Source organism: Streptomyces angustmyceticus, assembly GCF_040701845.1.
GTDB classification, from domain to species: domain Bacteria; phylum Actinomycetota; class Actinomycetes; order Streptomycetales; family Streptomycetaceae; genus Streptomyces; species Streptomyces angustmyceticus_A.
Window position 1 is genome coordinate 460641 of record NZ_JBFBHQ010000006.1, and the last position, 57671, is coordinate 518311.

The window sequence follows — 57671 nt, forward strand, 5'->3', positions numbered from 1 at the left end:
GGCCGGGTCCGCGTCCCCGCCCGAAACGGTCCACGAGGCAGGGGAGTTGACCTGTGCGACTGTGGCCCGGGTCAGCTCCTTGTAGTCGCTCGCCATCTTCGTGGCCTCGTCGACGGGCAGCGCCCCGCTGCGCTCCGCAGCCCGCGCGATGATCTCCTCCGGTCCCAGCTCGCGGTTGGCCAGGACGATCGCGTTGACCGTCGGCCGGCGCATCGTGTCGTAGCGGCGGAGCGCGGTCACGGGGTCGTGCTCCCGGGCCAGGCACCAGGCCAGTACCCGGGCGTCGACGACGGACTGCGATCCGCCGTTCATGCCCATCGGGAACATCGGGTGAGCCGCGTCGCCGAGCAGCGTGACCCGGCCGAAGCTCCAGCGCGGCAGGGGGTCGCGGTCGAGCATGGGGTGCTCGAAGATCGCCGATGACCGTTCGACCAGCTTCGTCAGGTCGACCCACGGCAGGCTCCAGTCCGTCACGCCGGTGAGGGCTTCCGCCGTCGTGAGGCGGCGGTTCGAGCGGCCCAGCGGTGCGGCGCGTGTGCCGCGGCGCACTTCGAGCACCCAGTTCATCAGGGCGTCGCCGTCCTTCGTCACCCGGTCCTCGATCGGGTAGGCGACGAACTTCGCACCGGGGGTGCCGCCGGCCACCACCATCGACCGGCCGTCGAGGAGGCGAGGGTACGGTGCGACCCCGCGCCACATGTGGACGCCGTTCCCGGGCGGGGGCCCTTCGGTCGGGTACAGCTGGGCGCGTACCGCGGAGTCGATGCCGTCGCAAGCGATCAGAAGGTGGGTGTCCTCAGCCACGGGTGTGCCGCCGGTCCGGTCCAGGAAATGGGCCCGGACGCCGTGCGGCGTCTGCTCGAAGCGCTGGAAGCGCAGACCGGTGCGGATGCAGCCCGAGCCCAGGCGCTTGCGCACCGCGGCCAGCAGCATCAGGTGCAGACGGCCGCGGTGTACGGAGTACTGCGGCCAGCGGTAACCCGCCGCGAGCCCAGGGTTTCCTCCCACACCGGCTCGCCCGCCCGGTCGCGGTAGCTCAGCCGGTGCGGGGGCAGCGCGATGGCCGCCAGTTCGTCGGCCAGACCGAGTTCCGCGAGTTCCCGTACCGCGTGCGGCAGCAGGTTGATTCCCACGCCGACCGCCTCGATGGTTCGTGCCGCCTCCCGCACCTGCGGGCGGAAGCCCGCGGCGTACAGGCTCAGAGCGCAGGTCAGCCCGGCGAGGCCCCCTCCACGACGGTGACTCGCATCGGCCGTCCTCCGTTCTCCCGTGGTCGGGGATGTTGTTGGGTAGCCCAACGCAGGTTCCGGCCGTCGGGTTCCGCGAGGCGCTGACGGGGCGGCGCCTGTGCGTCACACCGTTCCGGGCCCGGACCGAGTCAGGTCGGAACGCCGCCCGTACGGTCCAACCCCGCTCGAAGCGCGAGTACGTGCATGTTCAGTGCGAACTCTGAGAGGACGTAATGTGACTTGAAGGGTGCTTTGCGCACCCTCGCCGAAGCTCGCCTTGAGCCTGCCGAGCCCGGAAGTGTTGAGGCCGCTCCAACCGACGCCGGACTCGCCGACTGGATCACCTTGACCGACCTGCGCCACACACCGCAAACGTCTCGGAGTGCGGTCGGGCGGTACGTCCACGACCCGGCCGACCTCGACGGCGACCACCACGGTGCCGTAGGTGCAGCCCTTGCGGAAGGCGAACTCGTCCACTCCCGGCACCCGCGGCCCACGGTCCGGCACCGCTGGCGCTGTCAGCAGTCTGAGCAGGCGGGCCTGGCCCGCGGTCAGCCGCAGTCGGCGGCACAGCCGCGCGGCTGGACGGCCGCCCAACTCGATCGCGATCGACCGCAGCCAGCCCGTCAGCACGGTGCTTGACCGGAGATGCCGCTCGGGCAGGCCCGGCACCTGCTCGACGAACGTCCTGCGGGAGCAGTTCTTGTGGTCGCAGAAGTACCGGCGCACTCGCCCGTACCACGAATTGACGGGAGCCCAACGGCCGTTCATTCAGGGTGCGTTGGTAGAAACTGTGCACGCGTCCGGCCCGCTTCTGGCGGTTCGGGCACCGGCCGGGCCGAGCGGTGGACACCGCTCCACGACCAAGGCGTCGCAGGAGCCGCTGACGCGCTGCACTCCCGCAGATCGATCCCGGGAAACAGCACATCCTCGACCGTCCTGCTCGCCATGGCGGGAACCACCGTGCTGAAACGATCCCGCGCTCCCGCCCCTGACCTGGGGATTCACGGGCCAGAGCCTGGAAAACGACCGACGTTGCCCCTCGCCTCACTTGATCTAGTTATCAACGGCTCGGGACGATTGGCGTGCGTGATGCTGCCGGCGATCCGGCGTTGCCTGGCCGATCAGGTACGAGGTGTGTCCGGCGCTGCACGCGGCTGTTCGGCGCCGGTTCGGGTCAGCCTTACGCCTCCGCGGGGGTGGTCGGTCGTGTTGCGTATCGGTGGCGCATGGCGTCGCTGGCTGCGGGACCTGCGGTGAAGACGTAGGTGTCGCTGTCGTCGAGCCGGCGGCCGGTCTTGGCGTCGACGACGACGGGCTCGACTTCCTCGCCGCTGTGCGCGTCGATGAGGATCATGCTGCGTTCGGCCGGTGTGAGGCGGGAGTTACCCCACGCGGCCAGGGTGACGACCACCGGTCGGAGGGAGCGCCCGAGTTCGGTGAGAACGTACTCGTGGCGTACGGGGTTGGTCTGGTAGGGCCGGCGCTCCAGTAGTCCGTCGGTGACGAGGGTTTTCAGCCGGGTGGTGAGCATGCTGGAGGAGATGCCCAGACTCTCCTGGAACTGGTCGAAGCGCGTGTAGCCGTCGAAAGCGTCGTGGAGGATCAGCAGCGTCCACCATTCACCTACGTGTTCCACCGTCGTGGACAGTGGGCACTCCTGGTCCTCCAGCCTGATCCGACTTGCCATGACGCTCATCCCCTCGGTTACTGCTAAAGTCGAAGTTAGTGGCTTCTACTTTAGCAGTAACGGCGGGAGCGGTGTCTTCTGCGCCCGCACCCGGGACGGAGCACACCGTGACCACGATCATCAGCGAATCCCTGGAAGGCCGACGGGCTCTGGTCACCGGCGGCACCAAGGGCACCGGAGCCGCCATCGCCCGACGTCTCGCCCAGGCCGGCGCGACCGTGCTGGTCACGGCCCGCAGCCGCCCTGACACCGTCGAGGAGAAGGCGTTCATCACCGCCGACCTGTCCACCGCCCAGGGTGCAGCCCACGTGGCCGCCGAGGCGGACGCCCGCGTGGGAGGCGTCGACATCTTGGTCAACACCCTCGGCGGGTCCCAGGCGCCGGCTGGAGGGTTCGCCGCGCTCGGCGAGGAGGACTGGGCCAGGGAGCTGAACACGAACCTTCTGGCCGCCGTTCGCCTGGACCGCGCACTCCTGCCGCACATGATTGCCACAGGTAAGGGCGTGATCGTGCATGTCACCTCGATCCAGCGCCGCATGCCGCTGTGGAACGGAACCCTGGCCTACGCCGCCGCAAAGGCTGCCCTGACCACCTACAGCAAGGGCCTGGCCAACGAGGTCGCCCCGCACGGTGTCCGCGTCAACACCGTCTCGCCCGGTTTCGTGCAGACCTCGGCCGCCGACAACCTCGTCGCCCGGATCGCACACGACGCAGACATCACGCAGGAAGCGGCGCTGGGCCGGCTCATGGAATCCCTGGGCGGGATCCCGCTGGGCCGTCCCAACCGGCCCGAGGAAGTCGCCGAGCTCGTCGCCTTCCTCGTCTCCGACCGCGCCTCGGCCATCGTCGGCGCCGAACACGTCGTCGACGGCGGCACCACCCCCACCGTCTGAACCCGCCACCATCCCAAGGAGCGTCATGCACGACAACCAGCCCCGAACCAGCACCCCAAACACCCTGCCCGAGGTGATCACCCGCTACCTGACAGCACACCGCGCCCACGACACCGCGACCGCAGTCACGGCGTTCACCCGCGAAGCCACAGTGATCGACGACGGCAACACCTACGAGGGCACCGAGGCGATCGGGAAGTGGCTCGACGGATCGGCCACCGAATTCACCTACACCACCCACCTCACCGGCGCCCAGCAGACCGACGCAACCCGCTACATCGCCACCCATCACCTCGAGGGCAACTTCCCTGGCGGGAGCATCGATCTGCGTTACCAGTTCACACTCCGCGACGGCCTCATCGAACGCCTCGTCATCGAACCCTGAGTCCCTGTCGGCGCCACCCGTTGCCGCCTCAGGCGAGAAGCCCCGCTCGCCCGCAATCTCGGTGACTCACCTTCCTGCCGGGTCAGGCCGCCAATTCAGGGGGCTGGGTATGGCTGTCAGCGGTTCGCCATGAGATGACTGGAAAGGCTTGGCCGCGCCGAGCCCCGCTTCGCCCCGACCGCCATGGGGAGGTGCGACTCGAGATGCCGTTCGGCGCCCCCGGCCAGAAGACCGACTTCACGGCTGACAGAGTCAGCATCGAAAAAGCCGACGGCCGCGTCGTGGCCGAACGCAACGAACCGCGGAGGTCGTCCACAGGGCACGGCTTCAACACCCCGTGGGACCCTCTGGATCGCGCCTACTTCAACGGATGCGCGCTGTGGACACACATCAGGAAGGTGTGCGGGTTGTCGTGGACGGCCAGGGTGGGGTTCCGCAGGATGGCCCTGGCCTGGCCTGGCCTGGCCTGGCCTGGCGTGCGCTGCGGATCGAGGCGAAGGGTGGGGCCTGCTGATGGGCCTCGGTTTTCTGATCGCCGCGGCCGGAGTGACCGCTCTGCTACCGCTCAGCGCCGTCAGGTGGCGGCGCCGTCGCCCCGTCCGCCCCTTCCACCACACAGCGCTCCAGCCAGGACGGAAACTCCGTCAGGTCCGCGAGCACTACTTCGGCACCGGCGTCGCGGAGCTCCGTGGCATCGCACGGGCCGGTGGCGACCGCGACGGACAGCGCGCCCGCGGTGTGCGCCCCGACGACGTCACCGATGTGGTCGCCGACGTAGACCTGCGCATGGTGCTTGCGCAGCGCCTCGGCCTTGCCTGCCGCCCACAGGGAGCCGAAGAGGGCGTCCGCGTCGAGGCCGAGGTGTTCCAGGTGCAGCTTGGCGTTGGGCTCGTACTTCGCCGTCACCACGATGACCCGGCCGCCCGCCGCGTGGATCGCATCGATGGCCTCCCGGGCGCCGGGCATGGCGGGCGTCGCCGCGACCGCGTACTGCGGATACAGCTCGCGGAACAGAGCGGCGGTCTCCGCCACCCGCTCTTCGGGGAACCAGTGGCGGATCTCATGCTCCAGCGGGGGCCCCAGCCGGCTCGCCGCGAGGTCGGCGTCGATGAAGGTGCCGGTCCTGGCCGACAGCTCCTGATAGACGGCCTTGATGCCGGGGCGCGAGTCGATCAGAGTCATGTCGAGGTCGAAGCCGACCGTCAGAGAGTGTGCAGCCATGCCTGCCATAGTGCCTGCGGCGGCATCCCCGGTCAGAGAGGCACGACCACGGCCCCCTCAGCGGGGCACCCGCCGCTCCGCCACACCAGGAACAACGCCGAGCGACCGCCGCCACCCGCACGATCCCCGGCAGCCCGTCGGCCATCTTCCTGAACGGCGCCGGCTCCACCGGCCACCAGCCGGGCGCGGCAGCGTCGTCGCGGACCGTACCGCCTGACCCGCCGGCGCGGGCCAGCGCGTCACGCCGTGTCGACGTCACCTCGGGGGCATCCTGTGGGTACGTGGGATCGCGGGGTAGCCGACCGGAAGGAGTCATGCGGGTGTCGTCTCGGGGCGTTACGGTCGTGGCTCTCCTGGCGGATCCGGATGCGCCGACGGAGATCGCCCAGCGCATGGTCCGGATGCTTCCCACCCGGCTCGCCGACAAGTGGGGCCAGGAGCGACGGTTCGAAGTTGAGGTGGTCAGTGAGCCCTTCACCGCAGGGACCGAGGACCCGCCCACCTTGATGCGCCGGATCATGGACCGCGGAAGTGCGGAGAACTGGGACGTCGTCGTGGCCCTCACCGACCTGCCGCTGCACTCTCACGGGCGCAACCTCGTGGTGGATCTGAGTTACGAACACGGCTTGGCGCTGCTGTCTCTTCCTCCGCTGGGGGGATTCCGGCTGCAGACAAGGGCACGGCAGGCCGTGGAAGAAGCCGTGCTCAGCTTGGCGGGCCCGCAGGCCACTGGGGCTGAGGGGCCTCCGGGAAGTCAGCCGCTGCGGGGGCCCTTCATCGGTCGTCTCGTGCCTATCCATCCGGGCCAGGTCGGTGAGGAGGAGATCGCCGATTTCCGGTACGTCGTCAGCGGACCGGGCGGTTACCTGAGGGTGCTCCTCGGTATGGTCCGCGCCAACCGGCCGTGGCGCTTGGTACCGGGCTTGTCGAAAGCCCTGGCGGCGGCACTCGCCACAGGAGCAGTCGCCACCATGGACTCCACCGTCTGGAGCCTGGCCGTGTCCCTGAGCACGCCACGCCTCGTGATCGCCATGGTCGGGTCGGTAGCGCTCATGATCGGCTGGCTGATCGTGGACGCGGACCTGTGGCATCGAACGGATGAGGTTTCGCCAGAGGCGAGGAAGAGGGCGGCTCTCTACAACGCCTCGACGGTCGTGACCGTGGGCATCGGGGTGCTCGTGTGCTACGTGGGTTTGATGGTCATCAACTGGGTGTGGGCGCTGTTCATCCTCAACGACCGACTGTTCGCTTCCATGACACGAACCCCGCTGCATGCCACGGAGTACTGGACGTTGTCCTGGTTCGTCGCTTCGGTCGCTACGGTGGGCGGCGCGCTGGGATCGGGCTTGGAGAGCGACGAGACGATCCGGGCAGCCACCTACTCCAAGCGCGAACAGGAACGCCGCAGCATGCTGCAGGACGACCAGGGTGGCTAGCTGGTGACCTCAGTCGGAGATGTGCCGTCGGTTGGTGGTCGTCCGGGTTCGGAGATTCCGCTGATCGGTCGGTGCGTGGCTGATTCGCGTCGGGGGCCGACGGGGACCGGGGAGGTACGCCGCCAGAGCGCCGAAGCTCCGCCTGGCGGGCCGGCGGCGGCACCACCGTTCCATCTGATCCGGGGGAACGGCCCGCAGAGGCATGCCGAAGCCACGGCACGACCCGTCGTAGCGACTTCCGGGAGCAGGCTCTGTGCGCGGTCACCGTCCCGTCGTGCTGCGGCCATGCCGCGGCACCGAGGGAAGTCATCATGAAAGCAGCCGTATATGAAGGTCCGCGAACGGTCACTGTGAAGCAGGGGAGCTGGAGGCGCAGGGCAAGGTCCCGGTCGAGTTCGGCATGATGTGGTTCAAGGGCCGGCGCATGGGCACCGGGCAGGCGCCGGTGAAGAGGTACCACCGGGCGCTGCGGGATCTGATCGCCGGCGAGAAGGCAAAACCGCGCCTCGTCGTCTCCCACGAACTGACAGCCGGCGCGTCACCGGGCTCGGCGGGCTCAGACCAAGAACGTCCCCCAGGCCCATAGCCGGCAGACCGACCGGAACGAGTATCGCGAGAGCCCACTCGGGCATGCCGTCCCCTTCCACCGCCGGGCACGAGCCGAACCCGGGCTGCTCCCTCTCCCGCGCTTGCTTCATCACGTCCGTGGGAACGCCGGGTGGTGCCCTCGGCGTCGCTCTGGAGGAGGGACCGGGCGGGTCCGCCAGGCCGCCTACGGCGAGCGTCAGCGGCCGGGCCGGCGTCAGGACACCGACTGGCCCGGCACGGACCGAGGCTCGCTCACGCCGGTCCCGCGGACGAGATTGCCTTCCTGGGCCCGGTGTTCATGGACGAGCCGGACGGCTATGGCGCCTTCCCCCGCGGCGGAGGCGACCCGCTTGACGGACCCGCTCCTGACGTCACCCGCGGCGAAGATACCCGGCATCGTGGTCTCCAGCATCAGTGGCCCGCGCCCGAGCGATTCCCAGATGTTCTCGTCGGCCGCTGCCCGGGCGTCGGCGCCGGTGAGCACGAACCCCCGTCGGTCCAGCGCGACCACGTCCTTCAGCCACTCGGTGTGCGGCCGGGCGCCGATGAACACGAACAGGGCATGGGCCGGCAGTTCGCGACGATCGCCGGAGGCGTTGTCCTCCACGGTCAACGACTGCAGGGTGCCCTCTCCGTTGACCTGGCGCACTTCGGTGTGGGTCAGCACCTCGACCTTCGGATGGCGCGTCACCTGGTCCACCAGATAGCGTGACATGTCCTTGCCGAGGTCGCCGCTGCGGACGATCAGATACACCTTGGGTGCGTATTCGGCGAGGAAGAGCACCGCCTGGCCTGCGGAGTTTCCCCCGCCGACCACGGCCACGGGATCCATCCGGCACAGGTTGGCTTCGTGGAGGGTGGCGGCGTAGTAGACGCTGGAGCCTTCCAGCCGGTCGATGCCCGGGACGTCCAGTCTGCGGTAGCGCACTCCCGAGGCCAGGACGATGGTGGCGGCCTGGATCTCGGAGCCGTCCGCGAAGGTGAGGGCGTACCGGCCGTCGCGCGGTTCGAGGGAGGTGACCTCGGCGGGGACGGTGAGCTGTGCGCCGAATTTGCGGGCCTGGAGCACCGAGCGTTCCATGAGTTCGCCACCCGAGATCCCGGACGGGAAGCCCAGATAGTTCTCGATGCGCGAGGAGGTGGCGGCCTGGCCTCCGGTGGCCATGGCGTCGACGGCTACGGTGACGAGGCCGTCGGATGAGCCGTAGACGGCGGCGGCGAGCCCGGCCGGGCCCGCGCCGATCACCACCAGGTCGTATTCAGCGTCGCCGTGCGCAGAGGTGGGGAGTCCGATGAGGCGTGCGAGGTCCGCGATGCTGGGATTGCGCAGGACCTGCTCTCCCTTCCATATGACGACCGGGGTCTCGTCCGGACGGATGCCGAACCGGCGCAGCAGCGCCTCGGCTTCCTTGTCCTTCTCCAGGTCGATCCATCGGTGTGGTAGCCGGTTGCGGGCGGCGAATTCACGCAGCCGCAGGGTGTTGGGCGAGTAGCACGAGCCCAGGATCCGGAAGCCGGCGCCCAGGCCGATGAGCAGGGACCGGCGGCCGAGGTAGGCGCGCAGAACCAGGTCCCCGAGGACCGGATCGCGTGCCACCAGGGCCCGCTGGCGTTCCACCGGGACGGCGAGGACCTGGCCGGGCTCGCGTACGACCGCGGTGTCGAACGCCGTCTGCCCTTCGAGCAGACCGAGTTCCCCCAGAAAGCGGCCGGGGCCGTGTACCGCCACGGTGCGTTGGCCGGGACCGCCGTAGTCGTGGATGACCTCGACCATGCCGCTGACGATGGCAAGGAACTCCTCGCACGGTTCGCCCTCGCGGAACAGCACCTCGCCCCGCCGCGTGGGGCGGTACTCGCCGTACTGGGCCAGCGCATCGAGCTGTTCCGGCGTCAGCCGGGGAAAGGCACCGTGCTGATCGGGGGTTTCGGTGGGTATCCCGTCCGGGCCCGCGGCAGTCATCAGACCACGGCCTCGTGGACGTAGCACCAGCGCCAGTTCTCTCCCGGCTCGAGGGGCTGCACGATGGGGTGACCGTCGTTGGCGGCGTGCAGACGGGCGTGCTTGAGTGGCGAGGAGTCGCAGCATCCGACGTGTCCGCAGGTCAGGCACAGCCTGAGGTGCACCCAGGGAGAGCCGAGGCGCAGGCACTCCTCGCAGCCCTCGGGGGTGCGCGGCGTCACCGGGCGCACGAGCGACAGGTGCCAGTCGCTTTCGGTAGTCATGATGGTCGTCCTTCCTTGGCGGACGGGCTCAGCGGCGACCCGCGATGGTCTCCTCGACCCATTGGCGCAGCACGTGGGCGGGGGCGGCGCCGGCCTGTCGCGCGATCGCCTCTCCCTGGTCGAGAAGGAGCAGGGTCGGCACGGCCTGCACCTGGAATCGCTGGGACAGCCTGGGGGCCTGGTCGACATCGACCTTGACGAGCTTGATCTTTCCGGCGAGCTCGCGGGCGACCTGTTCCAGCGCGGGGCTGACCATGCGGCAGGGACCGCACCAGGTGGCCCAGAGGTCGACGAGGACGACGGGCGCCGCCTTATCGGCGACCTCCGCGAAGTCGTCGTCGCCGGCCTCGACGATCCAGGGCAACGGGGAACCGCAGTTTCCGCATTTGGGGCGCCCGTCCCCCGCTGCCGGCACCCGGTTCTTGCGGCCGCACGACTCACAGACGACGGTCTTGCTCCGGCTCGTTGTCACTGTGCTCACGCAGCCATCCCGTGGTCGGCCTGGGCCGGCCTGTCGTACGTCACGACCAGTTCACCGTTCTGGGCGTCGACCCGGATCGTCGAACCGTCCTGTACATCGCCGCGGATCAGGGCCCGCCCGACGAGTGTTTCGACCTCGTGCGAGATAAAGCGGCGCAGCGGCCGTGCCCCGTAGACGGGGTCGAAGCCCTGCTGGGCGATGAGCTCGCGGGCCTGATCGGTGAGCTGGACGCTGATCTGACGTTCGGCCAGGCGCCGGCGCAGGTCGTTGAACTGCAGCTCGACGATGCGCTTGATCTGGTCCATGCCCAGCGGCTTGAACAGCACGACGTCGTCGACGCGGTTGAGGAACTCGGGGCGGAAGTGGCTCTGCAGTTCGCCCATGACCAGGGCCCGCGCATCGGGTTTGATCTCGCCCTCGGGAGTCACCCCGTCGAGCAGATGGGCGGATCCGATGTTGGACGTCATGATGACGACGGTGTTGCGGAAGTCGACGGTACGGCCCTGGGCGTCGGTGATCCGGCCGTCGTCGAGTACCTGCAGCAAGGTGTTGAAGACATCGGCGTGTGCCTTCTCGACCTCGTCGAACAGGACCACGGAGTAGGGCTTGCGGCGTACCGCCTCGGTGAGCTGACCGCCCTCCTCGTAGCCGACGTATCCGGGCGGCGCTCCGACCAGTCTGCTGACGGTGTGCCGTTCCTGGTACTCGCTCATGTCGAGACGGACGATGCTCTCCTCGGTGTCGAAGAGTGCCGCGGCGAGCGCCTTGGCCAGTTCGGTTTTTCCGACGCCGGTGGGGCCGAGGAAGATGAACGAGCCGATGGGTCGGCGCGGGTCGCGGATGCCGGAGCGGGCCCGGATGATGGCGTCGGTGACCAGCTTGACGGCCTCGTCCTGGCCGATCACCCGCTCGGTGAGGATCTCGTCGAGCCGCAGCAGCTTCTCCCGCTCGCCTTCCTGCAGCCGGGTCACCGGGATGCCGGTCCACGCGGCGACGATCTCGGCGATCTCGTCCTCCGTGACGACCTCGCGCAGGAGCCGGGTCTCGCCCTGCTTGGCGGCGAGCGCCTCCTCTTCGGCGGCCAGCCTGCGTTCCAGTTCGGTGAGCTTGCCGTAGCGCAGTTCGGCGGCGCGGTTGAGGTCGTAGTTCCGTTCGGCCTCCTCGGCTTCCTGGCGGACCTGTTCCAGTTCCTGGCGCAGTTCCTGCACCCGCCGGATGGCCTGGCGTTCGGCTTCCCACTGGGCGTGCATGGCGTCGGCCTCGGCGCGCAGGTCGGACAGTTCGCGCCGGAGCTCTTCCAGCCGTTTTCGGCTGGCGGGGTCGGTCTCCTTGTCCAGGGCCGCTTCCTCGATCTCCAGGCGGGTGACCCGGCGGGTGATCTCGTCGAGTTCGGCCGGCATGGAGTCGATCTCGGTGCGCAGCCGGGCACAGGCCTCGTCGACGAGGTCGATGGCCTTGTCCGGCAGGAACCGGTCGGAGATGTAGCGGTGGCTGAGGACGGCCGCGGCGACCAGCGCGGTGTCCTGGATCTTCACGCCGTGGAACACCTCCAGACGTTCGCGCAGGCCGCGGAGGATGGAGACGGTGTCCTCCACGCTCGGCTCGTCCACCAGGACCTGCTGGAAGCGGCGTTCGAGGGCGGCGTCGGATTCGACGTGCTTGCGGTACTCCTCCAGCGTGGTGGCGCCGATCATGTGGAGCTCACCGCGGGCGAGCATCGGTTTGAGCATGTTGCCGGCGTCCATGGCGCCCTCGGCGCCGCCGCCGGCGCCGACGACCGTGTGGAGTTCGTCGACGAAGAGCAGGATGCGCCCCTCGGCGGCTTTGACCTCGCTCAGTACGGCCTGCAGTCGTTCCTCGAACTCACCGCGGTATTTGGCGCCCGCCACCAGCGAGCTCATGTCGAGGGAGAAGATGGTCTTCTCGCGCAGCCCTTCGGGCACGTCGCCGCGGACGATCCGCTGTGCCAGCCCTTCCACGATCGCCGTCTTGCCGACGCCCGGGTCGCCGATCAATACGGGGTTGTTCTTCGTCTTGCGGCTGAGGATCTGGATGACCCTTCGGATCTCCGCGTCCCGGCCGATCACCGGGTCCTTCTTGCCGCCCCGCGCCTCGGCGACCAGATCCTGGCCGTACTTCTCCAGCGCCTCGTACGCGCCTTCGGGCGTCGCCGAGGTGACCCGCTGGTTTCCGCGGATACGGGTCAGCGCCGACAGGAAGCCGTCCTTGGTGATGCCGTGTTCCTTGAGCAGGCGTCCCGCCGCGGTCCTGGATCCCTCGTCGACCAGTGCCAGGACGAGGTGCTCCACGGACACATATTCGTCCTTGAGCCGCTTGGCCTCCTGCTCGGCGGTGTCCAGCAGCTTGGCCAGCCGCTGGGTGACGTACACCTGGCCGGGTGTGGCGCCGGGTCCGGTCACCTTCGGTCTGCGTGACAGCTCGCTCATGAGCGAGGCGCGCAACGCCTCGGTGTCGGCGCCCGCTTGGTCGAAGAGCCGCGGCACCAGCCCGTCCGGCTGGTCGAGGAGGGCGAGCAGCAGATGCTCACCGTCGACCTCGGTCTGGTCCATCCGGCCGGCGATCGTCTGCGCTTCCTGAAGGGCTTCCTGGGACTTCTGGGTGAGCCGGTTCATATCCACGATTCATCACTCCTCGAGCCGGCGTTGCTGCGTCTCAACGCGGCCTCCAGCTCGCTGATCCGGTCGAGCAGGTCGAGCACCAGACCGAGGGAGGCGTAGTTGAGGGGGAGACCTGCCCGTAGCCGCTGGATGCGGGCGAGAGTTGCGGGCGCGCCCGGGGCGAACCACAGCCGGCCGCTGTCGTCGCGGGTGGCGTCGACCAGGCCGAGGGTGACGAACCGCCGGACGAGATCGGGGTGGAGTCCGGAGCGCCGGGCCACGACGTCCAGGCTGAGTCTGTCGACGGGCGCGAGGGCGTAGTTGCGGACAACGACGTTCAGGGCCCGCTGCTTGTCCGGCGCCGTCGGCCGGCGATGCCCGGCCTCCGGCCCGGCGGCAGCGCGCCGTGGATCATGGGTCATCCTGGCTTCCTCGGGTCGAAGGTGGACACGGCAGCCAGCTCCTCGAAGAGCTCACGCTCCCGGTCGCCGAGTTCGGGCGGCACCATGATCCGGACCTCCGCGTAGAGATCTCCGTTGGCGCCACGGGGGTGGGGCATGCCCTCGCCGCGCAGCCGCAGCCGGCGGCCGCTGGACGAGCCCTTGGGAACGGTGACTTTGGCGGTGCCGCCGGGTGTGGGTACCGGTACCGTCGCGCCGAGCGCCGCTTCCCAGGGCGTGACGGGAAGCGCGACGTGGATGTCCCGGCCCTCCAGGCGGAATCTCGTATCGGGCTTGATCCGTACGCGGAGGTACAGATCCCCCGGGGGACCGTCGTCGCTGCCCCTGCCGCCTTCCCCGGCCAGCCGGATGCGCTGTCCGTCGACCACGCCACGCGGGATGTTGACGTCGTAGGTCCGCTGTCCGCCGGGCCCGGCGAGTGTGATGCTGCGATGGCCGCCGTGGTAGGCCTCCTCGACACCGAGCTGGATCTCGGCCTCCTGGTCGGCCCCGGGAACCGGGCCCCAGCGTCCGCCGCCTCCGCCCCGGCCGTACATCCCGCCGAACAGGTCCTCGAAGTTGATGCCGGGGCCGTCGAACCCCTCGCCGTAGTCGGTGAACCGGACCCGGCCGCCGCCGGTGGACCGGCTGCGGCCCCGGGCTCCCGCCCCGCCCCCCACGCCCGCGCCCACCCGTTCTTCCCAGTCCTCCGGGATCTGCCGGAAGTCCTCGCCGAAGCGGTCGTAGCGCTTGCGGGTCTTGGGGTCGGACAGCACGCTGTACGCCTCGTTGAGCTCCTTGAAGCGCTCCTCGGCCTGCGGGTCCTTGTTGATGTCGGGGTGGTGTTTGCGGGCCAGCTTGCGGAAGGCCTGCTGTATGTCGTCGGAGCTCGCGTTGCGCTGCACCCCGAGCACGTCGTAGTAGTCGCGTGCCATGGGGCGTCACTCCTGCCGCTTGCTGACCATGACGGCCGCGGGGCGCAGCTGCCGGCTCCCCTCGCCGTAGCCGGGACGCACCACCTGCACGACGGCGTTCGGTTCGGCATCGGGGGCGTCGACGGTGCCGACGACCTCGTGCACGGCCGGGTCGAAGGGCACTCCGGTCTCCTCGTAGCGGGGGTACCCCAGTCGGCGGAGCACGTCGACGGCCTGGTCGCGTACGGCCTTGACGCCTTCGACCACGGCGGACGGATCGGATCCGGCGTGGGTGAGCGCCAGGTCGAGGTTGTCGACCACCGGGAGCCAGGCCGCCGCGGTGCGGGCGCGTTCCTCGTTCCGTATGGCGTCCAGTTCCTTGGCGTGGCGCTTGCGGAGGTTGTCGAGGTCCGCGAGGGCCCGGCGCCAGCGGTCCTGGAGCTCGTCGAGGGCCGCGGCGTGGTCGTCCACCTCCGGCTGCTCCGGGGGCGGGGCCTGGCTCAGCTCGTCCTGGGGCGTCGTCGGCTCCTGTCCGGTGGACATCGCCGCACCTCAGCTCTTGTCGAATTCGGCGTCGACCACGTCGTCGTCGGATCCGGCGGAGCTGCTCGATCCGCCCGCTGCCCCGGCGCCCGCCGTGGCCTGCTCCTCCGCAGACGGGCCCGCGCCTGCCTGGTGGGAGGCGAGCGAGGCGTGGATCTGCTGGAGCTCGGAGGTCAGCGACCTGACCTTGTCGAGCGGCGCTTCTTCCTTGACGGCTTCCCGGGCGTCGGTGACGAGCATCTCGGCCCGTGCCTTCTCGTGCGCGGGTGCGGCGTCGCCCAGCTCGTTCAGCCGGCGTTCGACCTGGTAGGCCACGGCGTCCAGCTCGTTGCGGGCGTCCACCGCCGCGCGCAGCGCCTGGTCCTCGCCGCGGTGCGCTTCGGCCTCCTGGACCATCCGCTCGACCTCGCTCTGGTCGAGGTTGGAGCCCTCGCTGATGGTGATGCCCTGCTCGGCGCCGGTGTCCTTGTCACGCGCGGTGACGTTCAGGATGCCGTTGGCGTCGACGTCGAAGGTGACCTCGACCTGCGGCTCGCCACGAGGCGCGGGGCGGATGTCCTTGAGCTGGAAGCGGCCCAGGACGCGGTTGTCCTTCGCGAGCTCGCGCTCTCCTTGCAGGACGACGATGTCGACGGCTCCCTGGTTGTCCTCGGCGGTGGAGAAGGTCTCCGTGCGGCGTACCGGGATGGTGGTGTTCCGTTCGATGATCTTGGTCATCACGCCGCCGCGGGTCTCCACGCCCAGTGACAGCGGGATGACGTCGAGCAGCAGGACGTCCTTGACGTCGCCCTTGAGCACTCCGGCCTGGATCGCGGCGCCCATGGCCACGACCTCGTCGGGGTTGACGCTCATGTTCGGGTCCTTGCCGCCGGTCAGCCGGCGGACCAGGTTCTGGACGGCGGGGATACGGGTGGAGCCGCCCACGAGGATGACCTCGTCGATATCGCTCTCGCTGATCTTGGCGTCGGCCATCGCCTGCTTGACCGGTTCCATGGTCCGCTCGACCAGGTCGGAGGTGATCTGCTCGAACGTGGACCGCATGACCGTCTCGGTCAGATGCTTCGGGCCGGCGGCGTCCGCGGTGATGAACGGCAGGCTGACCTGTGTCTGGGTGACCGAGCTGAGTTCGGTCTTGGCCTTCTCCGCGGCCTCGAAAAGCCGTTGCAGGGCCTGCGGGTCGTTCCGCAGATCGATGCCGTTGTCCCGTTGGAAGTTGTCCGCCAGATGGTCCACCAGCCGTCGGTCGAAGTCGTCGCCGCCCAGGTGGCTGTCTCCCGCGGTGGACCGGACCTCGACCACCCCGTCGCCGACGTCGAGCAGGCTGACGTCGAAGGTGCCGCCGCCCAGGTCGAAGACGAGCACCGTCTCGTGCCCCTTCTTGTCCAGCCCGTAGGCGAGGGCCGCCGCCGTGGGCTCGTTGATGATGCGCAGGACCTCCAGGCCCGCGATGCGCCCCGCGTCCTTTGTCGCGGTGCGCTGGGCGTCGTTGAAGTAGGCGGGGACGGTGATGACGGCTTCCGTCACCTTCTCGCCCAGCTGCTTGGCGGCGTCGTCGGCGAGTTTGCGCAGGACCAGAGCGCTGATCTCCTCGGGCGCGTACAGCTTGCCGCGTACCTCGAAGCGCGCATTGCCGTGGTCGTCGGCGACCACGTCGAAGCCGACGGCCTTCGCCTCGTCCGAGATCTCGTCGAAGCGGCGGCCGATGAAGCGCTTTGCCGAGTAGATGGTTCCCTTGGGGTTGAGGATCGCCTGGCGGCGTGCCAACTGGCCTACGAGCCGCTCGCCCGTGTCCGTGAAGGCGACGACCGAAGGGGTCGTGCGGCTGCCCTCGGAATTCGGGAGAACCGCCGCCTCACCGCCCTCCCACGCGGCGATCACCGAGTTGGTGGTTCCGAGGTCAATGCCGACTGCCTTAGCCATGGGGATACTCCTTCATCGAAAGCCACGGAAGCGTTCGCGGGCCCTGTGCCGCGGGGTCTCACTTCTCGGTGGCGGTCGTGCCGGCCGCCGCGCTCCCGAGCCGGTCGAGCAGCTTGGCGGCCTGATCGGCCACCTCGGCGTCCGCCACGACCTCGTACCGGCTCGGCTGCATCGCGCTGACCGAAGCGAAGTCGCGGCGCCCGCGCTGCACGCTGTACAGAAGCAGGCCGAGCAGCGCGCCGATCACTGCGCCGAAGATCAGCCCGTAGAGGGCCAGCAACAGCGACGACAGCACCGGGTCGAGCCAATTGAGCAGGCCGAAGAGCCAGCCGAGCAGTGCACCGGGGAGAGCTCCGGACGCGGCCCCGCTCAGCGCCGCCCTGCCAAGGCCGACACGACCGACAACTTGTTCGACGAGTTGCAGGTCGTGACCGATGATGGCGACGCGTTCCACCGGGAATTCCTGGTCGGACAGGTAATCGACGGCGCGTTCCGCCTCCGCGTAGGTGGGGTAGGACGCGATGGTCCGACGGTCCCGCTGGCTCATGTCCCCTCCTCCTGGCGACACGCCGCTGCTACGGGTTCACGGCTGACCGCTTCAGTCTCGCCATCTCGGGCGACCCGCGGCCTGCGCCTGCGAGGCCGAAATCCGTGGGCAATCTCGGTCTGCCAGGGTGAGCTGATCGAGGCCGACATATCGGACAAGATCTGGGTCATTCGGTAGGGTGGATCCCGGGCGAGTCCCTTAGAAAGGCCCGTGATCCCACCATGGCCACGACCTCGGGCACGACGGGCCGGTCCCCCCGGAACAGCTGGGGCCGCGAGCACCTGGCGAACCTGTACAGCCTTATCGTGCTCTCGATGATCATGAATGACGCGCCGGACGAGAGTGACGTCCTGACGCGGGCCCTCAGCGCCGTCGGCACCCTCGGTCCGTGCCGCGCCGAGGCCGCCTACCTCACGCTCGACAACGGCCTGACCCGCACACCCGCCGACTGGCCCCACGCCACCCCCCACCTCGATGCCCAGGTCCGGAGACTGGGCGGTCAGGGTGGGCCGGTCACGGTGCCGGACCGGGAATGGGGCTGGAGCATCGCGCTGCACAGCACGGCGGACGCCATAGGCCACCTGGTGGTCAGCGCACCGTCCCAGCCCACCGATGACGAGTACTTTCTGCTGCGGGTCCTGGCTCAGCAGACCGCGGCGGCCCTGACGCAAGCCATGGCCCGGCGCTCGGAACGCGACCGTGCACAGCAATTGCGGCAGCTCAGCGACGACCGCGCGGCCACGAACGCCCGGCTCACCACGTCCGTCTCCGAACTGGAGCATCAGCGCTCCGTCCACGAGATGCTCAGCGACGCCTCCGCGAACGACGACGGCGTACAAGGCATCGCCGGGGCCCTCCACCGGCTCACCGGCTACCCGGTCGCCATCGAGGACCGCTTCGGCAACCTGCGGGCCTGGGCGGGCCCGGGCCGCCCCGACCCCTACCCCAAACCCGAGGCGACCCCGCACGAAGAGCTTCTGCATGATGCGGCCCGCCGACAGCGTCCGATGCGGGTGGCGGAACAGGTCATCGCGCTGGCCCAGCACCGTGGCGAGGTCCTCGGCACCGTGGCCCTGATCGACCCCGAGGCAGGCGCCGGCGAGGCAGAACGGTTCGCCCTCGATTACGCCAGCACTGCGCTGGCCCTGGAACTGGCCCATCTGCGCAACCTCGCCGAGGTGGAACTGCGGCTACGTCGCGAACTCGTGGACGACCTGATCACCGGCACCGACGACGCGGGCGCGTACGCCCGGGCTGCCGCCGTCGGCCATGACCTGCACGGTCCGCACTATCTCGCCGCCGTGCAATGGGCGGGCCGGCCGGCCGACGACACCTTCGTGCAAGCGGTCGGCAGGGCGGCTGCCGGGCTGCGGATGCGGTCACTGCTGGCCAGACGGTCCGGGATGGCCGTCCTCGTACTGCAAGGCCGGCCTCAGGCGAAGGCCCTGCACGAGGCAGTGGGCCGTGAACTCGGCTCGCCCACCGGGTCGATCGGTGTGGGCGGCCGCTGCGACACCCCGAGCGAGATCCCCCGCTCGTTCCAGGAAGCGCTGCGCGCCCTGGAGGTCCGCCAGCGCTCGCAGTCCCCCCACGGCACCACGACCTTCGACGAACTGGGTCTCTACCGCATCCTGGGGCCGGGCGGCGGCTACCGGGAGGTCGAGCAGTTCGTGCGTGAGTGGCTCGGCCTGCTCCTGGACTATGACGCGGCACACCACTCGGACCTGGTCCAGACCCTCTCCCAGTACTTCGAGTGCGGCGGCAACTACGACGCCACGGCAGCCGCCCTGGCCATCCACCGCAGCACCCTGCGCTACCGGCTCCAGCGCATCCGCGAGGTCAGCGGCAGCGACCTCGGGGACGTCGACAGCCGGCTGAACCTGCACGTTGCCACCCGGGTGTGGAGAGTCCTGGGCGGCTGACCTGACCAGGAGGCGAGCGATGCACCGGCGGACAGCGGGCACTCCCGTGGCCGCTGTCGCTCACCTGGGCGGAGTACCACTGACTCCCGGCGACCACATCTGTGCCCTGTACCGGGGGCGTGCCGAGCGGGACCAGCTCATGACCCCCTTCTTGGCGGAGGGCCTGAGTGCAGGGCACATCTGCCTCCTCTTGGGCACCGAGGGCGACGGCTGTACTTTTCGCGACGTCTTGGCCTCGCACACCCCCGCGGTGGGCCGGGGCGGCAACAGCCTCCAGATCAGGGGCCCGAACGAGTATCTGCAGGACGGGACCTTCGACGGGGACCGCACACTGGCCCGGCTCTCCGCATGGTCGGACGAGATGTTCCCGTCCGACAACAGCACCTGCGCCCGGCTCGCCGCCGATATGAGCTGGGCCCAGCCCTTGGTGCAGCCCGCCTTCGTCCAGGACTTGGTCCGGTACGAGATGCACGCGACCCGGTGGCTGCGGACGCATCCCCAGGTGGGGATGTGCATGTACGACCTGGAGATGTTCCACAGTGACCTGATCGTCCCACTGATCAAGGCCCATCCGAAGGTCTGGCTGAACGGCATGATCATGGAAAATCCGTACTTCCTCGATCCTGATGAGGAGTCCGGGCCACCGGCCTCCGGGGAGACCTGACACCGCTCACGGCTCCGGCCGTGCGTACATCCCGCCGTCCGGTTCCGGCACGAAACCCCGCTTGCCGCACGGAACGCGCCGCTGCCTATCCGACGTCCTTGGGCGGCGGAGCCGAGCCGTCACCGCGCCCCCGCCGGAGTTCCTCTTCCGCATCTGCCGCCTCTTCCTCCGGTGCCGGTCGCTCCTGTCGGTCCTCCCGCGCCTCCCGGACCGGCTCGACATCCCGTTCCAGCGGTGTCGTGCCCAGCGCGGCCGTCAGCTCCTCCAGGGCCCCCAGCAAAAGTTCCGCGCCCCGTCGCACCACGGGGTCATCACCGCCGTCGGCGCCCTCCCAGGCGTCGAGCGCCGCCGCCACCCGCTCCCATCCCGGGGCCCGCCGCTCGCGTACGTCCCGGGCCGCACGCGCGGTGTCCGCTCGCAGGGCCGCCGCGAACAGTGCGGCTTCCGGGACGGGCCGCACCCCTCGTCCCGGCAGGTGGGCCTCCAGAAGCATCGCCGCCCGCCCCATCGACTTGAGCGCCTCATACGCGTCCTGGGCCGCACTGCGGGTCAGTCCACGATGCTTCACCGGCTCGTGCTTGGCCCGCTCGAAAGCCTCGTCCCACGCGGCCTCCTTCTTACGGGCGGCAAGCAGTGCCTGCCGCACTTCCGCGCGATGCCCGCTGCCGGGATCCGCGTAGCTGCCGACCACCGCCGCCGCGTACCGCCCGTTCGCGGCGAGCCAGTCCGCGAGACGGTCCAGCAGTCGCGGGGTCTCCCAGGCCGGGAAGACCACATAGGCCAGCATCGCGAGCGCACCGCCGAGCAGGGTCAGCAGCACTCGGTCCCGCACCGTCTGGTGCCACTCCTGGCCCCCCATCCCGAGCAGGAAGACGACATACGCTGCGGCGAAGGACTGCGAGACCGCGTACCCGGTGCGCATCAGCAGGTACATCACCCCGGCCGAGACCACGGCCAGCCCGCCGGACAGATATGCGCCCGGGTGTGCCAACTGCACCACTCCGGTGGCCAGTCCGACGCCGACGAGAGTGCCGGCGAACCGGGCCACAGCACGGGAGTAGGTCTGGTGGAAGTCGGGCCGCAGCACCATGACGGAGGTGATCGGCACCCAGTAGCCGTGGCCCAGTGGAAGCGCATTGCCGAGCAGGTAGCCGAGGCAAGCCACCCCGGCGAGGCGTACAGCGTGCCGGAGAACAGCCGAGTCCCAGGTGAACTCGCGGCGCATCGCACGCAGCACGACCGGCACCATCCGGAACATGGTCGGACGCACCAGTGCCGGGGCGTTCGCCGCGTGGGTGTCTCCGCTGTCCGCGGTCTCCACTACCTCGCGCAGCAGATCGAACAGCCGCACCGCTGCCAGCTGCGCAGGCCCCCGCAGCACCTCCTCCTCCCCGCCCCGGAGGACCTCCATGGCTTCGGAGGGCACCCGGACCGGGGTACCGCGGCGGATCGAGTGGGCAGCGGCGTCCAGCACCTCGCCTGCCGCCTTGAGGAGTTCCCGCGTCCGGTCGCGTTCCGGACCCTCCGCCGGAGCGCCGACCCGGGGGTCGGCGAGGGAGGCGAGGACCGGGCGGATGCGCTCGGCCAGGCCGCGGGGGCCGTGCAAGGCGGCGGGCCGCCGGCGCGCCTGCCACGGCGTGACCGCAGCGGCGTCGCGGGCCGTCATCATCGGTTCCGGGGCGAAGGGGGCCACCGGGTCGTGCCGCAGCCGCCGGGCGTAGTCGGCCACGGCGGCGAGGGCGTAGGCGAGCGCATCCCGGTGCGCTCCCCAGCGGCGGATCGGGAACAGCAGGATCAGCGTCGCTTGCACCACACCGCCGAAGGCGATCACCGCGGCGTGCTCCAGTGCCTGCATCACGGTGGTCGGCAGGGTGATGGTCACCAGCATGATGCCGATCGTGGTGGTCGCGACGATCCCGGCGGTCGAGCCCGCGGCCCAGGCCATTCCGGCGCCGAAGGACCACACGGCGAGCAGCAGGAGGAACGGCACGGGGTGCGATCCCGCCAGATATCCCAGGAAGGTGCTGAGTGCCAGGCCCGCGCCGGCGGCCAGTGCAAGTACCTTGCGCGGGCGCCAACTCCGCTGGAACGTGGCGGTGCCGGCCGAGAAGGCTCCGAACGCGGCGGACGTGGCATAGGCCGGGGAGACGAGCCACAGTGCGAGCCCGATCACGGTCGCCACTCCGGCCGCGGCGCGCAGTGCGACCAGCGGCTCGAGCCGGGTCCTCTCAATCGTCAGCCCGGAGCGCACGATCAGCCCCAGCGCCCGCAGCCACCTCACGGCGCCGAGCTTAGGGCCAGGTCGGGGCCGTCCGCCGTCAGCCACACCGTGCACCCGTCCACGTGAGCTACCACGCGGTGCCGCCCGGGAGCGAACCGAGGAGTCCGGCCGGAACACCGGCCACCAGACGAGGCCGGTCCAGGTGCCGCGTCACGGGCGCCGGCCCCGCGGCATCCCGACGTGTGGCGGCTGCGCTCGGGTTTCGGGAGCCGGGCGGCCAGCTGAGTGTCCGCCTGGGCGAGTGGGAGCAGAAGCCGTCCGTCGTTCCGAGTTCTCGCGGGGTCGGTCCGGCGGGTGTGGTGTCCGCGAGGCGTTCGACGAGAGCGGTGACCGCTTCGCGGTCTCCTTCGAGGCTTCGCGTTCGTCGTCGGTGAGGTCGAACTGCTCGAGCATGTGGTCGATGCGGTTCTTGACGGCTAGCAGTTGGCCGCGGGTGGACGTAGAACGGGCAGCGTGCGCAGGCCGGCCGGTGCGGACACTTGGCGAAGAAGTCGTCACCGCAGTAGCGCGCTCGCCGGCCATTGCTGCGGGTCGTTGAGGGGTAACGGCTCGCGGGCGTTGAGAAGGTGGGGGCGATGGTGGCGCGGACCCGCTGGCTGGTGCGCCGGGCAATACAAGCACACCGTCATAGAGCTTGCTGTGGCTCATGTGCACGGAATGCTGGAAGAACTTTCCTGAGCCAGACTCACGCCCCGCCTGCCGTCCCCGCACCGCCCTGTGCCAATGCACGTGACTCCGCGGAGAGGACTCCGCAGCGGTGCACTTTTTCGAAGTCGCCATAGGGGGACTTGTACCGGCCTTTGTTCTCTTCGTTCTGTTCGTCGTCTTCGCCGAGGTACCACTTCCGGTATTCGGCGAAGCCGTGCTGCTCCAGGTAGCGGTTCTCCTCCTCGGCCGAGGGATGGTGTTCGCTCCACTCGTCCCGGTCGTCGAGTACCACCTGCCGTTCCTTGACCAGCTTCTTCGCGTGATCAAAGGCGCGTGCGTTCAACTTCACCACCACGAGGTTCACACCTCCCACGCGTTGCCGTGCCACGGGTCTGCGGGAAAGCCTCCGGGAATGACGCTCAGCGGGGGAGGGGATAACGCTCGGTTGCCTGCCTGCGTACCCGTGTATCCGCGGCGGATGATCCGCCGGTTTGGAGCGTCCATGGCTCATACGGCGAGGTAACGCTTCGCGTCCTCTTGTTTACGCCATTCTACGCCGCCGACGGGCGGCTCTCACGGCCAATTCCGGGAACGTTCCGATCGCTTGGCCTGTCAGGTGAAATAAGCGCCACGGCTTCGGCCTGGCATGCGCAGGCGTGCCCCGGAGGTGTCTGGAATCCTGGAACTGGGCATTGCGCGCCGGTGGGCGGACAGTCGCCGGTGTGGGGCAGTCACCGAGGGCGAGGAGGCGAAAGGCATGACCGTGATGGGCGTGTCCAGGTTCGAAAGGTTCTTCCGTTCCGCCGCAAGTCTCGACGTGGACAAGAACGATCTGAAGCGGTACAGCGACTTCGTCGACGGCAAGCTCTACGACCTCCTGCTCGTCGCCCAGGCCGCGGCCAAGGCGAACGACCGGGACATCGTCGAACTGTGGGATCTACCGATCACCAAGGGGCTTCAGGAGAGCATTCACCAGTTCCGGCGGCTGGACGAGGAGGTCGAGCTCAAGCCGGTCCTCGAGCAGTTGGCCGCGCACCCCTTGCTCGACCGGGCACCCAGTGAGGAGACCGAGGCCCGGTACCCGGAGATCATCGGCGGGCTGAGCGTGGCACTCGCCGAAACCTTCAAGATCATGTACCCCGACGTCAAAAACCCCCAGACCAAGCACTGGGAGGGCGCGACCGCCATCTTCGACCTGCTCCTGTAGCCGGCCCTGCCCGGATTGCACAGGTCACCCCTCCGGGGGCCAGAGCCACCCGCCCCCGCGCGGATTTGCGAGCGGCGGCCGCGCAGGTGTGGCTACCGCAGCACGGCAGACAGCGACGTGGGCATACGTGCCTTGAAGCCCGCCTACTCCCCGTCGTCGATATGGCCCTTGAGGACCTGTAGGACGGTCTGCACCAGCTGTTCGGTGCTCCCCTCGATCCTGTGGGGAACTCTGCCGCACCCGTGTGAGGAACTCCTCCCTGTCCATCTTCACGGGCGTTTCTGACGACCTCCAGCCGTCGTAGCAGCTGCCGCGTATCAGCGTCGGAAGCTCAGCACCAAAGTGCGCGACCCCCTCAACCGACAAGCTCCCGGAGCGCGTGCAGCACTGCGCACAGGGCGGCATAGGGCTGCTTCCGGCGCCTCCGCCCTCGTCACTGCGTCGGTCACCGAATGCCCGCTGCCCGAGGGGTACTCGTCACGTCGGCGGCGACGACGCGATGCACTACAACTGGTACACCGGCAGCAGCTGGACCGCCGCCAGCCCGGCCTGATCCATACCAGGGCCTTCAAGACCTCGCCGCTGCGGCACTCGCCTTCCACGAAGGAGAGCTCCACCTTCTGCTCGCGGGCACCGACCGGCGGCTGTGGCACACCGCTTACTACAACGGAGCGTGGGGCCCCGCTAGAGCCCTGACCTCCGAGTTCGGCGGGGCGAGAGGCGCCACGCGTGGCAGGTTCGGGGAATCAATGGCCCTCCGTGATGACAGAACTGATGGTGTGTCACTGGGGGCGCCGTCACGTGAGTGACGGGGTCACAGGTCCAACTGGAGTTTGAGCAGGCATACGACTACGTCGGTGCGGGCACTCAGCAGGCCGGCCATGAGAATGCCCCGTTGGTTCTGGAGAATCCGGTAGCGGCCGTGCAGGGGCTCCACCTGGGGGATGAGTACGGCGACCTGCCGGCCGTTGCGGGCGACCTGCTCGACGTAGCCGATGACTGGATGGACCAGGGAGTGCTGAGGGCTGTCGATGATGTCGAGCCGTGGGCCGGGGTTCCATCGCGCCCAGTCGGCGCGCATGGCGTCTGCTTGCGTCCGGTCGTCGAAGACGGCGACCACGACGACCTCATCGCCCAGTGAGGACGCGGCGTTGAGGGCGGCGGCGGCGACCATGTCGACCCTGCCCAGGGGGACGATGACCAGACTGTGGGTTCGTGTGGGGCGTGGCGGGGTGCCGTCCAATCCGAGTTGGTCGCGAGCGCGCGTGTAATAGCGCTCGATCCGGGAGAACAGCTGCATCAGCAGCGGCACGGTGAGGACGACGATCCAGGCACCGGCGAGGAACTTGGTGGCGAGCAGGACGATTCCGGCGACGGCGGTCAGCACAGCCCCGACGCCGTTGATCAACGCCCGGTACAACCAGCCGTCGGGGCGTTGCATGCTCCAGTGCCGGACGAGGCCGATCTGGCTGATGGTGAAGCCGACGAAGACGCCGATGGCAAAGAGCGGGATCAGGCGCTGGGTGTCGGCACTGACGACGACCAGCATGACGCCGGCCAGCACCGCCAGGGCCACGACGCCCCAGCGGTGGACGGGCCGCTCCGAGCGGAGGGCGAACAGATGGGGGAGACGGTCGTCCTTGGCGAGGACGCTCATCAGAACCGGAAGGCCGCCGAAGCTGGTGTTCGCGGCGATGCCCAGCACGAGAGTGACGATGAGGCTGATGGCGTAGTAGGCCCAGCCGGTCCCGAAGGCGCCGGCGGTCAGCTGGGCCAGCAGCGTCACACCGCCGCGTGGCACCACGTGATGGCGGCGGATCAGCAACGACAGCCCGATGAGCATGGCGCCCAGCAGCAACCCCAGCATCAGCTCGGTGTGTTGCGCCCGCTTGACGCGTGGTTGGCGGAACATCGGAACGGCGTTGGCGATGGCCTCCACCCCGGTCAGCGCCGAGCATCCCGCGGAGAACGCCTTGAGCACCAGGAGCATGCCCAGCGCCTCGACGGCGGGGAAGGACTGGGACGTTCCGACCGTGGCTGCGGGATGGGCCCGGAACAGCCCCACGACGATGACACCGATCACGCTGACGATGAACAGCACGGTGGGCAGCATCAGCACCCGCGCGCTGTCCGCGATGCCGCGCAGATTGACGACGGTGAGGAGGAACAGCGCGATCAGGCATACGGCCAGGAGATGATCGGAAAGCGCGGGAAACGCCGATGCGAGGCTCGCGGCGCCGGCGGCGAGACTGACGGCGACGGTGAGGACGTAGTCGATGATGAGGCTGGCCGCGGCCATCAGACTGACCGCTCTGCCCAAATCCTTCTTCGCCACCGCGTAGGCTCCACCGCCGTCCGGGTGCACAGCGATCACCTGACGGTAGGAGACGACCAGGACGGCCAGCAACCCGGCGATGACCAGGGTGATCGGCAGCATCGCCGTGAGCGCGCCCGAACCGGCGGCCACCAGCACGACGACGATGGCCTCCGGGCCGTACGCGACCGAGCTGAGGGCGTCCAGTGAGAGGGCGGCCAGCCCCTGGATCACGGTCAGGCGGGACTTTCCGCCCTCGCCATGACGCCGTGGGACCTTGGGGTGAGGTTTCTTGAGCGCAAGCCCGAGCGTCACGTGAAACTCACTCGTTCATTTGCCGGATGCACCCACCCATGCCGGGCCGTGGCACAACGGCAATGCTCATGATGTCTCCATTTCGGTGAGAGGTAACCGCCTGATCCAGCTTCGGAGAGTCTCCGGGGTCCTGCACGCCCACCGCGCTGGACGGGTGTGACGTGGAGGACGCACCAGGCGCAGGTTCTGGACCTGGCGGACATCCAGGGCACGGTGCTGCGGCAACGGTCCTCGCTCTACACCGGCCCTACTTCCTGCTACGCATCGACGACCCGGCGGACGGCCGCCGCATGCTGCGGCGCCTGGCACCCCAGGTGGCCACAGCGGGCAACTGGTGGGACCCCGGAGCGGGCCTGGCCGAACGTGGTCCTGAGCTATTCCGGGCTGCGTGCCCTGCGCGTTCGCGAGTCATCACTGGAGAGCTTTCCGGCGGAGTTCCGCGAAGGGAGGGCGCTCAAGGGGTTCGGCCGGGCGGCGATGCTCATGGAGAGCCACGCCCCGCGGGCCGACAGCCGTCTCGTCCCCGAGGCGGCGCGGTTCGCCGAGGCCCTGGAGGCGGACACCGCGCAGGCGGCAGTCGACGTGCGCCGGCACAGGAATCCGGACTGGGGGCGCGTGGAGGGAGCGCTCCACGCGTGGGAGGACGCAGCCGCCGGGGACCGGAGCCCGGTGGTGCGGGGCGGAACTGCAGAAACGGGCCTTGGAATACCTCGCGACGGCCGTGAGCCGCACACCCCTGGAACGGGACCTCGGCTCTGCTCGCGAGGAGCAGCGGGTGCGGGCGGCCGTAAAGGCGGAAGGTGACGGATCAGGACCCGCGCACCGGGCTGGATGACGGCGCCGGCGAGGGGGAGCGCCCCGCCTCCTGGAGCGGGAAGTAGTCTCCCGGCCGCGTCGAGCGCCGCCACACGTACGCCGCTGCCGCCATCACGAGGATCAGCCCCGCCAGGATCAGCAGTTCGATCCCCTCGACGTTCCACCGGAAGGACTTCTCCGCCTCGGCCGTCACGATGAGCACCTTGCGGATGCCGGCGATCAGGCCGACGACGAGGAACGGCTCCGCGTCGAGGGTCTGGTTCCTGATGGTCAGGCGGACGGTGTGGAGCAGCTCGGCCACGATGAACAGCACAAGGCCGTTGTCCAGGGCGGAGAGAACGACCGTATCCTCGCGGTACGGCCCCTGGATCGACCTGATGATGTCGTGGACGACCCCGACGGTCAGGAGCCCCGCGAGCAGTACGAGGAGCGTCGCGACGACGAGGTGGATGCCGTCCTCGATGAATTGCAGGAGGCCCTGTACCCGGCCGCCCTCGATCTTCGGGAGAATGGGTCGCACAGTCAGCACCCTAAGGGTGCCCCGGCCCGCAGGCGCGGCGTGCTGCCGAACGGGTGAACGGGCGGGCCCTCCCTATGGTGGCAGCCTGGAGGAAGGGACGAGGCGCGACATCGCCGAGGCCTACCTGGCGGCAGGATGAGTTGTGTCTGAGGCGGCCCGACGCGGACACGAACGGCAGGAACCTGCGGCTCGTCCTGGTCGCAGGCCCGGGCGTGTCCTCCGAGATCGCCCGGGACCTCGCCCCCGCCTGCCGGAGGATCTGACCCGCCGCATCGCCAGGGGCATCCGCTGGCGGGCGGACACTGTGACGGCGCCCCTGGTGGCGGACGAGCCGGTCGACGTGTCCGACGTGGCCGAAATCGCCGACACCCGTCTGGAGGCCGGCGACTGGGACATCGGCGTCTTCCTCACCGACCTGCCGAGCAGGGCGGAGCGCAATCCGGTCAGCACCGAGGTCGACCCTGAGCACAGGGTCGCACTGATCTCACTGCCCGCCCTCGGCTCCCGGCGTCTGCGGCGCCGGGGGCGGCAGGCGGTGATCGGCGTCGTCAGGCACCTGGCCGCGCAGGACGAAGAGCCGCTGGCTTCCGCCGTCGTCGGCCGTCCGGCATCCGGGGAGATTCCAGGCGCGAGCGCCCCGCGGTGCGGGGCCTGGGCGGCCACGTCCGCCTGGCGGGGCAAGTCGGATGCGGTGGATGCGCAGGAGGCGGCCCGGGCGGAACAGGTGGCCGCGCTTGCTCCCAGGCCAAGGCCTGCCCGGCTCACCAGGACGGGTCGGCCAACAGCCCGCCTACGAAAGCGACGACGGATGGTGGTCAAGCTTGCCTGTGCGCCCTGCAGGGCCAGGCAGGCCGTCTGTGGAGTGCTGGTCATGGGCGAGCTTCACACCTCCGCAGGGCAGCGGCCTGTGGTTCACGCGGTGCGTCGGGCCAACCTTGCTGTCGGTCCGGGGCTCTCCGTGCAAGCTCCTGCTGGGACCACACCACGGAGAGCGATACCCCGCCATGATGACGGGCGTTCGGTGCGCTCTCTCAGAAACGCCGGACTGACGGTTCGGCTCAGTGCGCGAACGGACGGTTCGACGTCACCGCGTGCACAACCGGTCCAATGCCGCCCGGCTCTCATCGTCCGCGGCGCGGCAGATCATCAACCGCTGGTCCGTATCTTGAAGTGGCATGAGCACTTCGAAATGCACGGCGATCGCACCGACGTCAGGATGCCGCAGTGCCTTGCGTCCGCGGCCGTTGACCCTGATGTCTCGTTCGGCCCACCATCGCGCGAATTCCCCGTCATGAGTGGTGACTTCGGCGATGAGGTCGCTCAACGCCCGATCCTCCGGATGGGCGGCCCACGCAGCGCGCAGGTGGGCGACCCCCTCCCGCACGACGCGTTCGCGGTCGACATAGAAATCGCGTATCTCCGGATGCATCAGGCACAGCCACATCGCATTGCGCTGCGACGGCGGCAGGGTGTCGAAGTCCAGCAGCAGCTTCGCCATGTCGCCGTTCCAGGCCAGGATGTCGAAGCGGTGGTTCATCAGCATGGCCGGCAGCGGCGACAGGTCGGTGACCAGCCGGGCCAGTGGCGGCGCTGCCGTGGTGGCGGGCCTGTCGACGCTGCGGGGGCGCTGCTGGGTCAGGTTGAAGAGGTAGGCGCGTTCGTCGGGGGACAGGCGCAGCGCCCCGGCCAGCGCCTCCACCACGTTCGCTGAGGGCCGCAGCCCGCGGCCCTGTTCCAGCCGCACGATGTAGTCGGTGCTGACCCCGGCCAGTTCGGCGACCTCTTCGCGGCGCAATCCCGGGGTCCGGCGGGCCTGTCGGCGCGAGGGCAAGTCGAAATCCTGCGGGTCCAGGCGTTCGCGCCGGGTCCGCAGGAACGCGGCCAGTTCCTGTGTCGGGTCCACGGTGCGGGTCGTCATGTGCGGTCCAACAGCCAGGATGGGACTGGTGTTCCCAGGAACTTCTCTCCCTCACCTCCGGATGGCGACGGTCACAGGCTTGTTGCCGACAACGGATCACAAGCACGGGAGGACACGATGTCGCTCACCCTCGACACCTATCGGCTGCTGGGCCGCTCCGGGCTGCGGGTCTCACCGCTGGCGCTGGGGGCGGCGACCTTCGGCACCGAGTGGGGCTGGGGCGCCGAGCAGGATGAGGCGCGCAGGCTGTTCGACCTCTACGTCGAGCGCGGCGGCAACTTCATCGACACCGCCAACACCTATACGAACGGCAGCTCCGAGCGACTGCTGGGCGAATTCACCCGCGACCACCGCGAAAGCCTGGTGCTGGCGACGAAATACACGACGCTGCGCCGGCCCGGCGACCCGAATTCCGGGGGCAGTCACCGCAAGAGCCTGTTCGCGTCGGTGGACGCCAGTCTGCGACAGCTGAATACGGACTACATCGATCTGCTCTACCTGCACGTGTGGGATTTCACGACGCCGGTCGAGGAGATCCTGCGCGCCATGGACGATCTGGTCCGGCAGGGCAAGGTCTTGTACGTGGCGATGTCCAACGTCCCGGCCTGGCAGGTGTCACGCATGCAGGCGATCGCCGACCTGCGCGGCTGGTCGCCGCTGGTCGCGCTGCAGATCGAATACAGCCTGATCGAGCGTACCGGGGAACGTGACTTGATCCCCATGGCACGCGAGATGGGGCTGGGGGTGATGCCGTACTCACCGCTGGCCGGCGGGGTGCTCACCGGCAAGTACAGCCGCGACGACCTGACCGCGACGAATGCCGACGTCAACGACGGCACCCGCAGGAGTGTCACCATCACCAACGGCAAGCTCACCGAGCGTAACTTCGCCACCGTGGACGTCGTCAAGGAGGTCGCCACGGAGTTGGGCCGCACATCTGCCCAGATCGGGCTGGCCTGGACCCTGCAGAACCCGGGCGTGACGGCACCGATCATCGGCGCCCGCACCGCCGCGCAGCTGGAGGACAACCTGGGCGCCCTGGAGGTCGACTTCACCGCGTCCCAACTGGCCCGCCTCGACGAGGCCGGCGAGATCGGCTCCGGCGTCCCGCACGACCTGCTCGCCAGCGACTTCGCCCGCACGCTGACCCGCGGCGATCTGAAGATCGAAGCCCGCCGTTGATACCCGATCGAGCCCCGAGGGCGGCACTACCGCCGCCCTCGGGGCAGCCCTTGGGCCAGCCCTTGGGGCCTGCGGCAAAAGTGAATCTCGGCCGTGGTGCTCACGTTCCGGACGGGCGCATCCCTCCGCTGGGAGCCCGCGGAAACGGCGCTCGCCCCCGCGGCTCGTTGCCCCGCGCGCGGTGGCAGGCCAACCCCGGCGAGACGCCGTACCCGCACGGCTCTGGCCCAAGGGCTGCCCCGTCACCCCCGGCTGCACGCGCGGATGGCACCGACACGTCACCCTCGCCGTCACGTCCGTGACGTGACTCTTGACGACCGAATGCTCTGCACTGGAGAGTTCTATGTCCTGGAGAACGACCACGGGAGAACCAGATGGAAGCCGTCAGCATGCAGGGCGTACTCGCCCAGACCGAGCAACTGCAAAGACGTGCGCGCGCCGACCGTCGCGCCTCTTCCGTCCCCCTCATCATCATCGGGGCGACCGTCTTGCTGAGCGCACCGTTCACCTATGGCTCGGCCCCCGCCGAACAGCTCTACTCGCTGCTGGTCAACCCGCTGGCCTTTGTCGCCATCGCCTTCTGGTATCGCAAGAGGCGTGCCAGGACCGGTATCGGCTCGGGCCGCGGCGGTTACGAGAAGAGTGCGATATTCATTGCCCTGCTCCCACTGGTGAACCTTGCACTCTCCCTGATCACGCCGAATGGCCAGTCGGAATGGGGCATTTGGCCAATGGGTGCGGTCGCCCTGGGGCTTCTCGCCCTGGCGCTGCTCCAGCGCAACGGCTACCTCGCCGCCTGCGCAGCCGTGTTCGGGGTGGCCACATGGATGGAGGCGGAGTACATCTTGGGCAGATGGCTCAACGAGCTCGCGGAGAAGGTCACACCGACCCCGCCGGCCCCTTTCTATGACGGCACCATTGACTGGGTGCCGGTCCTGGTGCGTGCTCTGTTGGGCCTGTCGATGCTGGCAGCCGGCCTGGTGGCGCTCCGTCGGGAGCGGGCCGTTACATGAGCCCCACACACGATGAGACCGACCACCACCCCACCACGGGACTGGACGACGCCGTCCATCAACGAACGCGGCTCGGGCTGCTCGCCGTCCTCCACGAGACCCAGCAGGCCGACTTCGGCTACTTGAAAAGGCTGCTCAAGCTCACGGACGGCAATCTCGGACGTCATCTCGACGTTCTGGCACAGCAGGGCCTGGTGCACATCAGCAAGGGCTACCATCGCAACCGCCCCCGCACCTGGGTGGAGATCAGCGAGCACGGCCGCGCGGCACTGGCCGCCGAGATGGCCGCCCTCAAGACCCTCCTGCACCGCTTCGAGAATGCGGGCCCTTCAGCGCAGGACCAGGGCACAGCACCCACGTGATCTGAGTCAGAGGCTCATTGACGGTCCAAGCTCTGAAGGGCCCCAACCCGACGGGGAACCCGACGCGAGCAACGTGGGGCATGGAGGCCGGCCACCGTCCCGCGGACGGCCGGCACCAGGCCGAGTGCGAGGACGGTCACCGGCCGCCACACTGCCCACAGTTCGCGCCCAGGGATCTCCTCGGCCGACGCGTGCAGCAGAGCGACGACACAGATGATTTCCGGAGCGACGTGGGCATCCGGAATCCAGGGCAACGGTCAGATGAGTACGCCCTCGACGACGAGCAACGAGGGGGCGGGGATACGCCAGTGGCGGGCGCCCGTGGACACCCACATGCACGACAGTCTTGGCCTGGCGCCGCTCGTGAGAGGTATCCCGCCCATCAGGTCCCGGCGCGGCCTCGTCGCAGATGCCCGGCCAAGCTGCACGCCGACAAGGGCTACGACTTCGACCACCTGCGGTGATGGCTCCCCGAGCGCGGCATCACCCCGCGCATCGCCCGTAAAGGGACGCTCAACTGACCTGCGAATGCCGAATTTGCCTCGCGGGGATGATACTCCGCCGGACGATGGCCGAAGGTGGCCCCCATGAGGTCAAGGCCGCTGAGCGGCATGTTTGCATGTGTCGGTGATCGTTAACGCACAGGAAATATCCGAGCCGCGGACGTACGTGGACCGCATTCTGGAGCACTGGAACAAGGACGAGGACGCCGAGGCGCTCGTCCAGGGGACGCAGCGGCTGACCAGAGGGGAAGCCCGGCGGCAGCTGTTCAGGCTGGGGCATGCGCTGCGGGGGCAGGGGCTCGTGCCCGGCGACGGGGTGGGGCTTTTTCTGGCCAACCGTGTCGACTCGGTCCTCGTTCAGCTCGCCGTCCATCTCATCGGCTGCCGCGTCGTCTTCTTGCCGCCCGAGCCTGGGCCCGGCGAGCTCGCCGCGCTCGTCGAGCAGTCCCGGGCGCGCGCCGTGGTCACCGACCCGCTCTTCGCGGAACGGGCCGCCGATGCGGCCGGCCGCAGCGTCCACGCACCCGCACTGCTCAGCCTCGGCCCTTGTGAGCAGCGGTGCGCGGACCTGCTGGCCCTGGCGGCCGAGTGCCCGGACGCGCGCCCCGACGGTGTGCCCGCCCCGGGAGCGGACGAGGCCGTCACCGTCCTCTACACCGGCGGAACCCTGGGCCGCCCCAAGCTTGCCGCGCACACCCACCGGCTCTACGACACGCTGGTCGACCTGGTGACGGACGCCGCGGAGGACTCCGGCCCCGCGTTCTTCCCGACCATGGACCCGAGCACGGACAGGGTGCTCGCCGCCACGCTGCTCACGCACGGCAGCGGCCATCTCACCTCGATCCAGGCCCTGGTGACGGGGTCCACCCTGGTCGTGCTGCCCGAGTTCGAAGCGGGCGCGGCGCTGACGGTGCTGCGCGAGGAGCGGATCACCGCCACCATGTTCGTGCCGCCCATGATGTACGCGGTGCTCGACCACCCGGACTGCAAGCCGGGCGTCCTGCCCGCGCTGCGGCGGATCGTCGTGGGCGGCGCGGCCACCTCGCCCAGCCGGCTGCAGCAGGCGGTCGAGGTCTTCGGGCCGGTGCTCGGCCAGGGCTACGGGCAGTCGGAGGCGCTCGGCATCGCCGCGTTCGGCGCGGAGGAGCTCGCCTCGGAGAGTGCCCTGCGCCCCGAACTCTGGCGCAGCTGCGGTCGCGCCATATCCGACACCGAGATCGAGATCCGTGCCGAGGACAGCACTGCGGCGCTGCCCGTCCGGCAGGTCGGCGAGGTGTGTGTCCGGGGCAACGCGGTGATGCTCGGCTACTACGAGGACCCGGAGCGCACCGCGGCGGCACTGCACGACGGCTGGCTGCGCACCGGCGACCTGGGCTACCTCGACGCCGAGGGCTACCTCTATCTCGTCGACCGGGCCAAGGACATCATCGTCACCGGCAGCACCAGCGACAACGTCTACTCCAGAGTCCTGGAGGACTTCCTGCTCACGCTGCCCGGCGTGCGCAACGCGGCGGCGCTGGGCGTGCCGGACGAGGAGTACGGGGAGGCCGTACAGATCTTCCTTGCCACGGCCGAGGGTGTCGAGATCGACCCGGAGTCGGTCGGCGCGGCGGTGACCGCCGAGCTGGGAGAGCTGTACACGCCCCGGAAGACGGTGCTGCTCGACCAGCTGCCGACGACCAAGGTCGGCAAGGTGGACAAGAAGGCGCTGCGCGCCGCGTGGACGAGCGGCGCCTCGGCCACGCCATAGGCTCTGTTGTTATGGAGGCACCCGGCCGGTTGGGGGTCAAGTGCGCTGCGAACACAGGGCTGTTGTGGCGCCCCTCGACCGGTTGTGCCCCCTGTGAAAGAGCGGAAGTGCGGCGCCGCTGTCCACTGGGTGTCCTGCCGGGAGGTCGCAGAGGCTGTGTTCGTGCTGGAGCCTCCCGGTCTCGATCTTTTCACCGAGGACACGTCGCCATCTGGATCCCGGACGGGCCCTTCGGCGGCGGCGAGGCTGGTGGAGTGCCCTTCGACTTCGCCGAACCGCAATGCGGCGGCTGTGGGTGCGCCTGACGAGAAGCACGGAGAGGCCGTACAGATCTTCCTGGCCACGGCCGAGGGCGGCGCTGACGTCGACCCGGAGGCAGCCGGCGCCGCGGCGACCGCCGAGTTGGGCGTGTTCCGGAGCGGTGCCGAAGGCACCATTTTCCCAGGGCACCCAGCTGCTACGGGAACAACGACCGGGAGGGCGGGGGGCAAGCCAACCTCCCTGTCCAGAGCCAACACGTGGACTACCGCGCCATGCTGATCCAGGGCCACATCGGCTGGGAGCTCTACCGCGAACACGAAGCGCTGTCGGTCCCCCGGGCGACGCGGGCGCTGGCCGGCGCAGTGTGGAGTCGATGCGCAACTCGCGGATCTGACCCCCTCGGCAAGCCCCCGCCCACCACCTACGAGGCGGCCGGTCCCGCGGCGCCCGCACCGCGCAGGTGCGGCTGGAGCAACAGGCGCCAGTTCTCGGGCCTGACACCGTCCTGGCCGTCGCCGAGCGGTTCGCAGCCGTGCACCCAGCGGCCTCCCGCGACCCGGACCATGCCGCCAAGAAGGCCCGCGTCGAGCACCTCTACGCGATCGCCGACGGCGAGGTCATACCCGAGGACGGCGAACCCGAAGTCGTCTTATTCCTGGACGAGTTCGGCCCGCTCAACCTCCAGTCCCATCCTGGACGGCAATGGGCCGAGCGCGGCGGACGGCACAAGGACCCCGACCGGGAGCCGAGGTCCCGTCGGCGGGCGACCTACACCCGGCCGCACGGGCCCCGGCACCTGTTCGCCGCCTACGACCTGGCCCAGGACAAGCTCTACGGCCACATCAAACCGAAGAAGAACCGGACGAGGTTCCTTCAGTTCTGCCGCTGTCTGCGCAGCCTCTACCCGTCGGACATCCGGATCGCCATCGTGCTCGAGGTCCGCCCGTTCGGTCGCCATCCCGGAAGCCGCACCGGAGTCGCCGGGCCGTACCGGCGGCGGAACACTCGTTGGGCCAACTCCCGGATCCCGGGGAATCGGTGGTGTGTCTGTGCCCGGCCCCCACGGGTGTGCTCATCAAGCAGGGCGCGGGTCCATGAAACGCGCTGGCGCTCAACCTGCCTCCGGCGTCACGCCGTGTTCGTTGCCGGCGGGCGGGGAGGGGTCGAGCAGGGCGGTGTCGCGGTCTTTGTGAGCTGCGCGGGTAGGCGGCCCGAATCGTCCTTCGTGCTGTCTCAGGAGGCTCGCGGTCTCGGCCGCCGGCCGGCCGGTGTGCAGGCAGACCACGTCGGTGATCAGATCGTTCAGGGGTGGCCAGGGCATCATGCCGTGGTCGTTGTAAAGACTGACGAGCCCGTGCAGGGCGGTCCAGAGCATGAGGCCGGCCTGTGCTTGTCGTTCCGCCGTGGGCTGCTTGCGTTCCGGGACGGCAGCGGCCGCGAGGGAGGTCACGACGGCGGTGAGCGGTTCGGCGCCGGCGCCGTGGGCCGAGCCGGGCACCAGGTCGGCGGGCATGCGGCCGCCGAAGAGGGTGCGGTAGTGGCCGGGTTGGCTGACACCCCAGTGCACGTAGGCGGCGCACCGCGCGGTGAGGTCGGCCAGGGGGGCGGGGCCGGCGACTTGTGCGGCCTCGTCCATCAGCCGGGCCAGTTCCTGGTAGCGCAGCCGTAGGACGTGCTGGATCAGTGCGCTGAGGTCGGTGAAGTGGCTGTAGATGCTGGCCGGTGCCACTCCGACCTCGCGTGCGACCTGGCGCAGGGTAAGCGTCTCGGGCTGGTCGAGCGTGGCCAGCAGCTTGGCTGTCGCGTCGACGAGCTGGGCTTTGAGTACCTCCCCCTGCCCCCGCGGATTGCGGCGGCGGGGAACGGACGGCTCCTGAGACGGCACCTTCGCCCCCCTTCCTACCTGGGTGAACAGATAAACAACACACGTTCACCTTACCTCGGTCCGCGCCTTGACACCGCTAACCAACGGTTGTTTACTCAGCTCACCAACACTTGTTCAGTCAGGAAGTGGAAGATCATGCGCATCGCCATACTCGGAGCTTCGGGCCGCACCGGCGGCACACTCGTCGACCTGGCGCTGGATCGCGGTCACGAGGTCGTGGCCCTGGTCCGCACACCGGCCCGGGCGACCGTGCCGGCGTCCCGGCAGGCGGAGAACCGGCAGGCGGACGTCACCGACCCGAACAGCTTTCCCTCCCTGAGCGACGTGGACGTGGTGGTCTCGGCCATCGGCATCAGCAAGGGCGACGGCCCAGGCGCACTGACCGCCGGCGCCAGGCGGCTGGCCGCAGCGGACGTCCGCACCGTGTGGCTGGGGGCCCTGGGATCGGGTGTCTCCAGCCGGTCGGGAGGACTCATCTACACGGGCGTGATGCGGATGTTCGTCGGATCCGAGCTGCGGGAGAAGGCCGAGGCCGACGAGATCGCGCTGAAGGCCGGCGCCACGGTCTTCCACGCCCCGGACGTCACCGACGGGCCCCTCAGCTCCACCCGCCGCGTCGTGCCCCTGGCAGACCTGCGCCGCCCGCTGCTGCCGCCCCGGATCTCCCGGATCACGCTGGCAACGCTGCTGCTGGACGAGGCGGAGTCAGGCAAGCAGGGAAACGGCATCGTCGTGCCCCTCGCCTGACCACCGGCCCGACAGCCCGGCACCCCCCCCGAACGCGGGCCGGGGACGCTCGCGACCGCAGGGGCGCGGAGAGCCGTGACGGCCGGCACGCACGCGCAACGGAGAAACAAAACCACCGCCTTTGGCGCGCCCCCCCCCACACACACAAGCCGGGTCTTCGCCGTCGGCCACCGCGGAAACCCTGGTCAGATCGCCGAGCGGGTCGGACAACGCCAGGCAGAGCATCCATTGGGGGATCATCATGAGCAACTTCACCGGAAAGGCCGGACTCGTGACGGGCGCCGGCAGCGGAATCGGCCGTTCGGCGGCAATCGAACTGGCCCGCCAGGGCGCCGGCGTCACCGTCACCGACATCGACGAGGCCACTGCGGCCGCGACCGCCGAGATGATCCGGAAGGACGGCGGGAAGGCGTTGGCAGTGCGCGTAGACATCGTCGACGAGGACGCGGTGCGCACGGCCGTAGAGCGCACGGTCGAGGCTTACGGCGGTCTCGACTTCGCCGTGAACAACGCCGGCCTGGACTCCCACCACCGGCAGCTGGACCAGATGAGCCTGGGGGAGTTCGAGCGGGTGACCCACGTCAACATGGGCGGGACCTTCCTGTGCATGAAGTACGAGCTGCCCGCTCTGGAAAGCCGCGGCGGAGGCGCGATCGTCAACGTCGCGTCCAACGGTGGTCTGTACGCGATCCCCACCGCCCCTGCCTACGTCGCCGCCAAGCACGGTGTGGTCGGCCTGACGAAGGTCGCCGCGGTGGATTACGCGCCGCGCGGTATTCGCGTCAACGCGGTCTGCCCCGGCCCGACCCGCACGCCCGGGTTCGAACGGGTCGCGGCCGGCACCGACCTGATCGCGATGCAGGAGGCGATGACACCGCTGGGCCGGATGGCGACGCCGCAAGAGGCGGCCGCGGCCGCGGTCTGGCTCTGCTCGGACGCCGCCTCGTACATCACCGGGATCGCGCTGTCGGTGGACGGCGCACGACGGGCATAGGAAGTCATCTCGTGGGTCGTGGAGTATCGAGAGTTCTTCGACTGCTCGGCCACTGAGTGGTCGTGGGTGGGCACCAGAGTGCCGTCGACGATGAGGGCGGTGTCCCTGTGGAAGCGGCTCTGCTGCCGCAGTGCCAGCAGCGGACCGATGTGGTCAATGATGCGGTCTGCGGCCGACGTGGAGTTCCCGAACAGCGGTGCCAGCTGGCGCATGGTCAGGTTTGTGCGCCGGTACGCCGTGACCAGCAGGGCGCGATCGTCCAGCGACAGACTCCAGGGCCGGCCGCCGCGGTCGATCTGAGGCTTGCTCACGTCGTACTGCGGCTGGCGATTTGCCGAAGCAGCGCGGGCTCAACCCCGTAAAGGGCCTATCCAGAACGGCACCGATGCCGTGATCACTCCACCCACAGCGTCATCGTCTCCGCCGGAGCGAGCGGGGTGGTGAGGGGCTGGATTGACCTTGGCCGAGCATGGTGCCGTCGGGGCAACAGAATCAACACCATGTCGATTAGACTCGACGCAGTGTAGACTTTCTGGGCGAGGGGGCAGTCCAGCTTCTCGTGGGACCTTTCTGGAGGAACAGTGCAGCAGCAGAAGTGGCTCGTCACTGGCGTCAGCACGGGCCTGGGCCGTGCCTTCGCCCAGGCCGCCCTGGCCGCCGGGCACACCGTCGTGGGAACGGTCCGCTCCGAGGAGGACCTGCGGGCCTTCGACGGGCTGAAACCCGGGTACGCTCACGGCCGCATCCTGGATGTGACTGACGACGACGCCGTCTCGGGTGTGGTCGCGGAGGTGGAGCAGAGCGTCGGTCCGTTGGACGTCGTCGTCGCCAACGCCGGCTACGGCCTGGAGGGCACCTTCGAGGAAACCCCGCTGGCCGAGGTGCGGCGGCAGTTCGAGGTCAACGTATTCGGGGCCGTGGCCACGCTGCAGGCAGCCCTGCCCCACATGCGCCGGCGCCGTCGCGGACACCTGATGGCCGTCACCTCCATGGGCGGGCTCATGGCCGTGCCCGGTATGTCTGCCTACTGCGGTAGCAAGTTCGCCCTGGAAGGCATCCTCGAGGCGCTGGGCAAGGAGGTCGCACAGTTCGGGATCCATGTGACGGCGATCGAGCCCGGCTCCTTCCGCACCGACTGGGCCGGACGGTCCATGACACGCGCCGCGCAGTCCATCGACGACTACGACGAGCTGTTCACCCCCATCCGGGAAGCGCGGCAGAAGGCCAGCGGGAACCAGTTGGGCAATCCGGCCAAGGCCGGGGACGCCGTGGTCCACATCGCATCAGTCGACCAGCCGCCGGCTCATCTTGTCCTGGGCTCGGACGCGCTGCGACTGGTCACCGCCGCGCGCACGGCCGTGGACGAGGACATCCGCGCATGGGAGCCCCTCTCCCGTACGACCGACTTCGCCGAGGGCGATCAGCTCTGATGCCCAGCCACCACCCCGCGCGGAGCCGGCGCGCCACCGAACGCAAAGGCGATGTCCGAGAGCGGACCATTCTGGACACCTGCGAAGCTCTGCTGGCGCAGAAGGGCTACGACGCCATGACAGTCGGCGACATCGCCCAGGGCGCCGGCATCACACGCGGCGCCCTGTACTTCTACTTCGGCTCCAAACAAGAAGTGGTCACGGCACTCGTGGCCCGGACCGTCGAGCACCTGTGGGAGCGGTCCCGGGCCACTGCGCAAACCGACGAGCCGCGCCAGGCCATCGCAGCAGCCATGCGGCGCACGGTCGAGCTGTGGAACGAGCACGGCCTGGTCATGCGCACGGCCATCGACCTGTCGTTGACCGTGCCGGAGATCGGCGAGTTGTGGAGCCACACGGCTGACTTGTTCATCACGGCCATCACCGCCGTCCTGGAACGAGCCGGCATCCAGGCCGGCACCGGACCGAAACAAGCGTCAGCGATGGCACGTGCCCTGTGCTGGATGATCGAGCGGACCTTCTACCACGCCTCGCAGGAATCCCGCGGGGAATTGCAGAAGGCATCTTCGACCTGCGAGCACATCTGGCTGATCAGCGCCGGCCTGGTCACCTGATGCATCTGGCACGGACGGTGAGGCACGAAACCGGACCCCGTGACTCCGAGGCTCACCGTCCAGGCACTCCGCCAGCGGAAATCCCGCGAGGCACAGCGTCCTCTCCCAGCCCGATCAGACCCTCGCCGAACTGCTGATGGAGGAGATGGCCGGCGTCGACATCAGCCAGCTCCACGACGACTACGCCCAGGCGCTGAACGTCCTGGTGGACACGCTTGCAGCCGGCGGGAGGGCGCTGCCTCCGGCTGAGTCGCAGCCGCCGGTGGACCAGATGGCCGCGCTGGAGGCATCCGTGCGTGATGCCCGGCGCGCACGTAGTGGGCACCACCCCTAGCGCTCCTGGCACCGTGGTGGCTCGGCTTTCGGTTCGCCGCTGCGCAGCGAGGTCAGTTGTCGTCAGGGTCTTCCCCGGCATGGAGCCGGGTAGCCAGGTTGTCGGCCCAGGCCAGGGCCCACGTGCGCAGGTCCGCTCCCTGTTCAGGGCTCAGTCCGTAGTCGGCGAAGTCCTGATCGTCCCACCACTCGGCGCCGGCGAGGCGGTCGTGCAAGCTGACCTCGAAGCGGGCGTGGCGACGGCCCTGGTTTTCAAGGTCGGCGGTGGTGCGATGCCGTGTGGCGGTGTGGACGTCGATGAGGTCGCGGACCGCGCCACGGTCGGCGAAGGCGCGGTCCTTGGTGCCGATCACGTCGTCCGGAGAGAGGACGGGGCCGTACTCGGTGACCGTGGGTGGCGCCCGGAATGCCTCCTTGAGGACGTCGCTCGCACTCCTCGCCTGTGGCGGGGTCGGCGGCGATGAGCCGGCCCGACAGTGGTGCGGACAGCACGCCTCGAAGATCGTGCACAGCCCGAAGGCCGCTGTACTGCGGTTGACCGACGCACGCCGTTGCTGGCCTGGTCCTGCACCAGGGCAGCAACGGCCTACGGGGCTTCGATGCGGATGACCGCCGACGTCTCCGGCCTCTGCGGACCCAGACCGTTCAGGTCGTCCGACTCGTCCTCAAAACGGCGCACCGCCTCAGCGACCTCCTGGTCACTGCAAGGTGGCGCTCCGGTCACGCGAGCGACTGTCCGACCTGCGCCCGCGCAACGGAATCCTGGTGCTGCACACCCTGCACTGGCCTGAGGAGATCCGTGACCCCGGCGACCTGTCCAGCCCCGCACCGACTACCGACCGGGAGCTGGAGATCGCCGAGCTGCTGATGACCGAGATGGCGGGCGTGGACATCAGCGAGCTGCATGACGACTACGCCCAGGCGCTGAACCTCCTCGTGGACACCCTCGCCGCAGGCCGCACTGCCACGCCGCCGCTGGAGCCGCAGCCACCGGTGGACCTGATGGCCGCTCTGGAGCAATCCGTCCGCGACGCTCCGGCGCGTTCGTAACGATGGACAGGATGGATAGAGCCCGCGAGGCGCTTTTTCGGCTCCGCTGCCCGGTGGCGGCTAACTTCAGCTGTCTCGGGTGTGGCGGTCCAGGAACTCGAGCAGCCGAGAATCCGAACGTGCAAGTCGTTCCTGTTGCTTACGGGGGAGCGAAGCGAGGGCGTCGACGAGGACTCGTTTCCGGGGGACGTGCACCATGGTGCCGGTGTAGATCCGGCAACCGGAACACCATGCGAGTCCGATGCACCGTTCGAACATGGAGGATTCGGGCTGGAAGCGGTACCGGTACGAGCGGATACGACAGGCAGCGCAGATTCGACGATCCCCGTCGGAGGCCGTGTCCCGACTTTGCGCCAGTGCTGCGGCCCGGCCGGTGCTCGTCAAGTCGTCATGCCGAGCTTTCTCTCCCTCAACGAGATGCGGTGACGCTGCTCTGCCAGTACGCGTACCGTCCCACCGCGCTGTTCGGTGAGCCGAGCGCCCGCCGAACAGCTCCGGGTGTCAGTGCGCGACGAGGGCGCGTGGTATGTGATTGCGCTCGACGAAGGTCTGCAGGTTGTGTTCGATGGAGCTGGCGAAGCCTTCGGCGAAGTCGGAGGATCCGCGGACCGGGGCCGGCAGATGCTGATCGAGTGCGAATCGCATCATCCGGGCCGTCGCGCGCCAGAGTCGCGCGTCGGGCCAGGGGCCGACTGCGGCGTGGTGCCGTGCCAGCAGGTGCGAGTTCGTTGCCGGCGCCTGCTGCGAACTGCCACCAGTACAGCGCTGCCTCCCATTTTCTGAGTGCGTAGAGCAGGCAGGCGAAGGTGCGGGCGCCGACGGGGTCGTAGTCGGCGGCGAATGCGCCGAGCGTGTCGAGGTCGTTGCTGCGCAGGACGATATGGCCCAGGCGTCGCACTTAGGCAAGGAGTCATTCTTTCCACCAACCGCCTTGCATGGGTCCGGCCGCCGATAAACGGATTAACAGGATCCACTGCCTTTGAATCGGTGCGCAAAGATCAGGCCACCTGTCACAGCGCCTACTGGAGGGAAAGGGTGAAATCAATGCGCTAAATTCGGGTAAAAGATGGACAGTGCGTACCAAGTCGGGTCCACGAACCAGCCAATGCAGTTTAATCTGATTGACCGCCACCATTCCTTCATAGAGGATCCTCCCGAGACCTCGCACGGGGGTCGAACAGGGGGATATCGTGAGGAAAATAGGAAGAGCGATAACTTTTGGCTTTGCGAGCATGGTGCTCGCGGTTTGCAGCTTTGCCACCCCGGCAGCCGCGCACAGCCTTCTGGGCGTCACCGCCACTGACAATACCGGGATTGAAGCCACCGACGGCCTCACGGCCGGGCGGCCCGTAATCCACACACGCGGTGACGGGGTGAAGCCGCCCGCGGAGCTGGGTAACCCCTCTGAGTGGGGTGTGGTAAAGATCGAAATCAACGATTCGGCTGCCCGGCCGTTGGGAAATACCTGCAAAGAAGTTACTCATGGCACGTGGTGCTATGGGTGGGATTCTGCGGGTTCGAATGGGAAGAAGTGCTATTCGAACTACATCGCAGATACGGGCCACCTGACTACAGTGAGGGTTCGTAACATCGACTATTCAAGCGGCTGGGTACCGAAGAACAAGGTCTCCTACGCCAATGTAACCATTGGCCTGGCGTACACTTGCTACGCCTACTACAACAACGCTTGAATGTGCCCCCCGCGTTACGGGGTGAATTCCTACTAGGCGGGGTCGACTAGCGTGCGACCCTGGGTCCCCACGGGCAACCGTGTGGACCCAGGGCTCTACTGTCTCCGCTTGGGCTCAGACTGGACGGGGAAGAGAAATCGGAAGCTTTTCGGGCGCTCGCGCTTTGTCGCTGACAGTGCCACTCGGGGTTGGTTTGGTGCTGGGCCTACTAGGCCCTCTTGCTGGGAAATGGGACAGTCCCGCCAGTGTAGTCGTGGATGTCATTTTCTCCGGCGGGTGGTCGTGGGCCTGTTACGCATTTCTGGTGGGCTATTTCCGTCAATCCAAAATTGAATCCGTCATTCTTGCGCCTCTTGGACTGGCTATCGGGGTGGTTACTTACTACCTATTTAAGGATTCGATTCTTGCCGTTGCTTCGGACGGGTTGCAGCCCGGGTCCTCGGGGTCAGGTTCTAAAATTGGGGCATGGGGAGTGCTGGCGTTTGTATTCGGGGCGCCTCTTGGGCTCTTGGGTAACGTCGCGCGAGTGCCAGGCGTCGGCGGCCTCTTCTTTCGGCTGCTTATTCCGCTCGTAGCATTTTACGAGACCTCTATGCGCTTGGCTGGGGAGTCGCGTGGGCAAGGTTTGATTGTCACAAATACCTGGAACGCTGTTCGATTCATCGCAGTGGCTGTTGCGTTCGCTCTGGTGGGGCACACAATCTGGAGTTGGTGGCACACGCGACGTACTCGTTCTTCGAGATCTGAAGAGATTGATTGCCGACAAGCCCGTGACGTGAGCTGAGTATGAAGTCGCGGACGGCACCCTTAGACGTCGTTTCATTTGGTGAGGCGGCGGTGGCAGATGAGGGCTGCGGCAATGCCCACGAAGGCGAGGAAGTGGTCGGCTTTGCGCTCGTAGCGGCGGTGGAGTCGGCGGCAGCCGGCGAGCCAGGAAACGGTCCGCTCGACGACCCAGCGGTGACGGCCGAGCCGCTGCGAGCACTCGATGCCCTTGCCACGCTTACGGAGCCATCGACGCAAGTGGTCGTAGTCGTAGCCCTTGTCGGCGTGTAGCTTCGCCGGTCTGCGGCGGCGTGGGCCACGACGGGAACGGATGGGCGGAATGCCGCGGATGAGCGGCTCAAGTGCATGTTCGCGCCGGAGATACCCAGGGACAGTGGCAGTCCGTTCCGGTCCGTGACCAGGTGGATTTTCGATCCCGACTTGCCGCGGTCGGTCGGATTCGATTCCGTCAAAGGCCCCCTTTTGCCGCCCTGACGCTGACGGAGTCGATCGCGCATCGCGACCAGTCCAGCTCGCCCTTGGCCCCGACTTCCCCGAGGACGACACGGTGGAGCCGGGCCCAGACCCGGTCTCGGCTCCACTGGGCGAAACGCCGGTAGACCGTCTGCCAGCACGGGCCGAACACAGGAGGGAGCTGCCTCCAGGTGCAGCCCGACGTGGAGACGAACACGATCGCCGCCAGCGCCTCGCGGTCACCTGCTCGGCGCCGTCCTCCGCCCTGCGGAACGCTTCACCTCCGTCGCAGGCACCACCCGCCTGAAGAGCACCCACAACTCGTCCGGCACCAACCGCTCAACCAGATCCGCCATGCACTGCTCGACGACCATCAACACCATAAGAAACGATGTCTTAATCCCGGTGCGCCCGTCGGCGCGTCCAGCCGTAACTACAGGTTGCGCCGCAACGCGATAAGGGACAGAGCTTACGCATCAAATGAACCTTCAGTTAAGCCCTTGTGGTCCTTGCTTCGTCCGTAGGTAGCTGCCCAGTATCTCGGGTTGGCCTCGGCCCTGGCAGCAGGGACACCTTGTGGGGACCTATCCACGGAATCAGTCGCGCCGGCGCTCTTCGGAACAACTCGGGCCGGGGCCTGCCCGCGGAAGGAAAGCCTGCGCCCGGCGTTGCGCCAGACCGCGGACGGAACTGTTTACCGAGCTCGCCGAAGTGGTCGAGTACGCAATGCCGGGTGCCGGGACTTGGCCATCAGGGACGCCCGGCCTCACCGAGGTGGGGCAGACCGGAGTGGCGGTACTCGTGCAGGTCCCAGCCGGTGCCCGGCCCCGCGTGGGCGGTGTGCCCGTGCCAGGCCAGTGTCCGGGCAGATGTCACGCGGGGAGAGCACCTTTCGTAGAGCATCCGCCACAGCACCTTCCCCCGCAGGGTGACGTCCCGGCGGGCGCGACGTCACCCTGCACCCGCGCGGCCTGGTTATCACCATGCTGACCGGCAAGACCAAGCACTCGGTGCACAACGCCAAGATCCGCTACTCCGACGATCCCGAGATCTGCCCGGTGCGGGCCTGGGCCGCCTACCGCTCCTGTGATGGAGCGGTGGTTCTCCTGTAGTTGGGCTGCTGTGTCCTGGTGTTCTGTTTTGTGGTGGGAATTGGGGTGGGTCGGGGTGGTTGTCGATGGTCCTGTGGGTGTCGTGTTGGTTGTTCGGTTGGTTGTTCGGTTGGTTGTTCGGGGTGTTGACCAGGGTTTTGTTGGTGCGTGGGATTGATCTTGTGTGTTGTAGATGGAATGGTCGGTCTGTAGGTAGCTGTGGGGCGTGGTGGTGTGGGGGACCTGGCGGGGCTGGTCAGTGGTGTGTTCGGGTGAGGTAGGTGTGGAGCGGGTCGCTGGTGGCGGGGGAGAACCGGGTGGGGGCGAGTCTGTGGCCGATACGGTGAGGATGTCGCGGGTGGGCCGTGCCCGGTGTTGGTGGGGGAGAGTGGCCAGGGTGTGGGCGAGGGTGACGGTTTCGGGGTAGATCACGAGATCACGGGCCAGGTGCGATCTCTCGGTTTTGGGACAGTGAGGTGAGACAGTGGGGTCTGGGTGTGTTGTTGCTGGTCGGTGGCGGTTTCGAGGCGTGGGGCCACTGTCTTGGGCGTGAGAGAACTGCGGGGTATTGCTGTTCTGGGGCGTTATTGCATGAGGGGTGACGCTGTCTCAGTTTCGTGAGTTCTGATCCGCTGGGCCGGTGGGTGTTGGTGTGCTCAGAGGTGTGGATCAGGGAGAGCAGGGCCCGGCCCCGGAAGGGGTGGGTGGTGATTTGAGCGGGGCTTTGCCGGCTGTGTCGGTTCGGGCGTTGCGGGGACCGGCGGTGCGTCGTCTGCTGGCCTTGCGGCGGGAGGGGAAGCTCGCCACTGGGCAGGTGAGGTCGGCGGCGGACGTGCTGGGGGCGCGGGAGCGGGCGGTGTGGCGGTGGCTGGCTGCCGCTCAGCGGGACGAGGCTGCGGCTCGGGCACCGGGGGAGCGGTCTGCGTGTGCCGAACGGTTCACGGTTACTGGTGAGGTCCGGGCTCTGCTGGCCTTGTGGAAGGGGAACGTCGCGGCGGTGCATCGTGAGCTGACTGCTCGCGCGGCCAGGGGCGAGGGCGAGTCTCCTCCGTCGATTCCGACGCTGCACCGGGCGATCCGTCGTGATCTGACGCCGGGGGAGCGGGCGGGGCTTGCGGGTGGGGAGCGGGCGGCGCGTAAGCATGATGTGTTCCTGGCCCGGCCGCGGGGCTGGCGTGACCAGGTGTGGGAGACCGACCACCTGCAGGTCCCGGTGCTGGTCGACGTCGAGGGCAAGCCTCGCCGGCCATGGATCACGTGGTTCACCGACTGCGCCACCAACGCGATCACCGGTGTGGCGGTCACGCCGGTGCATCCGTCGCGGGAGTCGGTGCTGGCCGCGCTGCGCTCCGCGGTGCTGCGGGAGGAACCCTACGGCTCGTTCGGTGGCGTGCCCGAGAAGGTACGGGTGGACCGCGGCAAGGACTTCCTGTCCCGGACGGTGACCGCCGCCTTCGACCTCCTGGACGTCACGGTGGAGGACCTGCCCGCCTACACCCCGCACCTCAAGGGCACCGTGGAGGGGTTGAACCGGGCGGTGGAGAGCATGTTCCTGGCCTCGCTGCCTGGCTTCGCCCGCCAGCCGCGCCCCGGCAAACGCTTCTCCCGTCCGAAGGACGAAGTGCTGCTGGGCTTGGAGGACTTCACCACTCAGCTTCTGGCCTGGACGCTCTGGTGGAACACCGAGCACCGCCCGGCGCCGTTGCGGGGCAGGACTCCGCTTCAGGCGTGGCAGGACGATCCCACCCCGCTGCGGGACGTGCCCGCGGCGGATCTGTGGACGTTCACCCTGGAGGACGCCGGCACTCGCACGCTGACCACCCGCGGCATCCGCTTCCGCAGACGCGACTACGTGGGCGCGTGGATGACCGGCCAGGCCGGGATCCAGGTCCGTATCCGTTTCATGCCCCACCACGACCACCGCATCGAGGTCTACCACGCCGCCACCGGCCGCTACCTCGGTCCCGCGGACCTGGCCGATCAGGCCACCGAGGAACAGGTCAGTGCCGTACGAAGGGCGCGGTCCGCTCGCGCACGCCGCCTGAAGAAGGACCTTCAGGCCTCGCAGCGCGAGCGCTACGCCGCCGTGAATCAGCCCGAGGCACTCAGCGGCTCGGCGCACTGACCGGTGCGCAGGCCGAGGCCGAACTCGCTCGCACTGCCGACTCCGACCTCGCGCAGCTCGCGCTGCCAGACCTCATCCCGCACGCTGCGCCCCCGGCCGACTGGCGCACCCCGGCTTCCCTGGCCGCGCTGACCACGCCGGCCCGGCCCGCCCCGGCCCCTTCGGGCCGTGAGCCCACCGCGACGACCGCGGACAGCCCGGACCAACGGGGCCCCACGTTCCACCACTGACGAAGACGGAGACGCCTCGTGACCGCGGCCACCTACCAGTACGTCGGCCTTCCCGACGCCTCCGTCGTCACCACCCGCGCGCTGCTGACGGCACGGGAGAACATCACCGACACCGTCGCCGCCCGCGCGATGATGTGCATCCACGGCGGCGCCGGCTTCGGCAAGACCCTCGCCGTCAACACCTGCCTGCGCGCACTCGAACCCGGCGAGGACGTCCGCAAGATCACCTTCCGGGCCCGGCCCACCGCCCGCGTGGTGCGCTACGAGCTGTTCACCGCCCTCGATCTGGCCGGCGAGCCACCGCGTCAGGAGCACGCACTTCACTTCATCGCCACCACTCCTCCCACGATGAGTGACTCCACGGCCCTGCCGTCCGGGCTGCTGTCCCTGCCGACGGTGTACATCAACCCCAACGGCCCCGTCGTGACGCGCACCGTCGGGAGCGACAGCACCGGAGGAGAGGGCTTCTTCTTTCGGCAGCACGTCTTCGCCCTCGACGTGCACGGCCTGGTCGTCGAAGCTCAGCTGGACCGAGTCCGCGACCGGTTCCGCCCGACGGCGGAGGACCTCGTGCCGTTCTTCGCCAGCCCGGAGCATGCTCCGGAGACTCGGATGCGCGGTCTCGCCCGCGCCTTCGAGGCGTTCTGGGAGGGCGATGTCGACACGGCCCTGGCCCTGGCACTTCCGCGCCTCGAAGGCACGCTGCGCCGCCGACTCCAGGCAGCCGACATCCCGGTGATCACGCACGCAAAAGGGGAGACCATTGGACAGGTCCAGCAGCTTGGCTCCCTCCTCGACAAGCTGGATGAACTCGGCTTCCCCGCGCCGTGGCCCCTCGTCCTCCGGACGGTGCTGGGCAACGCCGAGGGGCAGATGAACCTCCGCAACAACGTCCTGCACGACCTGGTCGACACGCCTTCCCGGCACCGGGCAGCGCTCGTGCTCCAGATCTCCCTTGCTGTGCTCTTCCTCGGGGAGGAGCCACCTGCCCGGACGGGGTCTGCCGACAGCGGCACGCGGATGCCGTTGCCGTGGAACGCCGCCGCCGATCAGCGCCTGCCGTTCCCCGTGCCCGACCCCCGGGCCCATCACTTCGTCACTCAGTACGCCGACATGCACGACGTCGTCGCCGGCTTGACGGTGCCCTCCGGTATCCCGCAGTCCGCGGCAACGGTGCGGCACATCTCCCGCGAGCTCCTGCGCCACTCCTACTTCTGCTACGAGTTCTCCACCGTGGCCCTCCTGCACGCCCTGATCGCGATGGAGATCGTCCTCCGGGCCAAGATCCCCGACTCCGGCACGAAGCCGCTCCACGCCCTCATCAAGCAGGGCAAAGAGAGTGGCCTCCTGACCGAGCGGCAGACGGAGTTCCTCCACGAGGGGCGCAAGCTCCGCAACCGCATCACCCACGGCCAGAGGGCTCATTCCGTCATGCCCCCACGCTGGGGAGCCGGGATGCTCACTACGTCCTTCACCTTGATCAGCGAGGTATGGGCGGCCCAGCCGACGCCACCGGCCACAACCGACACATATGAGAGCACAGGTATCTGAGATGAACGAGCTCGTCGCGGAGCCTGGGTCCTCCGGCAGGGAGTCGTCCGTGGTGGGGCAGCGCCTGCACGCCGTTCTGGATGCGGAGCGGGTGGTGGACGACCTGCGCCGCTACTTCGGGATCGGCCTGTCCCCGGGTGCCGGCGCGTTTACGGGGGGCCGGTTCGAGCACCTGGCGGGCGGGGGTGACCGCCGGCAGGTCGCGGACAGGTTCACCGCAGAGGACCTGGTAGCTGTGCAGACCCTGTCCGTGACCGTCCCCGCGCCCGTCGCCCTCGACCTGCTGGAAGGCCCGCTGGGCACCCAACTGTCCGAACTGCTGCGAGGCATCCCTTCCGACACCGATCTGGCCGACGCCGATGCCTCGGTCGTCGCGGACGGCTCGCCAGCGTACCGGGCCTGGTGCTTGTTGAAGGACCAGTACAAGATTGGGTGGGGGATCGCCGGAAAGCTCTTAGCCCGTAAGCGGCCGCGGCTGCTGCCGGTCTACGACCGGGTCGTGCGCTGTGCGCTCGGCCACCCGCCGTCGTTCTGGACCGATCTGCGCACCGCCCTGCGCGAGGACGACGCGGCCCTGCACCACCGGCTCCTTGGCCTGCGGCAGAGCGCGGGCCTGCCCGAGACGGTCAGCGCGCTACGGGTCGCCGATGTCGCGGTATGGATGACCCACCCCGCCCCGGGCCACCGCTGCCCCTGAGGACCCGCCGCAGAGACGGTCAAGTGCTGACGCTCGGAGAGGGCTTGTTGATGCCTGGGTGCCGGCTGGCCTGGTGTTGGGGGTTACTGCTGTGAGGGGTTGGGCGAGTCCCTGTTCGGCGTCGGCCAGAGCCCGGGCGTAGTTGCCTGAGGCGCGCGCGACCATGCTGCGCGCGCCCCAGACCCATGCGGTCAGTCGTGCATCGCCCGCACGCGCACCGTAGGTGTGCGCGGCGGTGAGGTGTGCTCGGGCGCCGGTGCTGTCGTCGAGATGGAAGGCGAGGTTGCCTGCGCTCTCCGGCGTATCGGCACCTCCTGCAGCTCGGCAGGCCCGAGACCGTCCTCACCGCCAGCGGCTTCCCGCTGCCCCCGCTCCAGCCCTGACAGGCGTGCCAGCGCCGAAGCCAGGGGCTGCCTCGGCTGACACTCACAGAGAGCCGAACCCAGGTGCCGTCGATCTGTGCCTGCCACCGCAACGCAAAGCTTTCAAAGTTCCTGCTCGATGTCAGTGGCCTGCGAGATCATCATTCCGGCGTTCGGGTTCTGCCGGACGACGAGGGCTGAGGGGGACAGGGTGCCGCAGAAACTCTTCTTTGAAACCGTCCAGCGTGACCACTACTCATACACGAGGCTGAATCGCGCGGCCATCAACGAGCTTCGCACAGCCCCGGCCGCCGGCGGTGACGAAGAGGCTGCGCACGCTCTCATCGACCTGCTGATCGACGACTTGCCCCAGGACCCTGAGCACGACGGACTGATGGACAACTCGGAGACGGGAGCGGTCATACGGTGTCTCAAGGCCGTTCTGCGCCGCCTCGGTATCGAGTTCGAGGTCCCCTTTCACGACAAGCAGGGCTACTACTCGTTCCGGATGGAGCACAGCAACGGCCTCATTACTGACCTGACCAGGGTCTTCGCCCCAGCGCGCGCAGCGCTGGAACGACGCGAGCAGACCACCTTCACAGGAGGCTTGCGGGGGCTGCGCGGCGAGCTGCGCAACCTCATCTTCGCCGCCGCGCAGAAGCCAGAGATAGTCTGGAGGGACGTCGCGGGTGGTGTCATCGAGATCACGAAGAACAAGGACCACTGCCTGCTGTACGACCGCCCAGTGGGAGCCTCGGGCCTCACCTGGAGCGAACTCGGCAAGTGGTGGCACCTCCAGGACGGCATGTACGGGATGTCTGAGCATCTCAGGCTGCAGGCGCTCCTGAAGCGACTGAGGGGGTCACTCAACGCCCCGGAGCAGCTGTTGCTGGACACCTACTGGGATCACGCGATGCAGCGAGGCTTCGGAGACTTTCCTGCTCTGTTGCCACAGGTGTATCTCCATTACGACCCCTTGGCGCAACATCAGCGGAATCAACGGGCGGAAGGCAAGGTGTTGACGCGGCAGCGGATGGACTTCCTGATGCTCGCTTCCGGGGGTCGCCGATACGTTCTCGAGCTGGACGGGAAGGAGCACTACTCGCGTGATGGGAAGGCCGCACCCGACCTATACGCCGACATGGTCCGAGAAGATCGGCGGATCCGTCTTCAGGGGTACGAGGTGTACCGGTTTGGCGGCGCTGAGTTTGTGGACCCACAGGCTGCCAAGCTCATGCTGAGCGGGTTCTTCGACCAGTTGCTGGCTCCGTAGCTCCCCCCGCGAGGAAGCCACGCAAGCTGCCGTCACCTCCAAAGCCGGAGCGGGTACAAGCTCGACAGCCCAGGTCACTGCGGCCCGGGCTGTCGCGCGCTGCGGCTCAGCGCCAGACCGAGTCACGCCCAGTCGACGCCGAGGTCTCGCAGCGCGTCGAGCTGTTCCTGGGTAAGCCGGTCTCGCCTCGATTTGGTGTTCGAGATCCATACGCCCAGCTTCTGGACCACCGGCTCGGTCTCGCCGTCGACCGCAATCTTTTCGGCGTGACCGCGGGGGACGGGTCGCTGGCCTTCCCGTTCGATCCACTGTGCGAGGGCCACCAGACCCCGCTGGAACGCCTGCCGCGCCTTCCCCGACCCCATCGACACATGTCTGGCCGCCGGGGCCCCAGGTGGGTCCTGGGCGGGCTGTACGCCCAGTGCGGTCAGCCGTTCCTGCTGCTCGGTCGACAGCATTCTCCAGTCCCGGCGTTGCCGCTTCAGCCAGCGTCCGATGTCGTCGCCGTCCATCAGCACGCCGGGTGCAATGCCGGCTACTACTCCGCCGGGTTCGTCCTCCGCGAGGTGGGCGAGGTGGCGGTAGTGGCGCTGCCAGTTCAGCGGCCAGGGGCAGTTCCAGTCCGGGTCGATCGCGGTGAGCTGCTCGGCGCGTTCCGCTGCCCGCTCCGCGTCCTTGCCCAGGCCGCCTGCCCGACGGAGGTTGGCCATGTGCTGCCCGACCGGTACGGGGTCACCGCCGGCCCGGGTCGTCCCACACGCGTCCTGCCTCGGAGCGAGGTGCCCCGTGGCCCGCCTGTAGGCGCGGAGCGCGGCGAGCTTGTTTTCCCACGCTTCCTCGCCCGGCTCCCACACCATCCCGGCCTCCGGCGCGTCCAGCAGCGTCTTGCGCCGCTCCTCCAGCTCCCCGGCCCGCAGCGCCTTCCTCTGCTGGTGGACCCATCGGCCAAGGGGAAACGCCTTCGTCGCCCCCACTTCGACCTCGGCGTCATAGGTAACGGCGTACAGGCCGGTGATCTCGTTCTCCTTCCGCCACCGCAGCAGCGCCTGGTAGCCCTCCAGCCACACCAGCGACTCCGGCCGGTAGACCCGGGTCCGCAGGAAGGCCGCGATGGTCGCCGCGTCGCGCGGGCTGGAGAAGTGCAGCAGGGCCGCTTCGGCGGCGGCCTGCGTGTCGTCCTGCTCCTGGTCCTCGCCGTCGCCCTCGACGATCCGCCCCTCTTCGTCACGCCTCACGTGCACCTTGCGCTTGCCGCTGGTGAGCGCGCGGGAGGCGAGCTGCTCGACCAGGCGCTCATCATGCGAGCGCAGGCCCTGGAGGACCGCTACAAGGGGGCGGAACGAGGCGCTGGCGACCATGTCCTGCGGGTCCTCGCCGGGCTCCAGGAACACCGGCACGATGATCCGCGCGACCTTCGTGCTGCTGTCCTTGTTGAGCCTCAGCGCCCGGCCGATGTTCTGCACGATCTCCACCTGCGAGCCGCGGGTGTCCGCGAAGCACACGGCCTCGACTCCCCGCTCGCCGGTGATGTCCACGCCCTCACCGAGCACACGAACGCTGGCGAGGAAGGCGCGGTGCACCCGGCGGCCGGCCGTGTCGATGCCGTTGGCGAACTGCCGCAGGACCTCACGCCGCTCGGACACGAGGTGGTCGCTGCACAGCCACGCCGACCAGACCCGGTCCGGGGGTAGGTGGCGGCCGGCCTCCAACTCGTAGAACTCCGCGTCGATGGAGGACTTTGACAGCTTGTCCGCGGCGGCCAGGTCCTCGTCGGAGGCGTCGTTCATGTATAGCTCGGCCGCCGTCTCGGGCAGCTTCTCCGCGAACGCGGCGGCCTCCTCGACCTTCTGGTGGAACGTCATGACGGTGCGCAGATTTCACGCGGCGGCGTGCTCCAGGAGCGCGGTCTGCAGGAGCGCCATGCGCCGGCCCCGTCGCGCCTCCTCCGACTCCCCGAGGACCGGCGAGGGGTCGCGGATCTCCAGCACGTCGATCTCGAAACCGGCGAGGATTTCGCGCTCGATCGCCTCGGAGAGCCTAGTTCTGCGATCCACGCGCCGTATGTGCTTTCCGGGTCGTCGGCCATGGTCGCGATCTCCGCCTCCTGGCCCTCCGCGCCCCTTCGCGGCTGGGGCGCCGCCAGGATGCGCGGGGTCGCGGTGAGGTAGAGCCGGAAGTCCGCCGGGATACGGGCGTTGTCGTGGATCGCCGCCCACGGCCGACCAAGGTCACCGGCGGTTCCGTGGGCCCCATCCACGACCGCCAGGTCGAAACCCGCCATCTGCTGCCCGTACAGTCGCTTCCCGCCCGCCAGAGCGGCTTCCAGCGGCCCGCGAACCTTCCGCTGGCCGTCGGGGCGTCGATGTCCTCGCGGTCCACCAGGGAGGCGTATGTGGCGAACATGACGACCGGCCCGGACCCGGCCCACAGGGCGAGCTGGATCGGGTTCGTGGTGGTGCGCACCCCCAGCTCGTTCAGCACCGCATCGTTCTCCAGCGAGCACACCGCGACCATCGATGCCCGGTGGCCCACCAGGCGCCATGCCTGGGCGGTCTGCACGAGCAGGTCCAAGGTCGGGACGGTGACGAGAATCCGGCCGCCCGGGAAGCACTCGAGCGCGCACTCAGCCGCCGTGATCGTCTTGCCTGACCCGGTTGCGGACACGATCGTGCCGCGCCTGCCCTGAGGGGGAACAGACGATCGCGCGGGGAATCCCACCCACTTATGGAAGGCCGCCTTCTGGTTCATCTGGTGTTCGCGGAGCTTGATGACGGACATGGACGCCCTCCCCATGGCTTCGCTACCGGATCAATGCTGCGGGTCTGCTCGGCGGTGTTCGCGTCGGAGGTCGTCCAGCGTGCGGCCGTCGGGCAGGTGCCACAGGGTCCAGCCGTTGATCACGTTGCCGGTGATCGCTTCGGCGGCTTTCGAGGGGGAGGGGAAGGGGGAGGCGTGTCCGTCGACGATGAGCTGTCCTTCCGGGGTGACGACGGCCCGTCCCCTGCGGTTGGCACGCCGCTGGTAGAAGGTCAGCTCGGTGTCGGCGTGAAGTAGGCCGGCCTGCATCAGGTCGGCGAGCGGGCCGCGGGGAACCACTTGGGTGGGCGCGGCCTCCGCAATCTTGTCACCTCCGCCGAGGGTCAGGGTCAGATGGATGGTGTCATCGCCGGACGCGCGGGCGAGGTGTGCGAAAACGGACGGGTCGAAGTGAAGGCTGATCGTAGGCATGAGCACTCCCGCGACTGATATCGACTGGTTTGCAACTTCAAAATTCAGTGACTAAGGAGAGCTTACCCGCTCGATGGCGAAGTGATCAAGGAGTCGTGCAGCCACCGGCTTCTTCCCCACCGAGGTGGCCGCTCCACCGGACGTGGTCTGACTCGCCGGGCGCCCCGCACGCATGCCTCTGCTCCGAGCGGGATTGACGATCGTCAGCGATTTCCCGGGCGGCGCAACTATCAAGGGCCTTAGGCTCACGGCTCGGGCCATGTGAATTGCGCGGATGCGTGAGTCACGCTCGGGAGACGAGGGGGGAATCAGCAGGGTGGAGGAGCGGGAGCGTGGGCTGCTGGAGGTGTACGGCCGGTGGCGCAAGAGGGAGTCGGACGAGGATCCTTCGCAGCTGCTCATCGACATCGTTTCGACGCTGCTGGTCCAGTCCGTGTCGTTGGACTCCATACAGACGTACGAGCTTGCCGGCGTTCCTGCGGTGGCTTATGAGTTCGAGGGGCGGGACTACCTCCTTCTCCTGGCGGGGCATGAAGAGTCGTCTTCTTGGGGCTTGGCGGTCGTCATGGCCGAGAGCCGCGTGGTTCGCGGCGAGCAGTGGGCGGTGCTGTACTGGCCGGGCGATCAGGCGGACGACGAGCTCGTACGCCAGGCAGCCGGGCTTGGGGGAGCCGTCCTCGATCGGACCCATCTGGATGCGGCTGCGGCTGGGTTGTGTGCACTGACCGAGCTGGTCCGCCGTGCCGTGCGTCGGCAGGAGCTCTACCTGCCGCTGGCCGAACTGCTTGGCGTGGGGAAGGCGGCGCCGGAGCCCGAGGCGATGGTTGTGCCGGCACGCCTGACGTCTCCTGTGCCCGTGGAGACACGGACGTGGGCTGGGGCGACGGTGGGGGTGCTGCTGATCGGACCGGCGCGCCCTGACCGGCCCACGGGGCTGGCGTGCCTGCCCCAGGGCCGTGTCCTCATCACCTTCGCTGGCGGGCTGCTCGAGGTCGATACGGCCAGCGGCCAGGCTCACTGGCACCTCATGCTGCCCGGCTGCCGTGGCGCTGCGTTGGTGTGCCGGGATGGCGGTGTCCTGGTGCTGTGCGGTTCCTCCCTCATCCGCTGGCATGAAGGCCGTCTTCACGCCGTCGCTGGAGACTTCGACGAAGGCTCCGTGCTGCTGGCCGGACCGGACGGAGAGCCGTGGGTACTGTGCGGCTCCGGTGTCACGTTCGGTGTCGGTGAAGGGGACCTTGCGCTGGTGCGCGCCGGGGACGCGGTCGGGGACCAGATGCGCTATCCGATCCATTTCCCTGCCGCGGTGCGCTCGGCGGTCTGGCTGGAGCGGCGCCGGTTCTTCCTCGCCGCCTCGGGACACAGCACGGTCGTGGATCTGGCCCGCACCACGGACGCGGGCCAGCGTGAAGACTGGATCCGCACCCCCGTGCACTTCCCGGCCCATGTGCTGCGCGCCGACGCCAGCAGCGTCCTGAGTGCCTCACCCGACGGCGCCGGGACCTGGATTGCCGTGCACCGCACCGACGTCGCCAGCCGTACGAGCGAACCCATGGTCGAAGCCCGGCTCGGCGAGCTCTTCGGCTTCGCCCAGGACCCCGACGGCGGCCCTGCCTTCCTGCTGGCCTCGTTGCCCTCCAACGACCACACGCAGATCCGCCCCGTTCTGCTGCAGATCACCGGGCACCGCCCCACTGCTCCCCGCTTGGCACCCGCACCGACGCCGTACCGCTATGACGTGGTGAGCCAGACGGCGCGCGGCGAGCGCGGAGACTATGCGCTGGACCCCCGCCCCCTGGCTCCGCCCGGGGGACAGGCCGAGGTGTTTCCGGCCACGCACAAGCCCTCGGGGACGGTTGTGGCCTTCAAACGCCGCTCAGGCTGGCGTGAGCGGGGTAAGCGGCGTATGCGCCGTGAGGTGGAGATCGCCCAGCGGCTCGGTGACAACCCGCACGTCATGCCGGTCCTCGACTTCGACCCCGGCTACGCGTGGTTCGTCATGCCGAAGGCCGAGGCCACCGTAGAGGACAAGCGGACCGAACTGCAGGACCCGGACAAGCTGCGGTCCCTGGTCGAGGCCGTCGCCGTCGGCCTGACCGACGCTCACCGCCACGACTGGATCCATCGGGACATCAAACCCGCCAACGTCCTGCTCCTCGAGGGCCGCTGGGTGGTCGCGGACTGGGGCATCGTGCGCCGCCCGCGCGGGCAGACCAGCACCGCCGGCCTCCTGACCACGACCGCCATCGGCACCGAGGGGTTCGCCGCGCCGGAGCAGTTCCTCGACGGCCACGACGTGACCCCCGCCAGCGACATCTACAGCCTTG

At 68.8% G+C, this 57671-nt stretch carries 45 protein-coding genes and 10 pseudogenes (2 of these 55 cut by a window edge); 27 read left to right on the forward strand and 28 right to left on the reverse strand.

Annotation, left to right across the window (positions count from 1 at the left end):
• The 3 genes from AB0411_RS17590 to AB0411_RS17600 form a co-directional block, all read right to left on the reverse strand.
• On the reverse strand, nt 1-933 hold the 5' portion of the coding sequence (locus tag AB0411_RS17590) for an FAD-dependent monooxygenase (RefSeq protein WP_366418182.1). It extends 18 nt beyond the left edge of the window; 933 of the gene's 951 nt are visible here — the first part of the coding sequence; its start codon is at nt 931-933; its stop codon lies beyond the left edge, outside the window.
• On the reverse strand, nt 933-1133 hold the full coding sequence (locus AB0411_RS17595) for a hypothetical protein (protein ID WP_366418183.1): 201 nt from the start codon (nt 1131-1133) through the stop codon (nt 933-935). The genes AB0411_RS17590 and AB0411_RS17595 overlap by 1 nt, the downstream gene beginning before the upstream one ends.
• Nucleotides 1134-2412: 1279 nt before the next feature.
• Complete coding sequence (locus AB0411_RS17600) at nt 2413-2919, reverse strand: winged helix-turn-helix transcriptional regulator (RefSeq protein WP_366418184.1); 507 nt, start codon at nt 2917-2919, stop codon at nt 2413-2415.
• A 107-nt stretch (nt 2920-3026) separates the two neighbouring features.
• Here AB0411_RS17600 and AB0411_RS17605 point away from each other — a divergent pair, with 107 nt between their 5' ends.
• Together AB0411_RS17605 and AB0411_RS17610 are read left to right on the forward strand one after the other, a co-directional pair.
• The gene (locus AB0411_RS17605) at nt 3027-3812 is read left to right on the forward strand and encodes an SDR family oxidoreductase (protein ID WP_366418185.1); all 786 of its coding nucleotides are present in this window, start codon (nt 3027-3029) and stop codon (nt 3810-3812) included.
• Between the two features lie 25 nt (nt 3813-3837).
• Entirely contained in the window at nt 3838-4197 is a 360-nt protein-coding gene (locus tag AB0411_RS17610) for a nuclear transport factor 2 family protein (protein WP_366418186.1), read from the forward strand.
• A 558-nt stretch (nt 4198-4755) separates the two neighbouring features.
• On the opposite strand, the gene AB0411_RS17615 is transcribed toward AB0411_RS17610, so the two are convergent.
• The gene (locus AB0411_RS17615) at nt 4756-5418 is read right to left on the reverse strand and encodes an HAD family hydrolase (RefSeq protein ID WP_366418187.1); all 663 of its coding nucleotides are present in this window, start codon (nt 5416-5418) and stop codon (nt 4756-4758) included.
• 314 nt (nt 5419-5732) lie between these two features.
• Between AB0411_RS17615 and AB0411_RS17620 the strand changes: the two genes are divergently transcribed.
• Nucleotides 5733-6854 carry a hypothetical protein gene (locus AB0411_RS17620; protein WP_366418188.1) on the forward strand — a complete coding sequence of 374 codons (1122 nt, stop codon included), beginning with the start codon at nt 5733-5735 and terminating at the stop codon, nt 6852-6854.
• 358 nt (nt 6855-7212) lie between these two features.
• Nucleotides 7213-7440: pseudogene (locus tag AB0411_RS17625) on the forward strand (aldehyde dehydrogenase); the annotation flags it as partial.
• Nucleotides 7441-7656: 216 nt separating this feature from the next.
• On the opposite strand, the gene AB0411_RS17630 reads toward AB0411_RS17625, so the two are convergent.
• The 9 genes from AB0411_RS17630 to AB0411_RS17670 are packed head-to-tail and all read right to left on the reverse strand — an operon-like array spanning nt 7657 to nt 17128.
• Nucleotides 7657-9402, reverse strand: a complete 1746-nt coding sequence (locus tag AB0411_RS17630) for an FAD-dependent oxidoreductase (protein ID WP_366418189.1) — start codon at nt 9400-9402, stop codon at nt 7657-7659.
• A complete protein-coding gene (locus tag AB0411_RS17635; protein WP_018092858.1) occupies nt 9402-9665 on the reverse strand; it encodes a UBP-type zinc finger domain-containing protein in 264 nt (87 codons plus the stop codon). Before AB0411_RS17635 ends, AB0411_RS17630 begins: the two co-directional genes overlap by 1 nt.
• A 28-nt stretch (nt 9666-9693) precedes the next feature.
• A complete protein-coding gene (gene trxA, locus AB0411_RS17640) occupies nt 9694-10137 on the reverse strand; it encodes a thioredoxin (RefSeq protein WP_366418251.1) in 444 nt (147 codons plus the stop codon).
• A gap of 5 nt (nt 10138-10142) precedes the next feature.
• Nucleotides 10143-12785, reverse strand: a complete 2643-nt coding sequence (gene clpB, locus AB0411_RS17645; protein ID WP_366418190.1) for an ATP-dependent chaperone ClpB — start codon at nt 12783-12785, stop codon at nt 10143-10145.
• Complete coding sequence (locus AB0411_RS17650; protein WP_359450351.1) at nt 12776-13186, reverse strand: chaperone modulator CbpM; 411 nt, start codon at nt 13184-13186, stop codon at nt 12776-12778. The genes clpB and AB0411_RS17650 overlap by 10 nt, the downstream gene beginning before the upstream one ends.
• The gene (locus AB0411_RS17655) at nt 13183-14139 is read right to left on the reverse strand and encodes a DnaJ C-terminal domain-containing protein (RefSeq protein WP_366418191.1); all 957 of its coding nucleotides are present in this window, start codon (nt 14137-14139) and stop codon (nt 13183-13185) included. Before AB0411_RS17655 ends, AB0411_RS17650 begins: the two co-directional genes overlap by 4 nt.
• Nucleotides 14140-14145: 6 nt before the next feature.
• The gene (locus AB0411_RS17660) at nt 14146-14661 is read right to left on the reverse strand and encodes a nucleotide exchange factor GrpE (protein ID WP_366418192.1); all 516 of its coding nucleotides are present in this window, start codon (nt 14659-14661) and stop codon (nt 14146-14148) included.
• Nucleotides 14662-14670: 9 nt separating this feature from the next.
• Nucleotides 14671-16581, reverse strand: a complete 1911-nt coding sequence (dnaK, locus tag AB0411_RS17665) for a molecular chaperone DnaK (RefSeq protein WP_366418193.1) — start codon at nt 16579-16581, stop codon at nt 14671-14673.
• A 58-nt stretch (nt 16582-16639) separates the two neighbouring features.
• Complete coding sequence (locus AB0411_RS17670) at nt 16640-17128, reverse strand: general stress protein (protein WP_366418194.1); 489 nt, start codon at nt 17126-17128, stop codon at nt 16640-16642.
• A gap of 314 nt (nt 17129-17442) precedes the next feature.
• On the opposite strand from AB0411_RS17670, the gene AB0411_RS17675 reads away from it, so the two are divergent.
• Nucleotides 17443-19050: a PucR family transcriptional regulator gene (locus AB0411_RS17675; protein ID WP_366418195.1), complete on the forward strand. Its 1608-nt coding sequence runs from the start codon at nt 17443-17445 to the stop codon at nt 19048-19050.
• Nucleotides 19051-19069: 19 nt separating this feature from the next.
• A complete protein-coding gene (locus AB0411_RS17680) occupies nt 19070-19714 on the forward strand; it encodes an MEDS domain-containing protein (protein WP_366418196.1) in 645 nt (214 codons plus the stop codon).
• 85 nt (nt 19715-19799) lie between these two features.
• On the opposite strand, the gene AB0411_RS17685 is transcribed toward AB0411_RS17680, so the two are convergent.
• A complete protein-coding gene (locus tag AB0411_RS17685; RefSeq protein ID WP_366418197.1) occupies nt 19800-21995 on the reverse strand; it encodes an FUSC family protein in 2196 nt (731 codons plus the stop codon).
• A gap of 685 nt (nt 21996-22680) precedes the next feature.
• Nucleotides 22681-23007 carry a hypothetical protein gene (locus AB0411_RS17690; protein ID WP_366418198.1) on the reverse strand — a complete coding sequence of 109 codons (327 nt, stop codon included), beginning with the start codon at nt 23005-23007 and terminating at the stop codon, nt 22681-22683.
• Between the two features lie 393 nt (nt 23008-23400).
• Between AB0411_RS17690 and AB0411_RS17695 the strand changes: the two genes are divergently transcribed.
• On the forward strand, nt 23401-23850 hold the full coding sequence (locus AB0411_RS17695) for a DUF1931 family protein (protein ID WP_366418199.1): 450 nt from the start codon (nt 23401-23403) through the stop codon (nt 23848-23850).
• A gap of 24 nt (nt 23851-23874) precedes the next feature.
• Here the strand turns inward: AB0411_RS17695 and AB0411_RS17700 are convergent, their stop codons facing one another.
• Nucleotides 23875-24255 carry a DUF2267 domain-containing protein gene (locus AB0411_RS17700; RefSeq protein WP_366418200.1) on the reverse strand — a complete coding sequence of 127 codons (381 nt, stop codon included), beginning with the start codon at nt 24253-24255 and terminating at the stop codon, nt 23875-23877.
• 409 nt (nt 24256-24664) lie between these two features.
• A complete protein-coding gene (locus tag AB0411_RS17705) occupies nt 24665-26479 on the reverse strand; it encodes an APC family permease (protein ID WP_366418201.1) in 1815 nt (604 codons plus the stop codon).
• A 447-nt stretch (nt 26480-26926) separates the two neighbouring features.
• On the opposite strand from AB0411_RS17705, the pseudogene AB0411_RS17710 reads away from it, so the two are divergent.
• A pseudogene (locus AB0411_RS17710) lies at nt 26927-27314 on the forward strand (FUSC family protein); the annotation flags it as partial.
• Here AB0411_RS17710 and AB0411_RS17715 read toward each other — a convergent pair.
• Complete coding sequence (locus AB0411_RS17715; RefSeq protein WP_366418202.1) at nt 27288-27815, reverse strand: phosphate-starvation-inducible PsiE family protein; 528 nt, start codon at nt 27813-27815, stop codon at nt 27288-27290. The pseudogene AB0411_RS17710 and the gene AB0411_RS17715 sit on opposite strands and share 27 nt — an antisense overlap.
• Before the next feature lie 1084 nt (nt 27816-28899).
• Complete coding sequence (locus AB0411_RS17720; RefSeq protein WP_366418203.1) at nt 28900-29733, reverse strand: helix-turn-helix domain-containing protein; 834 nt, start codon at nt 29731-29733, stop codon at nt 28900-28902.
• A 117-nt stretch (nt 29734-29850) separates the two neighbouring features.
• Between AB0411_RS17720 and AB0411_RS17725 the strand changes: the two genes are divergently transcribed.
• The 5 genes and pseudogenes from AB0411_RS17725 to AB0411_RS17745 all read left to right on the forward strand — a co-directional run bounded on the left by AB0411_RS17725 (nt 29851) and on the right by AB0411_RS17745 (nt 34543).
• On the forward strand, nt 29851-30915 hold the full coding sequence (locus tag AB0411_RS17725; RefSeq protein ID WP_366418204.1) for an aldo/keto reductase: 1065 nt from the start codon (nt 29851-29853) through the stop codon (nt 30913-30915).
• 374 nt (nt 30916-31289) lie between these two features.
• Nucleotides 31290-31928, forward strand: a complete 639-nt coding sequence (locus AB0411_RS17730) for a hypothetical protein (protein ID WP_366418205.1) — start codon at nt 31290-31292, stop codon at nt 31926-31928.
• Nucleotides 31925-32290, forward strand: a complete 366-nt coding sequence (locus tag AB0411_RS17735; RefSeq protein ID WP_366418206.1) for a transcriptional regulator — start codon at nt 31925-31927, stop codon at nt 32288-32290. The genes AB0411_RS17730 and AB0411_RS17735 overlap by 4 nt, the downstream gene beginning before the upstream one ends.
• Nucleotides 32291-32626: 336 nt before the next feature.
• Nucleotides 32627-32751, forward strand: a pseudogene (locus AB0411_RS17740) (IS5/IS1182 family transposase); the annotation flags it as partial.
• A 166-nt stretch (nt 32752-32917) separates the two neighbouring features.
• Nucleotides 32918-34543, forward strand: a complete 1626-nt coding sequence (locus AB0411_RS17745) for a class I adenylate-forming enzyme family protein (RefSeq protein WP_366418207.1) — start codon at nt 32918-32920, stop codon at nt 34541-34543.
• Between the two features lie 682 nt (nt 34544-35225).
• Here the strand turns inward: AB0411_RS17745 and AB0411_RS17755 are convergent.
• Nucleotides 35226-35396, reverse strand: a complete 171-nt coding sequence (locus AB0411_RS17755; RefSeq protein WP_366418208.1) for a hypothetical protein — start codon at nt 35394-35396, stop codon at nt 35226-35228.
• On the opposite strand from AB0411_RS17755, the pseudogene AB0411_RS17760 reads away from it, so the two are divergent.
• A pseudogene (locus AB0411_RS17760) lies at nt 35352-35741 on the forward strand (IS630 family transposase); the annotation flags it as partial. The gene AB0411_RS17755 and the pseudogene AB0411_RS17760 overlap by 45 nt on opposite strands.
• Before the next feature lie 174 nt (nt 35742-35915).
• On the opposite strand, the gene AB0411_RS17765 reads toward AB0411_RS17760, so the two are convergent.
• A complete protein-coding gene (locus AB0411_RS17765; RefSeq protein WP_366418209.1) occupies nt 35916-36689 on the reverse strand; it encodes a TetR/AcrR family transcriptional regulator in 774 nt (257 codons plus the stop codon).
• 135 nt (nt 36690-36824) lie between these two features.
• Here AB0411_RS17765 and AB0411_RS17770 point away from each other — a divergent pair, with 135 nt between their 5' ends.
• On the forward strand, nt 36825-37436 hold the full coding sequence (locus tag AB0411_RS17770) for an NAD(P)-dependent oxidoreductase (protein WP_366418210.1): 612 nt from the start codon (nt 36825-36827) through the stop codon (nt 37434-37436).
• Between the two features lie 241 nt (nt 37437-37677).
• Nucleotides 37678-38430, forward strand: coding sequence for an SDR family NAD(P)-dependent oxidoreductase (locus AB0411_RS17775; RefSeq protein ID WP_366418211.1), 753 nt, complete (start codon nt 37678-37680; stop codon nt 38428-38430).
• Nucleotides 38431-38435: 5 nt separating this feature from the next.
• Here the strand turns inward: AB0411_RS17775 and AB0411_RS17780 are convergent.
• Nucleotides 38436-38837: pseudogene (locus AB0411_RS17780) on the reverse strand (helix-turn-helix domain-containing protein); the annotation flags it as partial.
• Nucleotides 38838-39011: 174 nt separating this feature from the next.
• Between AB0411_RS17780 and AB0411_RS17785 the strand changes: the two are divergent.
• The 3 genes from AB0411_RS17785 to AB0411_RS17795 all read left to right on the forward strand — a co-directional run bounded on the left by AB0411_RS17785 (nt 39012) and on the right by AB0411_RS17795 (nt 40808).
• Nucleotides 39012-39860: an oxidoreductase gene (locus AB0411_RS17785; protein WP_366418212.1), complete on the forward strand. Its 849-nt coding sequence runs from the start codon at nt 39012-39014 to the stop codon at nt 39858-39860.
• Nucleotides 39860-40474 (forward strand): TetR/AcrR family transcriptional regulator, encoded by a 615-nt coding sequence (locus AB0411_RS17790; protein WP_366418213.1) that lies wholly within the window; start codon nt 39860-39862, stop codon nt 40472-40474. Before AB0411_RS17785 ends, AB0411_RS17790 begins: the two co-directional genes overlap by 1 nt.
• 145 nt (nt 40475-40619) lie before the next feature.
• Nucleotides 40620-40808, forward strand: coding sequence for a hypothetical protein (locus AB0411_RS17795; protein ID WP_366418214.1), 189 nt, complete (start codon nt 40620-40622; stop codon nt 40806-40808).
• A gap of 52 nt (nt 40809-40860) precedes the next feature.
• Here AB0411_RS17795 and AB0411_RS17800 read toward each other — a convergent pair.
• A pseudogene (locus tag AB0411_RS17800) lies at nt 40861-41296 on the reverse strand (nucleotidyl transferase AbiEii/AbiGii toxin family protein); the annotation flags it as partial.
• A 219-nt stretch (nt 41297-41515) separates the two neighbouring features.
• Between AB0411_RS17800 and AB0411_RS17805 the strand changes: the two are divergent.
• Nucleotides 41516-41857 (forward strand): hypothetical protein, encoded by a 342-nt coding sequence (locus AB0411_RS17805; protein ID WP_366418215.1) that lies wholly within the window; start codon nt 41516-41518, stop codon nt 41855-41857.
• A 501-nt stretch (nt 41858-42358) separates the two neighbouring features.
• On the opposite strand, the gene AB0411_RS17810 is transcribed toward AB0411_RS17805, so the two are convergent.
• On the reverse strand, nt 42359-42502 hold the full coding sequence (locus AB0411_RS17810) for a hypothetical protein (protein ID WP_366418216.1): 144 nt from the start codon (nt 42500-42502) through the stop codon (nt 42359-42361).
• 587 nt (nt 42503-43089) lie between these two features.
• On the opposite strand from AB0411_RS17810, the gene AB0411_RS17815 reads away from it, so the two are divergent.
• On the forward strand, nt 43090-43548 hold the full coding sequence (locus tag AB0411_RS17815) for a hypothetical protein (RefSeq protein ID WP_366418217.1): 459 nt from the start codon (nt 43090-43092) through the stop codon (nt 43546-43548).
• 819 nt (nt 43549-44367) lie between these two features.
• On the opposite strand, the pseudogene AB0411_RS17820 reads toward AB0411_RS17815, so the two are convergent.
• Together AB0411_RS17820 and AB0411_RS17825 are read right to left on the reverse strand one after the other, a co-directional pair.
• Nucleotides 44368-45143: pseudogene (locus AB0411_RS17820) on the reverse strand (IS5 family transposase).
• A gap of 338 nt (nt 45144-45481) precedes the next feature.
• A pseudogene (locus tag AB0411_RS17825) lies at nt 45482-45679 on the reverse strand (site-specific integrase); the annotation flags it as partial.
• Between the two features lie 91 nt (nt 45680-45770).
• On the opposite strand from AB0411_RS17825, the gene AB0411_RS17830 reads away from it, so the two are divergent.
• The 5 genes and pseudogenes from AB0411_RS17830 (at nt 45771) to AB0411_RS17850 (ending at nt 52116) form a co-directional block, all read left to right on the forward strand.
• Nucleotides 45771-45899, forward strand: a complete 129-nt coding sequence (locus AB0411_RS17830; RefSeq protein ID WP_366418218.1) for a hypothetical protein — start codon at nt 45771-45773, stop codon at nt 45897-45899.
• Between the two features lie 742 nt (nt 45900-46641).
• Nucleotides 46642-48233, forward strand: a pseudogene (locus tag AB0411_RS38145) (Mu transposase C-terminal domain-containing protein).
• Between the two features lie 18 nt (nt 48234-48251).
• On the forward strand, nt 48252-49784 hold the full coding sequence (locus AB0411_RS17840) for a hypothetical protein (protein WP_366418220.1): 1533 nt from the start codon (nt 48252-48254) through the stop codon (nt 49782-49784).
• Nucleotide 49785: 1 nt separating this feature from the next.
• The gene (locus AB0411_RS17845) at nt 49786-50481 is read left to right on the forward strand and encodes a DUF6308 family protein (protein ID WP_366418221.1); all 696 of its coding nucleotides are present in this window, start codon (nt 49786-49788) and stop codon (nt 50479-50481) included.
• A 501-nt stretch (nt 50482-50982) separates the two neighbouring features.
• Complete coding sequence (locus tag AB0411_RS17850; protein ID WP_366418222.1) at nt 50983-52116, forward strand: hypothetical protein; 1134 nt, start codon at nt 50983-50985, stop codon at nt 52114-52116.
• A gap of 122 nt (nt 52117-52238) precedes the next feature.
• Here the strand turns inward: AB0411_RS17850 and AB0411_RS17855 are convergent.
• Nucleotides 52239-54894 (reverse strand): annotated as a pseudogene (locus tag AB0411_RS17855) (Helicase associated domain protein).
• A 30-nt stretch (nt 54895-54924) separates the two neighbouring features.
• On the reverse strand, nt 54925-55344 hold the full coding sequence (locus AB0411_RS17860) for a DUF4357 domain-containing protein (protein WP_099870251.1): 420 nt from the start codon (nt 55342-55344) through the stop codon (nt 54925-54927).
• Between the two features lie 316 nt (nt 55345-55660).
• On the opposite strand from AB0411_RS17860, the gene AB0411_RS17865 reads away from it, so the two are divergent.
• Nucleotides 55661-57671, forward strand: the 5' portion of a protein-coding gene (locus AB0411_RS17865; RefSeq protein WP_366418223.1) for a serine/threonine-protein kinase. Its footprint extends 719 nt past the window's final position; only the first 2011 of its 2730 coding nucleotides appear in the window; it begins with the start codon at nt 55661-55663; its stop codon lies beyond the right edge, outside the window.

Bases quoted from the DNA above. Each gene is read 5' to 3' on its own strand.
- AB0411_RS17600 (WP_366418184.1), bottom strand. From the start codon at position 2,919: ATGGCAAGTCGGATCAGGCTGGAGGACCAGGAGTGCCCACTGTCCACG.
- AB0411_RS17675 (WP_366418195.1), top strand. From the start codon at position 17,443: ATGATCATGAATGACGCGCCGGACGAGAGTGACGTCCTGACGCGGGCC.
- dnaK (WP_366418193.1), bottom strand. From the start codon at position 16,581: ATGGCTAAGGCAGTCGGCATTGACCTCGGAACCACCAACTCGGTGATC.
- AB0411_RS17770 (WP_366418210.1), top strand. From the start codon at position 36,825: ATGCGCATCGCCATACTCGGAGCTTCGGGCCGCACCGGCGGCACACTC.
- AB0411_RS17845 (WP_366418221.1), top strand. From the start codon at position 49,786: ATGAACGAGCTCGTCGCGGAGCCTGGGTCCTCCGGCAGGGAGTCGTCC.
- AB0411_RS17830 (WP_366418218.1), top strand. From the start codon at position 45,771: ATGCTGACCGGCAAGACCAAGCACTCGGTGCACAACGCCAAGATCCGC.
- AB0411_RS17620 (WP_366418188.1), top strand. From the start codon at position 5,733: ATGCGGGTGTCGTCTCGGGGCGTTACGGTCGTGGCTCTCCTGGCGGAT.
- AB0411_RS17660 (WP_366418192.1), bottom strand. From the start codon at position 14,661: ATGTCCACCGGACAGGAGCCGACGACGCCCCAGGACGAGCTGAGCCAG.
- AB0411_RS17695 (WP_366418199.1), top strand. From the start codon at position 23,401: ATGACCGTGATGGGCGTGTCCAGGTTCGAAAGGTTCTTCCGTTCCGCC.
- AB0411_RS17610 (WP_366418186.1), top strand. From the start codon at position 3,838: ATGCACGACAACCAGCCCCGAACCAGCACCCCAAACACCCTGCCCGAG.
- AB0411_RS17615 (WP_366418187.1), bottom strand. From the start codon at position 5,418: ATGGCTGCACACTCTCTGACGGTCGGCTTCGACCTCGACATGACTCTG.
- AB0411_RS17735 (WP_366418206.1), top strand. From the start codon at position 31,925: ATGAGCCCCACACACGATGAGACCGACCACCACCCCACCACGGGACTG.
- AB0411_RS17670 (WP_366418194.1), bottom strand. From the start codon at position 17,128: ATGAGCCAGCGGGACCGTCGGACCATCGCGTCCTACCCCACCTACGCG.
- AB0411_RS17630 (WP_366418189.1), bottom strand. From the start codon at position 9,402: ATGACTGCCGCGGGCCCGGACGGGATACCCACCGAAACCCCCGATCAG.
- AB0411_RS17725 (WP_366418204.1), top strand. From the start codon at position 29,851: ATGTCGCTCACCCTCGACACCTATCGGCTGCTGGGCCGCTCCGGGCTG.
- AB0411_RS17790 (WP_366418213.1), top strand. From the start codon at position 39,860: ATGCCCAGCCACCACCCCGCGCGGAGCCGGCGCGCCACCGAACGCAAA.
- AB0411_RS17860 (WP_099870251.1), bottom strand. From the start codon at position 55,344: ATGCCTACGATCAGCCTTCACTTCGACCCGTCCGTTTTCGCACACCTC.
- AB0411_RS17810 (WP_366418216.1), bottom strand. From the start codon at position 42,502: ATGCGATTCGCACTCGATCAGCATCTGCCGGCCCCGGTCCGCGGATCC.
- AB0411_RS17795 (WP_366418214.1), top strand. From the start codon at position 40,620: ATGGCCGGCGTCGACATCAGCCAGCTCCACGACGACTACGCCCAGGCG.
- AB0411_RS17650 (WP_359450351.1), bottom strand. From the start codon at position 13,186: ATGACCCATGATCCACGGCGCGCTGCCGCCGGGCCGGAGGCCGGGCAT.
- AB0411_RS17700 (WP_366418200.1), bottom strand. From the start codon at position 24,255: ATGCCGCCCTGTGCGCAGTGCTGCACGCGCTCCGGGAGCTTGTCGGTT.
- AB0411_RS17680 (WP_366418196.1), top strand. From the start codon at position 19,070: ATGCACCGGCGGACAGCGGGCACTCCCGTGGCCGCTGTCGCTCACCTG.
- AB0411_RS17775 (WP_366418211.1), top strand. From the start codon at position 37,678: ATGAGCAACTTCACCGGAAAGGCCGGACTCGTGACGGGCGCCGGCAGC.
- AB0411_RS17720 (WP_366418203.1), bottom strand. From the start codon at position 29,733: ATGACGACCCGCACCGTGGACCCGACACAGGAACTGGCCGCGTTCCTG.
- AB0411_RS17655 (WP_366418191.1), bottom strand. From the start codon at position 14,139: ATGGCACGCGACTACTACGACGTGCTCGGGGTGCAGCGCAACGCGAGC.
- AB0411_RS17635 (WP_018092858.1), bottom strand. From the start codon at position 9,665: ATGACTACCGAAAGCGACTGGCACCTGTCGCTCGTGCGCCCGGTGACG.
- AB0411_RS17815 (WP_366418217.1), top strand. From the start codon at position 43,090: ATGGTGCTCGCGGTTTGCAGCTTTGCCACCCCGGCAGCCGCGCACAGC.
- AB0411_RS17850 (WP_366418222.1), top strand. From the start codon at position 50,983: ATGTCAGTGGCCTGCGAGATCATCATTCCGGCGTTCGGGTTCTGCCGG.
- AB0411_RS17730 (WP_366418205.1), top strand. From the start codon at position 31,290: ATGGAAGCCGTCAGCATGCAGGGCGTACTCGCCCAGACCGAGCAACTG.